This window comes from Streptomyces sp. NPDC051320 (assembly GCF_040682175.1).
Taxonomy (GTDB): Bacteria; Actinomycetota; Actinomycetes; order Streptomycetales; family Streptomycetaceae; genus Streptomyces.
Window position 1 is genome coordinate 146,971 of record NZ_JBFBAL010000013.1, and the last position, 57,019, is coordinate 203,989.

Annotated in this window: 51 protein-coding genes and 1 pseudogene (1 of these 52 cut by a window edge); 31 read left to right on the forward strand and 21 right to left on the reverse strand. The window is 71.3% G+C overall.

The genetic code is table 11. The features are described from left to right. The 4 genes from AB0M87_RS26535 to AB0M87_RS26550 all read right to left on the reverse strand — a co-directional run. Positions 1-787 (reverse strand): ATP/GTP-binding protein (locus tag AB0M87_RS26535; RefSeq protein ID WP_365857127.1); only part of this gene is annotated, 787 nt, incomplete at its 3' end. Then, on the reverse strand, positions 768-1,142 hold the full coding sequence (locus AB0M87_RS26540) for a DUF742 domain-containing protein (RefSeq protein WP_365857129.1): 375 nt from the start codon (positions 1,140-1,142) through the stop codon (positions 768-770). The genes AB0M87_RS26535 and AB0M87_RS26540, both read right to left, overlap by 20 nt. Continuing rightward, positions 1,139-1,540: a roadblock/LC7 domain-containing protein gene (locus AB0M87_RS26545; protein ID WP_365857131.1), complete on the reverse strand. Its 402-nt coding sequence runs from the start codon at positions 1,538-1,540 to the stop codon at positions 1,139-1,141. Before AB0M87_RS26545 ends, AB0M87_RS26540 begins: the two co-directional genes overlap by 4 nt. Further along, positions 1,537-2,934: an ATP-binding protein gene (locus AB0M87_RS26550; RefSeq protein WP_365857133.1), complete on the reverse strand. Its 1,398-nt coding sequence runs from the start codon at positions 2,932-2,934 to the stop codon at positions 1,537-1,539. The genes AB0M87_RS26545 and AB0M87_RS26550 overlap by 4 nt, the downstream gene beginning before the upstream one ends. Before the next feature lie 224 nt (positions 2,935-3,158). Between AB0M87_RS26550 and AB0M87_RS26555 the strand changes: the two genes are divergently transcribed. From AB0M87_RS26555 to AB0M87_RS26565, 3 genes are all read left to right on the forward strand, one after another. Beyond that, positions 3,159-4,085 (forward strand): EamA family transporter, encoded by a 927-nt coding sequence (locus AB0M87_RS26555; RefSeq protein ID WP_365857135.1) that lies wholly within the window; start codon positions 3,159-3,161, stop codon positions 4,083-4,085. A 172-nt stretch (positions 4,086-4,257) separates the two neighbouring features. After that, entirely contained in the window at positions 4,258-5,385 is a 1,128-nt protein-coding gene (locus tag AB0M87_RS26560) for an SPFH domain-containing protein (RefSeq protein ID WP_365857137.1), read from the forward strand. 13 nt (positions 5,386-5,398) lie between these two features. After that, positions 5,399-6,514: a hypothetical protein gene (locus tag AB0M87_RS26565; protein ID WP_365857139.1), complete on the forward strand. Its 1,116-nt coding sequence runs from the start codon at positions 5,399-5,401 to the stop codon at positions 6,512-6,514. A 14-nt stretch (positions 6,515-6,528) separates the two neighbouring features. On the opposite strand, the gene AB0M87_RS26570 is transcribed toward AB0M87_RS26565, so the two are convergent. From AB0M87_RS26570 to AB0M87_RS26580, 3 genes are all read right to left on the reverse strand, one after another. Then, the gene (locus tag AB0M87_RS26570) at positions 6,529-7,353 is read right to left on the reverse strand and encodes an NAD(P)H-dependent oxidoreductase (protein ID WP_365857141.1); all 825 of its coding nucleotides are present in this window, start codon (positions 7,351-7,353) and stop codon (positions 6,529-6,531) included. A gap of 114 nt (positions 7,354-7,467) precedes the next feature. Beyond that, positions 7,468-9,075 carry an MFS transporter gene (locus AB0M87_RS26575; RefSeq protein WP_365857143.1) on the reverse strand — a complete coding sequence of 536 codons (1,608 nt, stop codon included), beginning with the start codon at positions 9,073-9,075 and terminating at the stop codon, positions 7,468-7,470. 320 nt (positions 9,076-9,395) lie between these two features. Beyond that, the gene (locus AB0M87_RS26580) at positions 9,396-10,313 is read right to left on the reverse strand and encodes a PaaX family transcriptional regulator C-terminal domain-containing protein (protein WP_365857145.1); all 918 of its coding nucleotides are present in this window, start codon (positions 10,311-10,313) and stop codon (positions 9,396-9,398) included. A gap of 110 nt (positions 10,314-10,423) precedes the next feature. On the opposite strand from AB0M87_RS26580, the gene AB0M87_RS26585 reads away from it, so the two are divergent. The 6 genes and pseudogenes from AB0M87_RS26585 (at position 10,424) to AB0M87_RS26610 (ending at position 16,839) form a co-directional block, all read left to right on the forward strand. Then, on the forward strand, positions 10,424-11,335 hold the full coding sequence (locus AB0M87_RS26585) for an SDR family NAD(P)-dependent oxidoreductase (RefSeq protein WP_365857147.1): 912 nt from the start codon (positions 10,424-10,426) through the stop codon (positions 11,333-11,335). 48 nt (positions 11,336-11,383) lie between these two features. After that, positions 11,384-12,256: an amidohydrolase family protein gene (locus AB0M87_RS26590; protein WP_365857281.1), complete on the forward strand. Its 873-nt coding sequence runs from the start codon at positions 11,384-11,386 to the stop codon at positions 12,254-12,256. Between the two features lie 13 nt (positions 12,257-12,269). Next, positions 12,270-13,808 carry a long-chain fatty acid--CoA ligase gene (locus tag AB0M87_RS26595; RefSeq protein ID WP_365857149.1) on the forward strand — a complete coding sequence of 513 codons (1,539 nt, stop codon included), beginning with the start codon at positions 12,270-12,272 and terminating at the stop codon, positions 13,806-13,808. Positions 13,809-13,842: 34 nt separating this feature from the next. Beyond that, positions 13,843-14,301, forward strand: a complete 459-nt coding sequence (locus tag AB0M87_RS26600) for a MaoC family dehydratase (RefSeq protein WP_365857151.1) — start codon at positions 13,843-13,845, stop codon at positions 14,299-14,301. A 65-nt stretch (positions 14,302-14,366) separates the two neighbouring features. Further along, the gene (locus tag AB0M87_RS26605) at positions 14,367-15,761 is read left to right on the forward strand and encodes an alpha/beta hydrolase (RefSeq protein ID WP_365857152.1); all 1,395 of its coding nucleotides are present in this window, start codon (positions 14,367-14,369) and stop codon (positions 15,759-15,761) included. Positions 15,762-15,937: 176 nt separating this feature from the next. Beyond that, positions 15,938-16,839, forward strand: a pseudogene (locus tag AB0M87_RS26610) (hypothetical protein). A gap of 121 nt (positions 16,840-16,960) precedes the next feature. Here the strand turns inward: AB0M87_RS26610 and AB0M87_RS26615 are convergent. Together AB0M87_RS26615 and AB0M87_RS26620 are read right to left on the reverse strand one after the other, a co-directional pair. Then, positions 16,961-17,434, reverse strand: coding sequence for an NUDIX domain-containing protein (locus AB0M87_RS26615; RefSeq protein WP_365857153.1), 474 nt, complete (start codon positions 17,432-17,434; stop codon positions 16,961-16,963). Positions 17,435-17,900: 466 nt separating this feature from the next. Next, on the reverse strand, positions 17,901-18,449 hold the full coding sequence (locus AB0M87_RS26620; protein ID WP_365857154.1) for a hypothetical protein: 549 nt from the start codon (positions 18,447-18,449) through the stop codon (positions 17,901-17,903). Positions 18,450-18,751: 302 nt separating this feature from the next. On the opposite strand from AB0M87_RS26620, the gene AB0M87_RS26625 reads away from it, so the two are divergent. The 8 genes from AB0M87_RS26625 (at position 18,752) to AB0M87_RS26660 (ending at position 29,843) form a co-directional block, all read left to right on the forward strand. Beyond that, positions 18,752-21,172: an excinuclease ABC subunit UvrA gene (locus AB0M87_RS26625; RefSeq protein WP_365857155.1), complete on the forward strand. Its 2,421-nt coding sequence runs from the start codon at positions 18,752-18,754 to the stop codon at positions 21,170-21,172. A 106-nt stretch (positions 21,173-21,278) separates the two neighbouring features. Continuing rightward, positions 21,279-22,070, forward strand: a complete 792-nt coding sequence (locus AB0M87_RS26630; protein WP_365857156.1) for a TIGR03084 family metal-binding protein — start codon at positions 21,279-21,281, stop codon at positions 22,068-22,070. After that, positions 22,067-23,764, forward strand: a complete 1,698-nt coding sequence (locus AB0M87_RS26635; RefSeq protein ID WP_365857158.1) for an acyclic terpene utilization AtuA family protein — start codon at positions 22,067-22,069, stop codon at positions 23,762-23,764. The genes AB0M87_RS26630 and AB0M87_RS26635 overlap by 4 nt, the downstream gene beginning before the upstream one ends. Further along, positions 23,761-25,362, forward strand: a complete 1,602-nt coding sequence (locus AB0M87_RS26640) for a carboxyl transferase domain-containing protein (RefSeq protein WP_365857161.1) — start codon at positions 23,761-23,763, stop codon at positions 25,360-25,362. Before AB0M87_RS26635 ends, AB0M87_RS26640 begins: the two co-directional genes overlap by 4 nt. Before the next feature lie 7 nt (positions 25,363-25,369). Next, positions 25,370-27,313 carry a biotin carboxylase N-terminal domain-containing protein gene (locus AB0M87_RS26645; RefSeq protein ID WP_365857164.1) on the forward strand — a complete coding sequence of 648 codons (1,944 nt, stop codon included), beginning with the start codon at positions 25,370-25,372 and terminating at the stop codon, positions 27,311-27,313. Beyond that, entirely contained in the window at positions 27,310-28,470 is a 1,161-nt protein-coding gene (locus tag AB0M87_RS26650) for an acyl-CoA dehydrogenase family protein (protein WP_365857166.1), read from the forward strand. The genes AB0M87_RS26645 and AB0M87_RS26650 overlap by 4 nt, the downstream gene beginning before the upstream one ends. Before the next feature lie 21 nt (positions 28,471-28,491). Continuing rightward, the gene (locus AB0M87_RS26655) at positions 28,492-29,262 is read left to right on the forward strand and encodes an enoyl-CoA hydratase family protein (protein ID WP_365857168.1); all 771 of its coding nucleotides are present in this window, start codon (positions 28,492-28,494) and stop codon (positions 29,260-29,262) included. Next, positions 29,250-29,843 carry a TetR/AcrR family transcriptional regulator gene (locus AB0M87_RS26660; RefSeq protein ID WP_365857169.1) on the forward strand — a complete coding sequence of 198 codons (594 nt, stop codon included), beginning with the start codon at positions 29,250-29,252 and terminating at the stop codon, positions 29,841-29,843. The genes AB0M87_RS26655 and AB0M87_RS26660 overlap by 13 nt, the downstream gene beginning before the upstream one ends. 114 nt (positions 29,844-29,957) lie before the next feature. On the opposite strand, the gene AB0M87_RS26665 is transcribed toward AB0M87_RS26660, so the two are convergent. Further along, positions 29,958-30,680 carry a VOC family protein gene (locus AB0M87_RS26665; RefSeq protein WP_365857171.1) on the reverse strand — a complete coding sequence of 241 codons (723 nt, stop codon included), beginning with the start codon at positions 30,678-30,680 and terminating at the stop codon, positions 29,958-29,960. 320 nt (positions 30,681-31,000) lie between these two features. Between AB0M87_RS26665 and AB0M87_RS26670 the strand changes: the two genes are divergently transcribed. After that, the gene (locus AB0M87_RS26670) at positions 31,001-31,768 is read left to right on the forward strand and encodes a D-Ala-D-Ala carboxypeptidase family metallohydrolase (RefSeq protein ID WP_365857173.1); all 768 of its coding nucleotides are present in this window, start codon (positions 31,001-31,003) and stop codon (positions 31,766-31,768) included. Positions 31,769-31,805: 37 nt separating this feature from the next. Here the strand turns inward: AB0M87_RS26670 and AB0M87_RS26675 are convergent, their stop codons facing one another. From AB0M87_RS26675 to AB0M87_RS26685, 3 genes are all read right to left on the reverse strand, one after another. Beyond that, entirely contained in the window at positions 31,806-32,312 is a 507-nt protein-coding gene (locus tag AB0M87_RS26675; RefSeq protein WP_365857175.1) for a hypothetical protein, read from the reverse strand. A 51-nt stretch (positions 32,313-32,363) separates the two neighbouring features. Further along, entirely contained in the window at positions 32,364-32,855 is a 492-nt protein-coding gene (locus tag AB0M87_RS26680; protein ID WP_365857177.1) for a GNAT family N-acetyltransferase, read from the reverse strand. 149 nt (positions 32,856-33,004) lie between these two features. After that, a complete protein-coding gene (locus AB0M87_RS26685) occupies positions 33,005-34,126 on the reverse strand; it encodes a citrate synthase 2 (RefSeq protein ID WP_365857179.1) in 1,122 nt (373 codons plus the stop codon). A gap of 236 nt (positions 34,127-34,362) precedes the next feature. Here AB0M87_RS26685 and pdxH point away from each other — a divergent pair, with 236 nt between their 5' ends. Both pdxH and AB0M87_RS26695 read left to right on the forward strand, forming a co-directional pair. Continuing rightward, complete coding sequence (gene pdxH / locus AB0M87_RS26690; protein ID WP_365857283.1) at positions 34,363-34,989, forward strand: pyridoxamine 5'-phosphate oxidase; 627 nt, start codon at positions 34,363-34,365, stop codon at positions 34,987-34,989. Between the two features lie 363 nt (positions 34,990-35,352). Then, positions 35,353-36,801, forward strand: coding sequence for a PAS domain-containing protein (locus AB0M87_RS26695; RefSeq protein WP_365857181.1), 1,449 nt, complete (start codon positions 35,353-35,355; stop codon positions 36,799-36,801). A gap of 36 nt (positions 36,802-36,837) precedes the next feature. Here the strand turns inward: AB0M87_RS26695 and AB0M87_RS26700 are convergent, their stop codons facing one another. After that, positions 36,838-37,617, reverse strand: a complete 780-nt coding sequence (locus tag AB0M87_RS26700; protein WP_365857184.1) for an SIS domain-containing protein — start codon at positions 37,615-37,617, stop codon at positions 36,838-36,840. Positions 37,618-37,784: 167 nt separating this feature from the next. On the opposite strand from AB0M87_RS26700, the gene AB0M87_RS26705 reads away from it, so the two are divergent. Both AB0M87_RS26705 and AB0M87_RS26710 read left to right on the forward strand, forming a co-directional pair. Next, a complete protein-coding gene (locus AB0M87_RS26705) occupies positions 37,785-38,477 on the forward strand; it encodes a metal-dependent transcriptional regulator (RefSeq protein ID WP_365857186.1) in 693 nt (230 codons plus the stop codon). A 613-nt stretch (positions 38,478-39,090) separates the two neighbouring features. Then, positions 39,091-39,957 carry an alpha/beta hydrolase gene (locus AB0M87_RS26710; protein ID WP_365857188.1) on the forward strand — a complete coding sequence of 289 codons (867 nt, stop codon included), beginning with the start codon at positions 39,091-39,093 and terminating at the stop codon, positions 39,955-39,957. Positions 39,958-40,006: 49 nt separating this feature from the next. On the opposite strand, the gene AB0M87_RS26715 is transcribed toward AB0M87_RS26710, so the two are convergent. The 3 genes from AB0M87_RS26715 to AB0M87_RS26725 are packed head-to-tail and all read right to left on the reverse strand — an operon-like array spanning position 40,007 to position 43,200. Further along, a complete protein-coding gene (locus AB0M87_RS26715; RefSeq protein WP_365857190.1) occupies positions 40,007-41,704 on the reverse strand; it encodes a transporter in 1,698 nt (565 codons plus the stop codon). Next, positions 41,701-42,477, reverse strand: coding sequence for an ABC transporter ATP-binding protein (locus tag AB0M87_RS26720; RefSeq protein WP_365857192.1), 777 nt, complete (start codon positions 42,475-42,477; stop codon positions 41,701-41,703). The genes AB0M87_RS26715 and AB0M87_RS26720 overlap by 4 nt, the downstream gene beginning before the upstream one ends. Positions 42,478-42,531: 54 nt before the next feature. Continuing rightward, entirely contained in the window at positions 42,532-43,200 is a 669-nt protein-coding gene (locus tag AB0M87_RS26725; RefSeq protein WP_365857194.1) for a bifunctional DNA primase/polymerase, read from the reverse strand. A 259-nt stretch (positions 43,201-43,459) separates the two neighbouring features. Here AB0M87_RS26725 and AB0M87_RS26730 point away from each other — a divergent pair, with 259 nt between their 5' ends. Together AB0M87_RS26730 and AB0M87_RS26735 are read left to right on the forward strand one after the other, a co-directional pair. Further along, the gene (locus AB0M87_RS26730) at positions 43,460-44,848 is read left to right on the forward strand and encodes a transcriptional regulator (protein WP_365857196.1); all 1,389 of its coding nucleotides are present in this window, start codon (positions 43,460-43,462) and stop codon (positions 44,846-44,848) included. A gap of 169 nt (positions 44,849-45,017) precedes the next feature. Beyond that, complete coding sequence (locus AB0M87_RS26735; RefSeq protein ID WP_365857198.1) at positions 45,018-46,391, forward strand: hypothetical protein; 1,374 nt, start codon at positions 45,018-45,020, stop codon at positions 46,389-46,391. 6 nt (positions 46,392-46,397) lie between these two features. Here the strand turns inward: AB0M87_RS26735 and AB0M87_RS26740 are convergent, their stop codons facing one another. Continuing rightward, positions 46,398-47,705, reverse strand: coding sequence for an ABC transporter substrate-binding protein (locus AB0M87_RS26740; protein WP_365857200.1), 1,308 nt, complete (start codon positions 47,703-47,705; stop codon positions 46,398-46,400). A gap of 170 nt (positions 47,706-47,875) precedes the next feature. On the opposite strand from AB0M87_RS26740, the gene AB0M87_RS26745 reads away from it, so the two are divergent. From AB0M87_RS26745 to AB0M87_RS26755, 3 genes are all read left to right on the forward strand, one after another. Continuing rightward, the gene (locus AB0M87_RS26745) at positions 47,876-48,322 is read left to right on the forward strand and encodes a hypothetical protein (RefSeq protein WP_365857285.1); all 447 of its coding nucleotides are present in this window, start codon (positions 47,876-47,878) and stop codon (positions 48,320-48,322) included. Between the two features lie 29 nt (positions 48,323-48,351). After that, positions 48,352-49,203 carry a formyltetrahydrofolate deformylase gene (purU, locus tag AB0M87_RS26750; protein WP_365857202.1) on the forward strand — a complete coding sequence of 284 codons (852 nt, stop codon included), beginning with the start codon at positions 48,352-48,354 and terminating at the stop codon, positions 49,201-49,203. A 183-nt stretch (positions 49,204-49,386) separates the two neighbouring features. Continuing rightward, the gene (locus AB0M87_RS26755; protein WP_365857287.1) at positions 49,387-49,938 is read left to right on the forward strand and encodes a histone deacetylase; all 552 of its coding nucleotides are present in this window, start codon (positions 49,387-49,389) and stop codon (positions 49,936-49,938) included. 24 nt (positions 49,939-49,962) lie between these two features. On the opposite strand, the gene AB0M87_RS26760 is transcribed toward AB0M87_RS26755, so the two are convergent. Both AB0M87_RS26760 and AB0M87_RS26765 read right to left on the reverse strand, forming a co-directional pair. Next, positions 49,963-51,192 carry a zf-HC2 domain-containing protein gene (locus AB0M87_RS26760; protein WP_365857289.1) on the reverse strand — a complete coding sequence of 410 codons (1,230 nt, stop codon included), beginning with the start codon at positions 51,190-51,192 and terminating at the stop codon, positions 49,963-49,965. 53 nt (positions 51,193-51,245) lie between these two features. Next, positions 51,246-51,827: a sigma-70 family RNA polymerase sigma factor gene (locus AB0M87_RS26765; RefSeq protein ID WP_365857204.1), complete on the reverse strand. Its 582-nt coding sequence runs from the start codon at positions 51,825-51,827 to the stop codon at positions 51,246-51,248. Positions 51,828-52,092: 265 nt separating this feature from the next. Here AB0M87_RS26765 and AB0M87_RS26770 point away from each other — a divergent pair, with 265 nt between their 5' ends. The 3 genes from AB0M87_RS26770 to AB0M87_RS26780 all read left to right on the forward strand — a co-directional run bounded on the left by AB0M87_RS26770 (position 52,093) and on the right by AB0M87_RS26780 (position 55,181). Beyond that, positions 52,093-52,488 carry an STAS domain-containing protein gene (locus AB0M87_RS26770; protein WP_365857206.1) on the forward strand — a complete coding sequence of 132 codons (396 nt, stop codon included), beginning with the start codon at positions 52,093-52,095 and terminating at the stop codon, positions 52,486-52,488. A gap of 472 nt (positions 52,489-52,960) precedes the next feature. Further along, a complete protein-coding gene (locus AB0M87_RS26775) occupies positions 52,961-53,413 on the forward strand; it encodes an ATP-binding protein (RefSeq protein ID WP_365857208.1) in 453 nt (150 codons plus the stop codon). A gap of 151 nt (positions 53,414-53,564) precedes the next feature. After that, positions 53,565-55,181, forward strand: a complete 1,617-nt coding sequence (locus AB0M87_RS26780) for an alkaline phosphatase D family protein (protein ID WP_365857210.1) — start codon at positions 53,565-53,567, stop codon at positions 55,179-55,181. 11 nt (positions 55,182-55,192) lie between these two features. Here the strand turns inward: AB0M87_RS26780 and AB0M87_RS26785 are convergent, their stop codons facing one another. Next, positions 55,193-56,179, reverse strand: a complete 987-nt coding sequence (locus tag AB0M87_RS26785) for a helix-turn-helix domain-containing protein (RefSeq protein WP_365857212.1) — start codon at positions 56,177-56,179, stop codon at positions 55,193-55,195. Between the two features lie 63 nt (positions 56,180-56,242). Here AB0M87_RS26785 and AB0M87_RS26790 point away from each other — a divergent pair, with 63 nt between their 5' ends. Next, positions 56,243-57,019: the 5' portion of an MFS transporter gene (locus AB0M87_RS26790; RefSeq protein ID WP_365857214.1), read on the forward strand. Its footprint extends 498 nt past the window's final position; the window shows 777 of its 1,275 coding nt (coding positions 1-777); it begins with the start codon at positions 56,243-56,245; its stop codon lies beyond the right edge, outside the window.

Below are 57,019 nucleotides of genomic sequence, written 5' to 3' on the forward strand. Positions count from 1 at the left end.
CGGGTACGGACGGTGCGGGTGCGGCGGGTGCGGCGGGTGCGGACGGTGCGGTGGGTGCGGGTGCGGACGGTGCGGCGGGTACGGACGGTGCGGGTGCGGCGGGTGCGGCGGGTGCGGACGGTGCGGTGGGTGCGGGTGCGGACGGTGCGGCGGGTACGGACGGTGCGGGTACGGCGGCTACGGACGGTGCGGTCGACAGGGTGTGGAGATGCTCCAGGAGCGTGATCAGCACGTATTTGCTCGACGTGCGGTCGCGGGCGTCGCAGTCGATCAGCGGGATCCCGTCGGGCAGATCGAGTGCCTCCCGCAGCTGCTCCTGGGTGTGTACGGGGCCGCCGAAGTCGTTGCAGGCGACGATGAACGGCGTGCCGTGGTGTTCGAGGCGGTCGATCGCGTACCAGGACTCGGCGAGCCGGCGGGTGTCGACCAGTACCACCGCGCCCAGCGTGCCGGCGAACAGCCGGTCCCAGAGGAACCAGAAACGCTCCTGGCCGGGCGCGCCGAAGAGATAGAGGATGGTGCGCTCGTCGATGGTGATGCGGCCGAAGTCAAAGGCCACGGTGGTGGCGGTCTTGGCGTGCACCCCGGTGAGATCGTCGACGGCCGCGCCGGCCTGCGTCATCGTCTCCTCGGTGTTCAGCGGGCGGATCTCGCTGACCGACCGGACCATGGTGGTCTTGCCGGCCCCGAAACCTCCGACGATGACGATCTTCAGACCGTTGTCGGCGGTGCGGGCCAGGCCAGGCTGTCGGGAGGCTACGGACTGGTCAGAGGTTGCGGAGTCCAACGAGCACCTGCTCCAGGATGTAAGGATCGGGAAGACGGTCCCCGCCGCCCGCGGTACGCGGATGACGGGCGCTGATCCGGCCGGTGTCGAGCAGGTCGCAGAGCAGGATCCGGGTGATGGAGACGGGCAGCCCGAGTTCGGCGGCGATCTCGACGACGGCGGTGGGGCGTGCGCACATCCGCAGGATGGCAGCGTGTTCCGACTGCATTCCGGGCGCCGGATCACACTCGCCCACCACCAGGGTGACCAGGTCGAAGGTGCCGGCGTCGGCCCGGCTGCGGCCGCCGGTGAGGGTGTAGAGGCGGTCGGGGTCGTCGTCGCGGCCCGGCCTGGGCCGGTTGCCGCCCGGGTTCACGTGCGCGGCTCCGCGCTGAGGTGTTCGCCCAGCTGCTCCACCAGCTCGCTCATGTTGTGGCCGATCAGGCCCACATCGGCCGACTCGTCCGCGATCAACGAGAGATGAGCGCCGTCGCCCGCCTCGACGATGAACAGCACCCCGCCGTAGAACTCCGCCATCGCGCTCCGGACGCCGCCCGTGCCGTCCCCGAACTCCATGGAGGCGCCGTGGGACAGGCTCTGGATGCCGGCCGAAATGGCGGCGAGCTGGTCGGCTTGGTCGACGGTGAGCCCCGGGGTGCGGCACAGCTTGAGGCCGTCACGGGAGAGGACGAGGGCGTGCCGGGCTCCGGGGGTGCGCTCCAGGAGGCTCTCCAGCAGCCAGTTGAGCCGCTCGTCGGTGGTCGTGGGAGTCATGAGGTGCTGCCTTCCGGATCCGGGGAGTCGCCACGCACGGCCTGGCGGAACGTGCTGAACCTCGCGGCGGATGTCGTGGACGCCTTGGACGTGGTGGTACGAGGCCGGGGCTCGCCGCCGGGGATCGCCCCGGTCGGATGCGCGGCCGCCAGCGTCCGGCCGCGGCGCCGCTGGGGCAGGCCGCTCTCGCCCAGCTCGGGGGTGGCGTGCGCGGGTTCGGGTTCGGGCTCGGTGGCCGGAGCGGGGAGCGTGCCCGCGTCCGTACGTGTACCCGTATCCCTGGCCAGCGGCGGCCGGGTGATGAGCTCCTGCGGCAGCAGCACCAGGACACCGGTGCCGCCGCGCGCGGACGGCCGGAAGGAGACCGTAAGACCGTGCTTGCGGGCCAGCCGCCCCACTACGGCCAGACCGAGCCGGGTACCGGACAGCCCGGCGAGGTCGGTCTGCCGGGTGGTTTCCGAGGTGACCGCCCGCTCGGCGCGGCGCAGCTGGACGTCGCTCATGACCAGGCCGCTGTCCTCGATGGTGAGGATGACGCCGGCCGGTACCTCTTCGACGTACACATGCACTTCGGCCGTCGGCGGCGAGAAGTTGGCAGCGTTGTCAAGCAGCTCCGCGAGACAGTGCATCACGCCTTCGGCGGCGTGACCGGCGATGGCGACCTCACTGGTGGAGTGCAGCCGGATGCGCTGATAGCCGGCGATCCGGCCCATCGCACCGCGCAGGATCGACTCCATGACGATCGGCTTGGCCCAGCGTCGTCCGGAGCGCGCCCCGGCGAGTACGGCGATGGAGTCGGCGAGGCGGCCGGCCTGGGCGGTCCGGTGGTCGAGGAGGAGCAGATCGCCGAGCACGTCCTCGTCGGTGTGCCGGTGCTCCATTTCGCGCAGGTCGGCGAGCATGCCGGTGGCGAGGGCCTGCATCCGTCCCGCGGCGTTGGCGGCCGCGGACATCGCGGCGGACCGCACCGACTCGGCGCGTGCCGCGCGCGCCGTGAGTTCGGCGGTCTTCTCCTTGAGCTCGACGGTGAGTTCAACGACCTTGGCGTCGCACCGGGCGGTCAGCTCGGCGGTCCTGGCCTCGAAGTCGGCGGTGAGTTCGGTGACCGTCGACTCGCACCGCCGGGTGAGCTCGGCCGACCGTGCGCCGAACTGTGCGGCCTCCTCGCTCAGCCGGTCCACGCGGGCACGGAGCACCCGGGCCGACGTGGCCCCGTACACCGCGGCGGCGACGGCGGCGCTCAGCAGCACCGCGGCAGCGGCGGAGCACCAGGCGAGTGGGGCGCGTAGGTGGCCGGGGGCAGCGGCCACCGCCCCTACGCAGAGCAGGCCCGAAGCGACCAAGGAGATCAGCAGAGCCAGTGCGGTCGGGCGGAGCGGGGGGCGCTCTGTCATCTGGCGGGGTCCTCATGACGGATGGGGCAGGAGGGGTTTGCTGGGAGCTGCGGGTTCTGCCTAACGCGTAGCAACTATAGGAGAGTTGGTGATCGCTTTGGGAACCTATGCGTACGGAATTTGTTGCCTCTCGTACGTAATTTGCACGGGGTCGCCCATACCCGGATGCCACGTCCTGTGCACGTAAGTGAGGAACTGCGCCACGGCCCCTTACTGTGGAGGCCATGGACCCGATTGCCCCCGCCGACGCCAAGACGCTCGACACCGCTCTGACCGCCCCTGCCCCCGGCGACCTCGGGTTGCCCACGCTGCGGTCGCGTCTGGGGCCGCTCGGGCTTGTGCTGTCCGGTGGAGTCTCGGTGCAGTTCGGCGCCGCCGTCGCGGTTCGGCTGATGCCCCGGGCCGGTGCGCTCGGGGTCGTGTCGCTGCGGCTGGCGGTCGCCGCCGTGGTGCTGCTGGTCGTCTGCCGGCCCCGGGTGCGCGGACTGTCCCGCGCCGACCGGTGCACGGTGCTCGTCTTCGGGGTGGCGATGGGCGGCATGAACGGCTTGTTCTACCAGGCCGTGGACCGCATCCCGCTGGGCGCAGCGGTGACCCTGGAGGTACTCGGACCGCTGGCGCTCTCGGTGATCGCGTCGCGCCGCCTGGTGAACCTGCTCTGGGCCGCCCTCGCGCTCTGCGGCGTGGCGCTGCTCAGCGGCGGCGGTTTCGGCGGTCTCGACCTGGTGGGGGTGGCGTTCGCGCTGGCCGCCGGTGGGATGTGGGCGGCGTACATCATCTTCTCCGCCCGTACCGGGGCGCGCTTCCCGCGCGCCGACGGCCTGGCGCTGGCCATGGCGGTCGGCGCGCTGCTGATGCTGCCGCTGGGGATCGCGGACGCCGGCTCCCGGCTCCTCGTACCGAGCACCCTCGGCCTCGGCGCGGCGGTCGCTCTGCTGTCGTCCGTACTCCCGTACACCCTGGAACTGCTCGCCCTGCGCCGGCTGCCCGCTTCGACCTTCGCGGTCCTCATGAGCCTGGAGCCCGCCATCGCGGCGACAGCCGGTTTCCTGGTCCTGCACCAGGCGCTGTCCGCGGTCGACGCGCTGGCGATCGCGCTGGTCATCGTGGCCAGCATGGGAGCGGTCCGGACCCAGGTCTCCGGGAAGTAGCGCTTTCTTCCGCACGGAGCGACACGCGTGCGCATACGCACGGATTTCCCGTGCGGGGCGCATTGACGTGGTGCGCCAGGGGCTCAGCCGTGTGAGCCAGTCGTCATACCGGGTTGTTATCGTTCCCTGGCGGCTCGGGCGAGGGACGTATCAGCGAGCGGGGGAAGTTTCCATGGGACTGTTCGACAGCATCCGCGGTGAGTTCATCGACATCGTCGAGTGGACCGACGACAGCCGGGACACGATCGTGTGGCGCTTCCCGCGTCACGACAACGAGATCAAGATGGGCGCCAGGCTCGTCGTGCGCGAGTCGCAGACCGCGGTCTTCGTCAACGAGGGACGGATAGCCGACGTCTTCCAGCCGGGCACATACACCCTGGAGACCCGGAACCTGCCGCTGCTCGCCACGCTGAAGGGCTGGAAGTACGGCTTCGACTCGCCCTTCAAGGCCGAGGTGTACTTCGTCACCACCCGCCAGTTCACCGACATGAAGTGGGGGACGCAGAACCCCGTCATCGTCCGCGACCCCGAGTTCGGGATGGTGCGGCTGCGGGCCTTCGGTACCTACGCGGCGCGGGTGGTGGACCCGGCGGCGCTGCTGCGTGAACTGGCCGGCACCGACCCGCAGTTCCGCACCGAGGAAGTGCAGGAGTACCTGCGGCAGCTGATCGTCGGGAAGCTGAGTGGCACGCTCGCCACATCGGGCGTGCCGATGCTGGACCTGGCGACCCGGCAGGAGACGATCGGCGCCGAGCTGGCGGGTGTGCTCACCCAGGAGCTGCAGTCGGTCGGTATCGCCGTCCCCACGTTCATCATCGAGAACATCTCGCTGCCTCCGGAGGTCGAGGCGGCCATCGACACCCGGTCCAGGATGGGTATCGCGGGCGATCTCGATCAGTACACCCGGTTCCAGGCGGCCGACGCGCTCGCGGCCGGTGCCCGTACGCCCGGCAGCGGAGTCGGCGACGGCATGGGACTCGGGCTCGGCATGGCCGCCGGCCAGCGGATGGCGGCCGGTCTCACCCCGCAGCCCGCGACTCCGGCACCCGCGGCTGCTCCCGCCCCTTCGGCCGGCCCGCCGCCGCTGCCCGCGCAGGAGCAGTGGTTCGTCGGAGTGAACGGCGCCCAGCAGGGGCCGTACGACCACACCGCGCTGACCGGTCTGGTGAGCGCCGGCAGCCTGACCCGGGCGACGCTCGTCTGGAAGGAAGGGATGCCCGGCTGGCTGCCCGCCGACCAGGTGCCCGACATCGGCCGGCTCTTCGGGGCCGTACCGCCGCCGCTGCCGCCGCAGGCCTGAGAGCGGGACGACGATGAGCCCCGACGAGCAGAACGCCGCGAACCCCGCTACGGCCTCCCGTTCCTACCCCTGCCAGGCATGCGGCGCCACCGTGGAGTTCGCGCCGGGCGCCGACGCGCTGCGCTGTCCGTACTGCGGTCATGAGCAGGCGGTGACCGCGGTGCCGCGCCAGGTGCGTGAGCACCGCTTCGACGAGCTGACCGCGCTGCCCGCCAAGCCGCTGAGCTCCACGGCCGAGGGCGTCCGCAGCTACGTCTGCCCGGGGTGCGGCGCCCACACCGAGAGCGACGACCTCTCCGCGCACTGCCAGTTCTGCGCCACCGCGCTGGTCGCCGAACCCGACGCCGCCGAGCGGGTGACACCGGAAGCCGTGGTCCCCTTCGGCCTGGACCGCAACGCCGCCCGCGAGGCACTGAGCGGGTGGACGTCGTCCCGCTGGTTCGCGCCGTCCCGCCTGAAGCAGGTCAGCGAGGCGGAGACGTTCCGGGGCAGCTACCTGCCGCACTGGACGTACGACGCGCAGACCGTCTCCGGCTACCGGGGACAGCGCGGCGACTACTACTACGTCACCGAGACCTACACCACCACCGAGAACGGCGAGAGCGTCACCAGGACCCGCCAGGTGCGCCGCACCCGCTGGTCCCCGGCCTCCGGGACGGTCGGCCGCGGCTTCGACGACGTGCTCGTCGCGGGGACCACCCATGTCGCCGCCGAACAGTTGGACAAGCTCACGCCGTGGCCGCTGGAGGAGGCCAAGCCGTTCCAGCCGGAGTATCTGGCCGGTTTCCGGACCGTGCGGTACGACGTGGAGCCGGAGGACGGCCTGGTGACCGCCAAGGAACGGATGGCCGAGGTCATCCGTTCCGACTGCCGGGCCGACATCGGTGGTGACGAACAGCAGGTGACCTCCGTGGACACCCGGTACTCGGGGCTCACCTTCAAGCTGGTGCTACTGCCCGTCTGGTTCCTGACCTATCTGTACGCGGGCAGGAGCTGGCAGGTCATGGTGAACGCCCGCACCGCCGAGGTCATCGGCGAACGCCCGTACAGCAAGGGCAAGATCGCCGCCGCGGCGGTGGCCGCGCTGGTCCTCGTCGCGCTGATCGTCTTCCTGGTGATGCAGAAGTAGGGCTCCTACCTCTCTTACCTCTCCGCCTCCTCGTCACCGCCGGTGCGTTCGCACTGCTCTTCCGCGTCGTCCGTCCGATAGTGGATGCGGAGGCCCTCCTCGCCCGCGGCCCGCTCGGGGCGGAGCACCAGGTGCTCGTCGTAGTCCCCGCCGTTCTGACTGCGGAACGCGAGGGGCTCGGTCTCGGGGAGCGTCAGCAGCCGCTCGCGCAGCCGGCCGACGGCCGCCTTGTACTCCTCATCGGACAGCTTGACCGCGCCGTTCACCACCAGGGGCGGGACCACGGTCATGCCCGGGTACCACAACGTGCCGTGCAGCAGGGGGAAGAGGGTGTCGTTGATGTCCCCGTGGATCCCGCGCGGTCCCGTGGTCGCCGCGTTGGCGCCGACCGTGGTCAGCACCATGGCACGCCGCCCCACCAGCCCCCCGCTGCCGTACCGCTGGGCCCGCCCGGTCCGCGGATCGAGCACACCCTGGGCGAACCCCTGCACGAACAGCCGGTCGAACCAGCCCTTGAGGATCGCCGGCATACCGAACCACCAGAGCGGGAACTGCACGATCACCGTGTCCGACCAGAGGAGTTTCTCCTGCTCGCGCCGGATGTCCGGGCTGAGCGTGCCGGTTTCCAGCGCGTGCTGGGACTCGGTGAGGACGTCGAGCCGTTCGGCCGGGTCGTGCTGGAAGTCTCCATGACCGACGACCGGGTCCCACCCCATCGCGTACAGGTCCGACTCGACCACTTCGTGGCCGTGCTCCCGCAGCACGGCGATCCCCTCGTCGCGGAGGGCGCCGTTCAGCGAACGCGGGTCCGGATGGGCATACAACCACAGCACCTGCACGACCGAACATCTCCCTTTTCCTCTGCGCCACTTCGCTGCTGATCCAGCGACTCCACCGTACGTGCGCTGATACGAGCGGTGCTTGACGGTGCCGGCGCTCTTCGACGCGGCGGGTCAGCCGGTGGTCGCGGCTTTCGGGGCCGGAGCCGGAGCGGTGTCGGTGTCCTGCGGGGCGCCCACACGGCGCAGGGCGATCAGGGCCAGCAGGCAGGAGACCAGCGCCGCCGCGCCGCAGATCGCGAAGCCGAGGGAGTATCCGTGGCCCAGCGCCTGCAGGGCCAGCGGTGCCGCGCCGCCGGGCGGCGCGGAGGAGGGGACGGAGTTGACGGCCAGCGGGCCGCCCTGGGCGGCGACTTCGGTGGCGGCGGCCTTCACCTGCGGACTCAGTGCGGAGCCTTGCAGGCCCGAGGTGAACGACGAGCTCGCGCGGCTGAGGGCTATGGCGCCGATGACGGCGGGGCCCAGGGTGAATCCGAAGTCGCGCAGCAGGCTGGTCGAGGCGCTGGCCATACCGGCGTAATGGATCGGGACCGTGTTCACGGCGGTGGCGGTGATCGAGGAGACGGTGAGCGCGAAACCGATGCCGACCAGGCCGAGGGGCAGCACCAGCGAGGTCAGTGCCCGGTCGTCGACCGGCAGGGTCGCGGCGAGGAAGTCACCGGCGGCCATCAGGGCCAGCCCGCCGGTGAGGATCCAGCGTCCGCTGACCCGCTCCAGCAGCCGCGAGGTGAGCGGGGCCATGACCAGGGTGAGGCCGTTGAGGAGCAGGAAGGCCACCGAGGTGCGCAGCGGGCTCTGGTGCTGGACGGGGCCGAGCCGGATGCTGGTCGCGTACGCGGTCCCCAGGAAGCTGAACATGCCGACGACGGCGACGATCGAAGCGACCGCGAACGCCCGGTTGGCGAACAGGTCCAGGCGCAGCAGCGGGGAGCGGGCGCGCCTCTCGGCGATGACGAAGAGCACGACGAAGACCGCGGCGACGACGAAGGCGATGATGACCGGGGCCGACGCCCAGCCGTCGGTGGGCCCCTGGATGACCGCGTAGAGCAGCGCGAACAGGCCGATACCGATGGTGAGTTGTCCGCCGAGGTCCAGTGAGCGGCCCTCGGGGGCCTTGGAGTCCCGGGCGCACAGCAGGCTGACCACGGTACTGGCCACGCCGATCAGCACGACCACGACGAAGGCCGTGCGCCAGGAGTCGTAGCTGCCGGTGATACCGCCGACGACGGGGGCGACGAAGCCGCCGGTGGACAGGGCGGCCGCCCACACGGTGATGCCGCGTGCCCGGTCGCGATGGCTGTGCGTCCCCGCGGCGATCACGGCGAGGGAGGTGGGGAAGAGCGCGGCCGCGCCCAGGCCGGCGATCACCTGTCCGACCCACAACAGATGGACGCCGCTGCTCGCGGCGGAGACCGCCTCGCCGCCGATGACCAGTACGGAACCGCCCACGAGCAGCGGCTTGCGGCCGAACAGATCGCCCAGCACACCGAAGGTGAGCTCCAGCACGGTCACCGGCAGCAGAAACGCGTCGGATATCCAGGTGAGTTGGGAGCCGATGGGGTGCAGGTCCTCCTGGAAGAGGCCGTTGAGTGTTGCGGGGACGGCGAGCGCGATCTGGGCGAGGCAGACCGCGAGGCAGCCGGCGATGAGGGTGCCCAGCGGCAGCCGGTCCGGCGTCGGACGGGCGGCTCGGGCGGACGAGACGGGGTCGGTCAGTGGCATTGCGGCTCCAGCGGGTGGGAGGGCGGGAACAGGCGTGGGACAGCCGACGACGTGGGCTGCTCGAGGCCGAGCGCGTACGGAGCTACGGCCTCAGCGGGGTGCCGTTCCCATGGGTGGGCGGACGGCGGGGAGGGCCGGGTCCGCTGGGCGCCGCGGACCGGCCTCGCTACCTGGAGCAGGGCGGCCGGTGCCGGGTCCGGGGGTTCGTCGGCACCGGGGGGTGCGCCGAATATAGGGCCGAATATGGACGGCGGTCAATGAAGTGACGAATGTTGGTGCGTCGTCCCGGAGTGGATGCCGTCGCCGGCTCCGGCGCCGGTTCAGCCCTGCTCGGGTGCCGGGCCGCCGGGAACGGGGCCGCCGGGTGCCGGCTCGCCGGAAACGGGGTCGCCGGGAATGGTGTCCAGCACCGCGTCGGCCAGCTGCTTGGCCGGGGCGTCGTATTGCGCGGACAGCGTGCGGAAGACGTGCTCGGCGCGGATCGCCGGCCAGTCCGCGGGAAGGTGCTCCGCGGGCAGTCGGGGGTCGGAGCGGACCACCTGGAGCCAGTCGGTGTGCAGCAGCAGTTGTCGGGCCAGGTCGTCGGGGGCGGACGCCACCGGCTCCGGGCGGTCCCACTGGTCCAGGAAGGTGCGATAGCGCTCGGCGATGCCGGCCGGGTCGAAGGCCCGGTGGAGCAGTTGAGCGGCCTCGGTCGGCTCGGCCGCGTGACCGCGCAGCACGTTGAGGTGATCCTCCAGACCCAGTCCGGCGACGACGGCGGGGACGTCCAGGTCCCCCGGCGCGATCCACAGGCCGTTCTGCAGGGAGCCGAAGCCGGCCCACACCAGGCGCGAGCGCAGGTCGTGCCGCTGGCTGCGCCAGGCCTCGGGCAGGGAGAAGCCGACCAGGGTCCAGGTGCCGTCCCAGTCGCGGTTGACGGCTCCGGCGCCCCAGATGCGGTCATGTCCATCCCGCAGGACCTCGGTGGAGTGCTGGGTGAGTCCGAAGTACATCTTGCGGCCCCGGCGGTGGCGGGCCAGCAGGTTGCGTTTGACCATCCGCGTCAGGGTGGACCGCACCGCGTCCTCGGAGACCCCCACGCGCGCGAACACGTCGATGACGCTGCCCGAGTAGACCGCGCTGCCGTGCTCCAGAACGTACAGGCCCAGGAAGCTGAGCATCAGCGTCTGCGGCCGCGCGGACGCGGCGGCGCCTTCCTCCTCGCCCGTGGGCGGCTTCGTCCCTGTCCTCGTCACGCGGCTCAGTGTAGGGGACTGGAGCGATACTCGGCAAAGTGTTGACCGCAGTAATCAAACCGCCTAACGTCTGCGTCGTCAGCACACCGCAAGGCAAGGACTGCGCACACATGGATCTCTCGAACAGGGTCGCCGTCGTCACCGGCAGTGGACGTGGCCTCGGATTCGCCTACGCCTCCGCCCTGGCCCGTGCCGGCGCGTCGGTGGTGGTCAACGACGTGGATGCGGAGGCCGCCGACCACGCGGTGAAGGAGATCACGGCAGCCGGTGGCAAGGCAGTGGCCGAGGTGGCCCCGGTCGGGTCCGGCGAGGTCGCCGAGGCGCTGGTGGCCCGGGCCGTCGACGCCTTCGGCCGGCTGGACGTCATGGTCACCAACGCCGGCATCCTGCGCGACCGGGTGCTGTGGAAGATGTCCGACGAGGACTTCGACGACGTGGTGCGCGTCCACCTGCGTGGCACTTTCACCTGCGCGCGCGCCGCCGCCGTGCGGATGCGTGAGCAGGGCGAGGGCGGTCGGATCATCACCGCCTGCTCCCCTGCCGGGCAGCGCGGCAACTTCGGCCAGACCAACTACGCCGCCGCCAAGGCCGGCATCGCCGCGATGACCCGCACCTGGGCCCTCGAACTGGCCCGGGCCGGCATCACCGTCAACGCCCTGGTCCCGGTCGCCGCCACCGGCATGACCCGCACCATCCCCGCCTTCGCCCCGTACATCGAGGCGCTGGAGGAGCGCGGCGAGCCGCTGCCGGACTGGCTGCGCAAGGCCGAAGGGCTCGGCACCCCGGAGGACGTCGCCGGCCTCGTGGTCCACCTCGCCTCGGAAGCCGCCGCGTCCATCACCGGCCAGTGCGTCGGCATCGGCGGTGACAAGCTGGCCCTGTGGTCGCACCCCCAGGAGGTCGTCACCGCCTACCACCACGGTGGCTGGAGCGCCGACGACATCGCCGCCGCCTGGCCCGTCTCGGTCGGCCGCGAGCCGCAGACCTACGGCATCCCCGCCCCCCAGGCCCCCGGCGCCTGAACCTCCCACCCCACACGGAAAACGGAAGGTGAGCCGACGATGACATCCCTGAACCCGGACGAGCTCGTCGCCATCGACGTGCACACCCACGCCGAGATCTCCAAGGACGGCCACGGGGCGCTCAGCCCCGAGCTGTTCGGCGCCTCCGCGGAGTACTTCAAGGCCCACGGACACCGCACGCCGACGATCGACGAGATGGCCGCCCACTACCGCGAGCGCCGCATGGCCGCGGTGGTCTTCACCGTCGACGCCGAGCACGCCACCGGGCATCCGCGGATCGCCAACGAAGAGGTCGCCGAGAGCTGCGCCGCCCACCCGGACGTCCTCATCCCGTTCGCCTCCGTCGACCCCCACAAGGGCCGGGCCGGGGTCCGCGAGGCCCGTCGGCTGGTCGAGGAACACGGGGTGCGGGGCTTCAAGTTCCACCCGAGCATCCAGGCCTTCGCCCCCAACGACCGCCTCGCCTATCCGCTGTACGAGGCCATCGAGGAACTGGGCGTGCCCGCGCTGTTCCACACCGGCCAGACCGGCATCGGCGCAGGCGTCCCCGGCGGAGGCGGCATCCGGCTGAAGTACTCCAACCCCATGCTGGTGGACGACGTCGCCGTGGACTTCCCCGAGCTGCGGATCATCCTCGCCCACCCGTCCTTCCCCTGGCAGGACGAGGCGCTGGCAGTGGCCACGCACAAGCCCTACGTCCACATCGACCTGTCCGGATGGTCACCGAAGTACTTCCCGCCGCAGCTGGTGCGCTACGCCAACACCCTGCTCAAGGACAAGGTCCTCTTCGGCTCCGACTACCCCGTCATCACCCCCGACCGGTGGCTCGCCGACTTCGACAAGCTCGACATCAAACCCGAGGTCCGCCCGAAGATCCTCAAGGACAACGCCGCCCGCCTGCTCGGCCTGACCGACGACTGAAACGGAGGCCGCCGTGCGCAACCAAGGCATCGGCTCCTGGCCCGCACGCCGAGCCCGCAAGACCCCCGACCGGATCGCCGTCGTCCACGAGGACCGCGATTTCACCTACCGGCAGCTGCACGAACGGGCGCTGCGCCTGGCCCACGCCCTGCGCGGGCTGGGCGTGCGCCACGGCGACCGGGTCGCCTACCTGGGCCCCAATCACCCGGCCTTCCTGGAGACGCTGTTCGCGGCCGGCGCCCTCGGCGCGGTCTTCGTCCCGCTCAACACCCGCCTGGCCGCGCCGGAACTGGCGTACAACCTCACCGACTCCGGCGCCGGTGTCCTCGTGCACGCCCCCGAGCAGGCCGACGCCGCCACCGCGGCCGCCGCCGACGCCGGCGTGCGCCACCGCATCGCACTCGCCGGGGCCGCGGCCGGCGCCCTCGGCTACGAGGACCTGCTCGGCCGCGGCGGCACCGACCCGCTGGACGAGCCGGTGACCCCCGACGACCCGTGCATGATCATGTACACCTCGGGGACCACCGGCCACCCCAAGGGGGCGGTCCTCTCGCACGCCAACATCGTCTGGAACAGCGTCAACGTCCTGGTCGACCTCGATCTGGCCGCCGACGAGGTCACGCTGGTGACCGCCCCGCTGTTCCACACCGCGGCGCTCAACATGACCTGCCTGCCCACCCTCCTCAAGGGCGGCCGGGTGATCCTGCTCGGCGCCTTCGACCCCGACCGGGTGCTGCACCTGATCGAGACCCGGCGGGTGACCTGCATGTTCGGCGTACCGACCATGTACGACGCGCTCGCCGCCCGGCCGCACTGGCCGCAGGCCGACCTGTCCAGCCTGCGGACCCTCAACTGCGGCGGCGCGCCGGTCCCCGAACGCACCATCGCCGGCTACCTCGCCCGCGGTCTCGCCCTCAGCCAGGGCTACGGCATGACGGAGGCGTCCCCCGGCATCCTCTACTTGGACAAGGAGCAGACCTCGGCCAAGGCCGGCTCGGCGGGAGTGCCGCACTTCTTCACCGACACCCGCGTGGTCCTGCCCGACGGCAGCGACGCCGCACCGGGGGAGCGTGGGGAGATCCTGGTGTCCGGACCGCACGTCATGTCGGGCTACTGGAACCGGCCCGCCGAGACCGCCGCCGCGATCACCGACGACGGCTGGCTGCGCACCGGCGACATCGCCCGCACCGACGACGACGGCTTCGCCTACATCGTCGACCGGGTCAAGGACATGTACGTCTCCGGCGGGGAGAACGTCTACCCGGCGGAGATCGAGAACCTCATCCTCGACCACCCGGCCGTCGAAGAGTGCGCCGTCATCGGTGTCCCCGACCAGCAGTGGGGCGAGGTCGGCCGGGCCGTCGTCGTACTCACACCGGAAGCCCGTGCCGACGAGGCGGACATCCTCGGCCACCTGCGCGGGCGACTGGCCAAGTACAAGATCCCCAAGTCCGTCGTCTTCGCCGATGCGCTGCCCCGCACCGCCTCCGGCAAGCTCGTCAAACCCGCCCTGCGGTCGGCCTACACTCCGGCCCCCGCCGACCGCCGGTGAACCCCGAACACCACCCCAGGAAGGTCACCTCCCCATGCCCACCACCGCCCACGGCCTCGCCCAACTCAAGTCCCTCGCCGGGACCGACCTCGGCCGCACCGACTGGCGGGAGATAACCCAGCACCGGGTGAACACCTTCGCCGACGCCACCGACGACCACCAGTGGATCCACACCGATCCCGAGAAGGCGAAGGACGGGCCCTTCGGCGGCCCCATCGCCCACGGCTATCTCACGCTCTCTCTGATCATCCCGCTCTTCAACGAGCTGCTGGAGATCACCGGGGTCTCGATGAGCGTCAACTACGGCCTCGAAAAGGTCCGTTTCCCCAGCCCCGTTCCGGTCGGAGCCAAGATCCGCCTGCACGGCGTCGTCGACTCCGTCGAGGAGGTCAAGGGGAACGGCGTGCAGATGCAGCTGGCCTTCACCGTCGAGGTGGACGGCAGCGCCAAGCCGGCCTGCGTCGCCCAGGCCGTCTACCGCCACTACGCCTGACCACCCGCCACACCCATCAGCCGGATCCGGCCCTCCCGGGCCACCCAACAACTTACGGAGTGCCCATGCACAGGACCAGGCGCAGGTGGAGTTCGAGGATCATGGCGGCGGCGGTCGTCGCCGTGGCGGCCGGCGGAGTGACGTCGATGGGCCCGGCACAGGCCGCCACACCGTCGCGGAGCTACACGGGTACCTTGTCGGACGGTGCCGACTGGATGGCTGATGTGCCCGCCGCGTGGAACGGCACGCTCATCCTCTTCAGCCACGGCTACGGCCCCCTGCAGGCGCAGGACGCTCCGGACCCGGCCACCAAGAAGGAGCTGCTGGCCGAGGGGTACGCCCTGGCCGGGTCGTCGTACTCGGGCCCCTCGATGTGGGCCCTGCAGTCCGCAGTGAACGACCAGTTCGCCTCCCTGCGGGCGGTGCAGGACAAGATCGGCCATCCGCAGCGGACGATCGCCTGGGGCCGGTCCATGGGCGGGCTGGTCAGCGCGCTCGAGACACAGGACCCGCGGCACCAGGTCGACGGGACCCTGACCACCTGCGGGCTGGTCGGCGGCGCGCTCAACCTGAACAACTACCAGCTGGACGGCGAGTACGCCGCCTCCCGCCTGCTCGCCCCGGAACAGAAGATCCAGCTGGTCGGCTATCGAACTCCGCAGCAGGCCTCGACGGCGCTGGACGCACTGAACACGGCGACCTCGGCAGCACAGAACTCACCGCAGGGCCGGGCCCGGATCGCCCTCGCCGCCGCCCTGATCAACGAGCCCACCTGGTACTCAGGTCAGGCCGCGCCCGACCCGCACGACTACGCGGCGCAGGAGGCCCAGCAGGAGCAGACCCTCGTCGGCCCCGGATTCTCCCGCTATGTGACCGGACGTCAGCAGATTGAGCTGTCCGCCGGCGGGAACAGCGCCTACACCGCGGGGGTCGACTACCGGGCGCTGCTGAACAGCAGCAGCCACACCACTGAGGTCCGGGCGCTGTACAAGCAAGGCGGTCTCGACCTGAACGCCGACCTGTCCACGCTGACCCGCGACGCCGACATCCACGCCGATCCCCGGGCCGTCGCGTCCCTGACCCGCACCTCGATGGCCACCGGGCACCTGGGGGTCCCGGAGCTGGACATCCACACCACCAGCGACCAACTGGTGCCGGTGGAGCAGGAGAACTGGTACGCCCAACGGGTCGCCCAGGCCGGTGACAGCCACCTGCTGCGTCAGGCCTACGTCCAGGGCACCGGCCACTGCGCGTTCCAGCCGGCCGAGCAGATCGCCGCGCTGCACGCCTTGGAGCACCGGCTGGACACCGGCAGGTGGGACAACGCCGCCCGACCGACCGAGCTGAACGCGGCAGCCACCGCTCTGAACCTGGGCACCACCCCCCGCTACGCACCCTTCCACGCGCCGCGCCTCGTCGGCGGCCTGGGCGAGCCCGGGCGCGACCGGCTCCGTCACTGACTTCCGCACTCCGAGGCCGGTGGCGCAGACGGTTCTCCGCGATGGCACCGGAAGCTGATCACGGGCTCCGGGACTGAAACGAAGGCGATGACACCGGTAGGAACACGCCTCCTGCGGACTCCGCCAAAGGTGACGTCCAGGGGAGCGACCTTACAGCGCAGGTCAGCCAGTCGAGCATCACTGTCAAACAGTCGGGTGGTGCATCGTCCAAGGCGTCCACCGGACGGCTCTCGGCGGTCGACCCCAACTGGAAGCCCCCGGCGTGCTGGTACGAACCAGCCGCGACACCTGAGCAGGTGAAGGCTGCGGTTGACCATCTGAAGAAGGACCCGAACAGCAGACTGGTACACGTCACGCCCAATCTCTTGTGGGGCGAACAACTGATGGTGGACTACTACGAGAAGGGCAAACCGCACAGCGAAGGGGACGCAAGTTACAAGAACTACAACCTTGGCAAGGACGGAATGTTCTGGCGTGGGGTGGTCAACAACGGCTTTCAGCACGACCTTGCGGCATGGGACTGCGAACGCACAATGTTCTGGCAGGCCGGCACTGCTATTCCTGACAGCCCGGAAGCCCCGACCCCGAGACACTCGCGGCGTACGCCTACAACAGGATCAAGGTCCCGGAAACTGACATCGAGCTGAAACCAGCCACCAGGTCAACGGTGAACCTGCCCACGTGGGTCTGGCTGGACAAGGGCACGTTCAAGAGCATCGAGGTCACCGCGGAACTACCGCACACCAACCTGTGGGCGAGGACCACTGCGAAGCCGGTAGCTCTGCATCTGGATCCGGGCAGCCGCGACGCCGAGACATTTCCCGCCTCCGGTGACTGCGAGATCAACGCAGACGGTTCCATCGGCACTCCTTATACGCCGGGCTCGTCCAACAAGACCCCGCCCTGCGGCATCGACTACCTGCGGGCCACCGATGGCACGCCGTATCAGCTCAAGGCTTCGATCACCTGGGCCATTTCCTGGGAGGGCACTGGGGGAGCCAAGGGGGACCTCCCCGATGGAACCTTCGAGACCACCCAGGACATGAGCGTCCAGGAAATCCAATCGATCAACCGCTAGTGCCGTGACCGCATAGGTTCACCGGGTTGCTGGTGGCTTCCGGGGGGTGTGGCGCGCTTGGATGTCCGGGAACGTGCAGGCACGGTGCCGGGAGGCGGGAATGGAGCGTAGGGGTTCCCGGTCAACGCACCCGGTCGCGCCAAGGACCGTCCGGCACCAGGGCAGCGAGAACAGACATCAATGCCGGCGGCTCGATTCGATCCGCCAGCGTGTTCAGGCCGGACCACGCGACCCAGGCGTGATTGTGGAGATTGACTTGCTCATCGGGCAGGAGGCCGGTTGGACTCAACGTCGGCCGCTCCTCGGCAAAATGGGCCACGAAGAAATCCTCCGGCCCGACATACCGCTTCCCTTTCCACCAAACGTCACGTTCGACCGACACAGACCGGTCACGCACCGCGGTGGGGTCCAGGCCGGTCTCCTCCGCCAGTTCTCGCCGGGCCGCGATCAGCGGTGTCTCGCCCTGTTCGATGCCGCCACCAGGCGGCTCCCAGAGCATCACACCGTCAAACGGATCACGCCAGTGGAGAAGTAGTAGGCGCTGGGCAGCATCCAGGCAGATCACCCGCACGGCGGGCCGACGTGTCGTCTCCACGGCCTTGACACTACTTGACCATGCCATGACCACCCCGGCGAACGTTTGCGGTCAGAGCACTAGGAACCGCGGTGCGCCTTGGGCGCACTGGTGGCGGCGGGTGCTGCCTGCATCGTGGGCTGAGAGGTTTCACCGTGCGGGGTGAGGGCTGCAGCGGCAGCTTCCAGCCCGCTGTACGTGCACGTGCCCGAGCGGGGAACACCGGAACGCGGGAGACCAGTCGGATATCCAAAACCGTTCGGGATACCCGCAGTGACCACGGATGGGTACAAGACTCACTCCTGGTCACTTAATTGGAACGGTTCGTGGCGCTTCGGGTGCTGGAAGAAGTCCCGCGCGACTGAGGTCCCGCACGACTGGACGTGGGGGTGGTTGCTGCCCTGCCGCGCGGAACGCATGAGGCGGTCGGCCCCGCGCCTGGATCGAGCCCGGGGCGGACAGCGGCCTGCTCCGCGCCACGGCCAGATCAGCTCCCGGACAGCTCCTTGCTGGAGGGCACCTTGTTCTTGACCTCCGCGCCCGCGCTCTTCCCCGCGTCCTTCACCGACTTGATCACCTCGTCGAAGGTGCCCGCCGCGTTGCCGTCGCCGTCGCGCAGCTTGCTCGGCAGCTTCTTCAGCGAGTTGACACCCGCGGTGAGCGGCGCGACCGCCTTGGCCAGCGTGGGGTCCGCCTGGGCGTTCTTCAGGGCGGCCTTGAGCCTGTTGTACGCGAACGCACCGGCCAGTCCCGCTTTGATCACCGTGAACGTCCGGTGGTGCGCGCCCTTCTTGAACTTGCCCGCTTTGTACGGCTTCACGATCCACTCGTAGGTGGCACCGGCCGCGAGCCCCGCATTGGCGACGAAGCGGGTCTTGGCCAGCTTCTGCTTCTCGACGGTGCTGGTCGGCGACGCAGATGAAGGAGCCCCCGCGCTCTGCGTGCTGGCACTGCCGCATGCGGTCCCCCCGGTCAGCAGCGCACCGGAAAGGACCACGGCCACGGCGGTACGACGGAACGGGGCTGAGGTGACCACGGCGGACCTCCGGTGGGTCTTTTCGGGGAGTGCGCGCGGTGTGCGGACCGTGCAGGGCACTCTCCGAAGGCTCACCCGGGCGGGAGGCCGTAGCCAGCCGGTGTGGTCCGTACGGGTGACGGAACGGCGGCGAAAGCCGCGACCGATATCCGCGGCCGAACAGATCAGGAATCGAGAAGCGCGGACACCGGGCCGCGGCTAGCGTTCAGGACGTGGGCGGCCCCGCCCGACAGCGCCCCGCCCGACAGAGCCCGGCACGAAGCCCCGCCCGACAGATCCGGCGCCCGACACATGGAGACACGATGAGCAAGGCCACGAGGACGGAGACGCAGTTGCCCGTGCCGCACGTTGCCGACAGTCACGATCTGATCCGCGTGCACGGCGCACGCGAGAACAACCTCAAGGACGTCAGCGTCGAGATCCCGAAGCGGCGGCTGACCGTGTTCACCGGCGTCTCCGGTTCGGGCAAGAGCTCGCTGGTGTTCTACACGATCGCCGCGGAGTCGCAACGGATGATCAACGAGACCTACAGCACGTTCGTGCAGGGCTTCATGCCGACACTGGCCCGGCCCGAGGTCGACGTGCTCGACGGGTTGACCACCGCGATCATCGTCGACCAGCAGCGGTTGGGGGGCGACCCCCGCTCCACCGTCGGTACCGCGACCGACGCCAACGCGATGCTGCGCATCCTCTTCAGCCGGCTCGGGCAGCCGCACATCGGCTCGCCCAAGGCGTTCTCCTTCAACGTCGCCTCGATCAGCGGGGCGGGCGCGGTCACCATGGAGCGCGCCGGACAGACCGTGAAGGAGCGTCGCAGCTTCAGCATCATCGGTGGCATGTGTCCGCGCTGCGAGGGCCGGGGCTCGGTCACGGACATCGACCTGTCGCAGCTGTACGACGACAGCAAGTCGCTCAACGAGGGCGCGCTGACGATCCCCGGCTACAAGGCGGGCGGCTGGAACTACCGGCTCTTCAGCGCGTCGGGCTTCGTCGACCCGGACAAGCCGATCGCCGAGTACACCAAGAAGGAGCTGCACGACTTCCTCCACCATGAGCCGGTCAGGATGAAGATCGAGGGCATCAACATGACCTACGAGGGGCTCATCCTCCGGGTCCAGAAATCGATGCTCGCCAAGGACAAGGAGGCGATGCAGCCGCACGTCCGGGCGTTCGTGGAACGCGCGGTCACCTTCACCGACTGCCCCGAGTGCGGCGGCACCCGGCTCAGCGAAGGGGCCCGGTCCTCACGGATCGGCGGCATCAACATCGCCGACGCGTGCGCGATGCAGATCAGCGACCTGGCCGCCTGGGTGCGGGGCCTGGACGATCTTGGGGGTACCGCCCGCGCGTACGGGCGGGGGACGGTGGCTCCGCTGCTGACGGCGCTGGGCGAGACGCTCGACTCGTTCGTCGAAATCGGGCTCGGCTACCTCTCGCTGGACCGGTCGTCCGGCACCCTCTCGGGAGGTGAGGCACAGCGCACCAAGATGATCCGCCACCTCGGTTCGTCGCTGACCGATGTCACCTATGTCTTCGACGAGCCGACCGTCGGTCTGCACCCGCACGACATCCAGCGGATGAACGATCTGCTGCTGCGGCTGCGCGACAAGGGCAACACGGTGCTCGTCGTGGAGCACAAGCCGGAGGCGATCGCGATCGCCGACCACGTCGTCGACCTCGGCCCCGGCGCCGGTACGGCTGGCGGCACCGTCTGCTTCGAGGGCACCGTCGAGGGGCTGCGGGCCAGTGGCACCATCACCGGCCGCCACTTCGACGACCGGGCCTCTCTCAAGGAGACGGTACGCAAGCCCACCGGCACGCTGGAGATCCGGGGCGCGACGACCCACAACCTGCGCGACGTCGACGTCGACATCCCGCTCGGCGCGCTGGTCGTCGTCACCGGGGTGGCGGGCTCGGGCAAGAGCTCGCTGATCCAGGGATCGGTGTCGGGCCGGGACGGCGTGGTGTCGATCGACCAGGCGGCCATCAAGGGCTCGCGGCGCAGTAACCCGGCGACGTACACCGGACTGCTCGACCCGATCCGTAAGGCGTTCGCGAAGGCCAACGGCGTGAAGCCGGCGCTGTTCAGCGCCAACTCGGAGGGCGCCTGTCCCAACTGCAACGGCGCCGGCGTCGTCTACACCGATCTGGCGATCATGGCCGGTGTCGCCACCACCTGCGAGGTGTGCGAGGGGAAGCGGTTCGAGGCGTCGGTGCTCGACCACCACCTCGGCGGCCGCGACATCAGCGAGGTGCTCGCGATGTCGGTGGCGGAGGCCAAGGAGTTCTTCGGGTCCGGCGAGGCGCGCACTCCGGCCGCGCACGCCGTCCTCGAGCGGCTCGCCGACGTCGGGCTCGGTTATCTCAGCCTCGGCCAGCCGCTCACCACGCTGTCCGGCGGCGAGCGGCAGCGGCTCAAGCTGGCCACCCACATGGCCGAGAAGGGCGGCGTCTACGTCCTCGACGAGCCGACCGCCGGCCTGCACCTCGCCGACGTCGAGCAGCTGCTCGGGCTGCTGGACCGGCTCGTCGACTCCGGTAAGTCGGTCATCGTCATCGAGCACCACCAGGCGGTCATGGCGCACGCCGACTGGATCGTCGACCTCGGGCCCGGCGCCGGCCACGACGGCGGCCGGGTCGTCTTCGAGGGCACGCCCGCCGACCTCGTCGCCGCCCGCTCCACCCTCACCGGCGAGCACCTCGCGGCGTACGTCGGCAGCTGACCGGGTCCGCGCGAGACACACCAGAAAAAAATGCAAGCACGCTTGATTGTTTCTCGGACCGCTGCCATGCTCCGGGGCACGAAGTCGTGTCCCGGAGGGAGCGCCCGTGTCCGATGCAGCAGCCGTGCTGGACGATGTGTGCAGCGAAGGTGACGAACTCGACCTGCTGGTAACCGGGTTGGCCGAAGAGCAGTGGGCGCTGCCCACCCCCGCGCCCGGCTGGAGCATCGCGCACCAGATCGCCCACCTGGCCTGGACCGACCGGGTCGCGCTGCTCGCCGTGACCGATGCGGCGGCGTTCGCGGGGGAGGTCGGGAAGGCGCTGGCCGCCCCCGACACCTTCGTGGACGAGGGGGCGGCGGCCGGCGCGCGGCTGCCCGCGCCCGAGCTGCTGGCACAGTGGCGGGCCGGGCGCGAACAGCTGCTGCGGGCGCTGCGGACCGCGCCACCCGGCGCACGGTTCCCGTGGTACGGGCCGCCGATGAGCACGGCTTCGATGGCGACCGGGCGGCTGATGGAGACCTGGGCGCACGGCCAGGACATCGCCGACACGCTGGGCGTGCGGCGCGAGCCGACGGCGCGGCTGCGGCATGTGGCGCGGATCGGGGTGCGGGCGCGCGACTTCGCGTTCTCGGTACGGGGTCTGGCGGCGCCCGGCGAGGAGTTCCGGGTCGAGCTGACCGCGCCGGACGGGGCGCTCTGGAATTACGGGCCGGTGGACGCGGTGCAGCGGGTGTCCGGGCCGGCGTTGGATTTCTGCCTGCTGGTGACCCAGCGCTCGCACCGCGACGACCTCGCGGTACGCGCCGAGGGAGCCGACGCCGAGCAGTGGCTGGACATCGCGCAGGCCTTCGCCGGGCCACCCGGCGCGGGCCGCGCGCCGAAGGGGGAAGCGTGAGGCCGCTGCGGATCGGCAACGCGTCCGGGTTCTACGGCGACCGCTTCGACGCGCTGCGGGAGATGCTCACCGGTGGCCCGCTGGACGTCCTCACCGGGGACTATCTGGCCGAGCTGACCATGCTGATCCTCGGCCGCGACCGGCTGAAGGACCCCCGGCTCGGCTACGCCCGTACGTTTCTGCGCCAGTTGGAGGAGAGCCTCGGGGAGGCCCGTGACCGGGGCGTGCGGATCGTCAGCAACGCCGGCGGCCTCAACCCCGCCGGACTCGCCGACGCGATACGGGCGTTGGGCGAGCGGCTCGGCGTCGCGGTGCGCGTCGCGCATGTCGAGGGCGACGCACTGCCGCTGCCCGAGGGTGCGCTCACCGCCAACGCCTATCTGGGCGGAGCAGCCATCGCGGAGTGCCTGCGGGCGGGCGCGGAGGTCGTGGTCACCGGCCGGGTGACGGACGCGGCCCTGGTCACCGGGCCGGCGGTCTGGCACTTCGGATGGGGCCCCGGGGACCTCGACCGGCTGGCCGGAGCGGTGGTCGCCGGGCACGTACTCGAGTGCGGGACCCAGGCGACCGGCGGCAACTACTCGTTCTTCGCGGAGCACGACGTACGGCGTCCCGGCTTCCCACTGGCCGAGTTGTCCGAGGACGGCTCGGCAGTGATCACCAAGCACCCCGGTACGGGTGGTGTCGTCGACGTCGGCACCGTCACCGCGCAGCTGCTGTACGAGACGGGCGGCGCCCGCTATCCGGGGCCCGACGTCACGGCGCGGCTCGACACGGTACGGCTGACGCAGCAGGGCCCTGACCGGGTCCGGATCGACGGCGTACGCGGTGAGGCACCCCCGCCGGCGCTCAAGGCCGGGCTGAACCGGATCGGCGGCTGGCGCAACGAGGTGGTGTTCGTCCTCACCGGGCTTGACGTCGAGGCGAAGGCGGCCCTGGTGAGGGAGCAGATGGCGGCGGCACTCGGTAAGCCGGCGCCTGCCGAAATCCGTTGGGAGCTGTCGAGGACCGACCGGGCCGACGCGCCGACCGAGGAGTGCGCGAGCGCACTGCTGCGGCTCGTGGTGCGGGACCCCTCGGCCGAGGTGGTCGGCCGGAGCGTCAGCGGAGCGGCGATCGAGCTGGCGCTGGGGAGTTACCCCGGATTCCATGTGACCGCTCCGCCCGGCAAGGGCGCGCCGTACGGGGTCTTCGACGCGGTGTACGTGGACCGTGCGGAGGTCGAGCCGGTGGCCGTACTCCCGGACGGCACCCGGGTGCAGACGCCACCGGTGGCAACGACCCGGGTACTGGAACCGGCCCCGGAACCCGCCCTGCCCGAACCGCTCCCGGCCGGCCCCGTGCGCCGGGCGCCGCTCGGCCTGGTCGCCGGGGCCCGCAGCGGGGACAAGGGCGGCGACGCGAACGTGGGGGTGTGGGTGCGTACGGACGACGCCTGGCGATGGCTCGCGCACACCCTGACGGTGGACCGCTTCCGGGAACTGCTTCCGGAGACCGCCGGTTTGCCGGTCACCCGGCACGTGCTGCCGAAGCTGTGGGCGCTGAACTTCGTGGTCGAGGGACTGCTGGGCGAAGGAGTCGCCGCCCAGGCCCGGTTCGACCCGCAGGCCAAGGCACTGGGGGAGTGGCTGCGCTCCCGCGAACTCGACATACCTGAGGCCCTGATGGCCGGGGAGAGGAAGGCGGGCCGATGACCGCACTGCGTACCGCAGTCGACCCCGCGTCGCCCGAGTACACCGCCCACCGCCGGGCGATGCTCACCAAGCTGGCCGCGCTGGACGCCGAGCACACCAAGGCCCTCGCGGGCGGCGGCGAGAAGTACGTCGCCCGCCACCACGAGCGCGGGAAGCTGCTCGTCCGTGAGCGCATCGAGCTGCTGATCGACGAGGACACCCCCTTCCTCGAGCTCTCCCCGCTCGCCGCCTGGGGCAGCGACTACCCGCTGGGTGCCTCGCTCGTCACCGGCATCGGCACCGTCGAAGGCGTGGAGTGCCTGATCACCGCGAACGACCCGACCGTGCGCGGCGGCGCCAGCAACCCGTGGACGCTGAAGAAGGCCCTGCGGGCCAACGAGATCGCCCACGCCAACCGGCTGCCCACCATCAGCCTGGTCGAGTCCGGCGGGGCGGACCTGCCCTCCCAGAAGGAGATCTTCATCCCGGGCGGCGCGCTCTTCCGCGACCTCACCCGGCTCTCCGCCGCCGGTATCCCCACCGTGGCCGTCGTCTTCGGCAACTCCACAGCGGGCGGCGCGTACGTACCCGGCATGTCCGACCACGTGATCATGATCAAGGAGCGCTCCAAGGTCTTTCTCGGCGGACCGCCGCTGGTCAAGATGGCCACCGGCGAGGAGTCCGACGACGAGTCGCTCGGCGGCGCCGAGATGCACGCCCGGGTCTCCGGCCTCGCGGACTACCTCGCGCACGACGAACCGGACGCCCTCCGCCAGGCGCGCAGGGTCGTCGCCCGCCTCAACTGGCGTAAGGCGCACCCCGATCCGCCAGGACCCGCCGCCGTACCGAAGTACGAAGAGGACGAACTGCTCGGCATCGTCCCGGAGGACCTGAAGGTCCCGTTCGATCCCCGCGAGGTCATCGTCAGGATCACCGACGCTTCGGACTTCGACGAGTTCAAGCCGCTGTACGGGCCGAGCCTGGTCACCGGCTGGTCGGAGCTGCACGGCTATCCGGTCGGCATCCTCGCCAACGCCCAGGGCGTGCTGTTCTCCGCGGAGTCACAGAAGGCCGCCCAGTTCATCCAGCTCGCGAACCAGCGGGACATCCCGCTGATCTTCCTGCACAACACCACCGGCTACATGGTCGGCAAGGAGTACGAGCAGGGCGGCATCGTCAAACACGGCGCGATGATGATCAACGCGGTCTCGAACTCACGGGTCCCGCACCTCTCCGTCCTGATGGGCGCCTCCTACGGGGCCGGCCACTACGGCATGTGCGGCCGTGCCTACGACCCGCGGTTCCTCTTCGCCTGGCCGAGCGCCAAATCGGCCGTGATGGGGCCGCAGCAGCTGGCGGGCGTCTTGTCGATCGTCGCCCGGGCCTCCGCGCAGGCCAAGGGCCGCCCCTACGACGACGAGTCCGACGCGGCGCTGCGCGCCATGGTCGAGCAGCAGGTCGAGGCGGAGTCGCTGCCGATGTTCCTGTCCGGGCGGCTGTACGACGACGGGATCATCGACCCGCGCGACACCAGGACCGTCCTCGGACTGTGCCTGTCCGCCGTCCACAACGCACCGGTCGAGGGCGCCCGCGGCGGCTTCGGCGTCTTCCGGATGTGAGGCCCGCATGATTCGCACACTGCTCGTGGCCAACCGGGGCGAGATCGCCTGCCGGATCCTCCGCACCTGCCGTGACCTGGGCATCGCCACCGTGGCCGTGTACTCCGACGCGGACGCGGACGCCCGCCACGTACGGGAGGCGGACACGGCGGTACGGCTGCCGGGCGCGGCCCCGGCGGACACCTATCTGCGCGGCGACCTGATCGTCGCGGCAGCCCGCACGGCGGGCTCCGACGCCGTCCACCCGGGGTACGGCTTCCTGTCCGAGAACGCCGGCTTCGCCCGCGCGGTGACCGGAGCCGGGCTCACCTGGATCGGGCCGTCCGCCGACGCCATCGAGGCCATGGCGTCCAAGACCCGCGCCAAGAAACTCATGGCCGACGCGGGGGTGCCGCTGCTGGCCCCGGTCGACCTCGACGCGGCCACCGCCGAAAATCTGCCGTTGCTGCTGAAGGCCGCGTCCGGCGGTGGGGGCCGTGGCATGCGGGTGGTGCGTGATCTCGCCGCTCTGGAAGGTGAGTTGGAGGCGGCGGTCGCCGAGGCGCGGTCGGCCTTCGGGGACGGCGAGGTGTTCGCCGAGCCGTATGTGGAGCGCGGCCGGCATGTCGAGGTGCAGATCGTCGCCGACGGGCACGGCACCGTATGGGCGCTGGGCACCCGCGACTGTTCGCTGCAGCGCCGGCACCAGAAGGTCATCGAGGAATCCCCGGCGCCCGGCCTCTCCGGCGCGCTGCGCCGCACGCTCCGGGAGTCCGCGGTCGCGGCGGCCCGCGCGGTGGACTACCGGGGGGCCGGGACGGTCGAGTTCCTGGTCGCGGAGGACGGCGAGCGCGCCCATTTCCTGGAGATGAACACCCGCCTGCAGGTCGAACACCCGGTGACCGAAGCGGTGTTCTCCACCGACCTGGTCGCGCTGCAGATCAGGATCGCGCAGGGCGAACCGCTGCCGTCCGCCGAACCCGAACCGCACGGCCACGCCGTGGAGGCCCGGCTGTACGCGGAGGACCCGGCCCGGGGATGGGCGCCGCAGACCGGCGTACTGCACCGCCTGGACGTGCCCGGTGCGCGTCTCGACAGCGGTTACGCCGCCGGCGACACCATCGGCGTGCACTACGACCCGATGCTCGCCAAGGTCATCGCGCACGCCGCCACCCGCACCGAGGCCGTCCGCAAACTGGCTCATGCGCTGAGCCGGGCCCGGATCCACGGCCCGGCCACCAACCGCGAGCTGCTCGTACGGTCGCTGCGCCACCCGGACTTCGCCGCGGCCCGGCTCGACACCGGCTTCTACGACCGCCACCTGCCGGAGCTCACCGCGCCCACCCCCGACCCCCTGGCCGGCCTCGCGGCGGCGCTCGCGGACGCGTCCGGGGCACGGCCCGGCGGGCGGGGGACGGACGGCGGGCGCGTCGGCGGCGGGCGGATCGGCGGCGGCTGGCGGAACGTACCGTCCCAGCCGCAACGGAAGCGCTACCGCTCCGAACCGGACGGCGCCGAGTACGAGATCCGCTACCGGATCACCCGGGACGGCCTGATCGCCGCCGACTTCCCCGGTGTCCGGCTGCACTCCGCCACCCCCGACCGGGTCGCCCTCGAAGTGGACGGCGTACTGCGCCACTTCGACGTCGCTGTGGCCGGTGACCGCACCTTCGTCGGCCCGCACACCCTCACCCGGCTGCCCCGCTTCCCCGATCCGGCCACCCGTACCGCGCCCGGGTCGCTGCTCGCTCCCATGCCGGGGACGGTGGTCAGGGTGGGCAGGGTCGCGGTCGGTGACCACGTCGAGGCCGGCACACCACTGCTCTGGCTGGAGGCCATGAAGATGGAGCACCGGATCGTCGCTCCCGCCTCCGGCACCCTCACCGCACTGCACGCCACCCCCGGCCGCCAGGTCGAGGTCGGCGCGCTGCTCGCCGTCGTGCACGACGTACCGGAGGAAGAGTCCCTATGAGCCATGCTGTGAGCACCGCACTCGAAACCGAGGAGCGCCGGGCGCTGCGCTCCGCCGTCGGCGCCCTCGGCCGACACCATGCGGGCGACACCCCGCACGCGTACGACCGGCAGTCGCTGTGGGCCGACGCCGCGAAACTCGGCTACCTCGGCGTCAGCCTCCCCGAGGAGTACGGCGGCGGGGGCGGCGGCATAGCCGAGCTGTCCATCGTCCTGGAGGAGTTGGGCGCGGCCGGCTGCCCGCTGCTGATGATGATCGTGTCGCCCGCCATCTGCGGCACCGTCATCGCCCGCTTCGGCACCGACGAGCAGAAGCAGCGCTGGCTGCCCGGACTCGCCGACGGCAGCCTCACACTGGCCTTCGGCATCACCGAACCCGACGCCGGATCCAACTCGCACCGCATCACCACCACCGCCCGCCGGGACGACACCGGGGGCTGGGTGCTCACCGGACGCAAGGTGTTCGTCTCCGGGGTCGACATCGCTGACGCGACGCTCATCGTCGGCCGCACCGAGGACGCGAAAACGGGTCGGCTCAAACCGTGCCTCTTCCTCGTGCCCCGCGACGCGCCCGGCTTCCGCCGCTCGCCGATCGACATGGAACTCCGGGCGCAGGAGAAGCAGTTCGAGCTGACCCTGGACGACGTACGGTTGCCTGCCGACGCGCTGGTCGGCGACGAGGACGCCGGTCTGCTGCAGCTCTTCGCCGGGCTGAACCCCGAACGCATCATGACCGCCGCCTTCGGCATCGGCATGGGCCGCTACGCCCTGGCGAAGGCCGTCGAGTACGCGAAGACCCGGCAGGTCTGGAAGGAGCCGATCGGCGCCCACCAGGCCATCGCGCACCCGCTCGCGCAGGCCCACATCGAGCTGGAACTGGCCCGGTTGATGATGCAGAAGGCGGCCGCGCTGTACGACGCGGGGGACGACCTCGGCGCGGGCGAGGCCGCCAACATGGCCAAGTACGCAGCCGGCGAAGCCTGCGTGAAGGCCGTCGACCAGTCCGTGCACACCCTCGGCGGCAACGGACTCACCCGCGAGTACGGGCTGGCCTCGCTGATCACCGCGTCCCGGGTGGCCCGGATCGCACCGGTCAGCAGGGAGATGATCCTCAACTTCGTCTCCCACCAGTCGCTGGGCCTCCCCAAGTCCTACTGACATCCCCACACCTGCACCCCGATGCCTCGACCCACGGAGGAGGAGCACCACGTGACGCTCGCACCGCAGACGGTCCGTACGGCCCACGACCGGGGCGTCACCACGCTGACGCTGGACTCGCCGGTGAACCGCAACGCGCTCTCCGCCCAGTTGGTGGGCGAGCTGGCGGAGGCGCTGGCGGCCGTCGACGACTCCGTACGGGCGGTGGTCCTGACCCACACCGGGAACACCTTCTGTGCGGGCGCGGACCTCACGGGGCCGGCCGACCCGGCGGCGTTCGTCGCGCTGCTGCGGGCCGTCGTCGCGCACCCCGTACCGGTGGTCGCCCGGGTCACCGGGCACGCCAGGGCCGGCGGCCTCGGCCTGCTCGGGTCCTGCGACATCGCGGTGGCCGGTCCCGCCGCGACCTTCGCCTTCACCGAGTCCCGGCTCGGCCTGGCCCCCGCCGTCATCTCGATGCCGCTGCTGCCCCGAATGGACCCGCGGGCCGCGGGCCGCTACTACCTGACCGGGGAACGTTTCGATGCCGCCGAAGCCGCCCGTACCGGCCTGATCACCGAGGCGGCGGACGATGTGGACGACGCCCTCGCCCCCGTGCTCGACGGGCTGCGCCGGGCCTCACCCCAGGGCCTGGCCGCGTCGAAGTCCCTGGTCACCGCTACCGTACTGGAGGACTTCGACCGCAACACGGAAGCCCTGATCGCCCGCTCGGCGGCCCTCTTCGCCTCGGCGGAGGCCCGCGAAGGCGTGCAGGCCTTCCTCGAACGACGGGAACCCGCATGGGTGCTGTGACCAGGTCCGCCGACCGCGGCCCGAAACAGGACCGCAGCCGCGCCACCCGGCAGCGCCTGCTGGCGGCCGCCGTCTCCAGCCTGGCCGAACACGGCTGGGCCGGCTCCACGGTCGCCGCCGTGGCCGAACGCGCGGGCGTCTCGCGGGGCGCCGCCCAGCACCACTTCCCCACCCGCGAGGACCTCTTCACCGCCGCCGTCGAGTACGTCGCCGAGGAGCGTTCCACCGCTCTGCGCGCGCTGCCCGTCCAGGACCGCACGGCCGTCGTCGCCGCCCTCGTCGACCTCTACACCGGCCCGCTCTTCCGCGCCGCCCTCCAGCTCTGGGTCGCCGCCTCCAACGAGGACCAGCTCCGCCCCCGCGTCACGGAACTCGAGGCGCGGGTGGGCCGGGAGACCCACCGCATCGCCGTCGAACTCCTCGACGCCGACGAGTCCCGCCCCGGCGTACGCGAAACGGTCCAGGGTCTCCTCGACATGGCCCGCGGCCTGGGCCTCGCCAACGTACTCACCGACGACACCGCCCGCCGGCGTCGGGTCGTCGCCCAGTGGGCGCGGCTGCTGGACCACGCACTGGGCTGAGCACCCACCCGGTGCTGAGCCGTCAACGCGGTCATCGGCCTCGTCGCCCGCGTCCGCCGGGCCGCCGTCCTCTTCGGTGCGGGCAGGCACCGCGAGCCCGCGGAACGCGTGCCGCTACCGCGGCTTCCGTACGGAGAACTCGTTGCCGTCGGGGTCGAGCATCAGCGTCCGGCCGCTGTCTCCGGTGCCGGTGCCGGTGCGCGTCGCGCCGAGCGAGATCAGACGGTCGATCTCCGCCTCCCGGTCGGCGTCGGCGGGGAGCGCCAGCTCGAAGTACAGCCTGTTCGGGCCCGTCTTCGGCGCCACCGGAGGACCACCCCACGTGATCTTCGTACCGCCGCTCGGGGATTGGATCGCGGTCTCCTGGTCCTGGTCCCAGACCAGCGGCCACCGCAGCGCCTCGCTCCAGAAGTAACCGACCTGCTGCGTACCGTCGCAGGCCAGTGCTCCGATGAAGCCGGTGTCGGCGAGGAACTTGTTGCCCGCCTCGATGACGCAAAACTCGTTGCCGTCCGGATCGGCGAGCACCACATGCCCCTCGTCCCCGAGTTGGCCCACGTCGATGTGTTGCCCGCCGAATTCCAGCGCCCTGGCCACCGTCTGCTGCTGATTCTCCGGGGAGGTGCTCGTCAGGTCGAAGTGTGCCCGGTTCTGGCCGGTCTTCGGCTCCTGGCTCGGCAGGAAACGGATCCGGAACCCGGCGGCATCAGGGGGCAGGATCGCGGCATCGTCGTCCGTACCGTCGGCCAACTCCCAGCCCAGGAGCCGGGACCAGAACCGCGCCAGGCCCGACGGCCGGGTCGCATTGAAGCAGATCGCGAACAGTTGACTGGTCATATCCCGGGTATCTCCGCTCCCCTGACGTGCGATACGGCGCCTCGCTGTTCCCGCGAGCGCAGCCTAGGGGTGCGGTTCGGCACCCGCATCCGAGTTTCCGTCGTGGGGGAGTCCGGTGACGTGCCGGGCCTGCCGGGGCAGTTCCGCACCCGGTGCCCGGTGCCCGGTGCCCGCCGGTCCGCGTCGGTGAGGGCGCCGGTCCACTTCGGATCGGCGAGGACCTGCTGCAGCTGACACCCTCTTCACGTGACCGTTCTACGCGCGTACATTGGCGGCTGTCATGGACGTGCCAATTCCATTTTCGCTCGGAAAGGACAACGATGACTCCCTCCCGATCCGGCTCCGCGCTCCCCTCCGCTGCCGGCCGACGCGCCCTGCTGCGCGGTGCGCTCGCCGCGACTGCCGCGGTGACCCTCATTCCGCTGCTGCCGACCGGGACCGCGTACGCGTACGCGTGGTCCCGCACACTCAGCCAGGGCGCGACCGGGGCCGACGTGACGGAACTCCAGATCAGGGTCGCCGGGTGGGCGGCGGACAGCCCGAGACAGACCAGGGTGGCCATCGACGGTGACTTCGGTGCGGGAACGGCGGCCGCGGTACGCCGGTTCCAGGCCGCCTACGGCCTCAGCGCCGACGGCGTGGTCGGCCCGGCCACCCAGTCGAAGCTCAACGCCCTCCAGCAGTCCGACGGTTCGACCGTCCACTTCGACTGGAGCGAGTTCACCGACCGAGTCAGCGGCACCTTCTCCGGCGGAAAGCTGAGTTCGGCCGCCACCAAGGAGAACGTGCGGCGCGCCATGTACAAACTCGAAGCACTGCGCAAGAAGCTCGGCAACACGGCCATCACCGTCAACTCCGGCTTCCGCAGTATCCAGCACAACGCCGACGTGGGCGGGGCCAGCGACAGCATGCACCTGTACGGCACCGCCGCCGACCTGGGCGTTTCGGGCGTTTCCAACCGCACGGTCTACCAGAAGGCGGAGACCTGTGGGTTCTCCGGACTGGAGACCTACACCGAGGACCACCAGCACGTCGACAGCCGTGCCGACCTCGGCCGGGCCTGGTGGTGGCAGAACGGCACGGTCTGATCCCGTCGGGGGGTTGCTCCGCTGACGCGCAGGCGCGTCAGCGGTAGTCCTCGGGGTGGCCCTGCATCCAGGTGTTGATCGTGTCGCGGGTGCCGATCAGCGCGTCCTGGTGGCTCTTCAGGTTCTCGAAGGACCGGTCACCGCCGAGCTGCGCGTCGAGTTTCTTGATCAGGGCGATCGGCTCGGAGAAGTGGCCGGGTCCTTGCGGGTCCGCCTTCATGGCCCGGTCCGTCCGGTGCAGTTCGTCATAGACCCGCCCGAGGAAGTAGGCGCAGTTGCCCGGGGTGCACGAGTCGCGCAGGGTCGCCTGAAGCCCGGCGAAGGCGTCGCGGACCTTTTCCGCCGTTACCGGAACGGGCGCCGAGGACGGTACGGAGGCGGCCGCGGCTTCGCGGGCGCCGAGAACGAGGCGGGCGAGTCGGCCGCCGTACCGGCCGACCCCTCGGCCTTCGGCGTCGTGCCGCAGGAAACGCAGAGCGCGGCCAGGGCCACGGCGACAACGGCCGCGCCCCGCGCTGAAGACCTGAACATCGAATCCCCCCATGATCGTCTGATCAGCCGACCATACACAGCGGGCCGTGCGGTGGCGGGTGCGTCAACGCGCTGCCACGAGCCGGCGCCGGTACCGCACGCCGGGGTGCCCGCTGAGGGTGACGTCTCCTATCGCGACGAACCCGTTGCGGGCGAGCACCGCCGCCGATGCCCGGTTGTCCAGGGTGGTTCCCGCGTGGAGTACGGAGAGCCCGTACTCGGTGGCCGCCAGGCGGCACACCTCGTCGACCGCCGCCGTCGCGACGCCCCGGCCCGCGGCGCGCTCACCGATCCGGTAGCCGAGGTCAGCGTCGCCGTCCTCGACGTCCACGATATTGACGCGGCCGATCAGTCCCCCCCGGTCGTCCAGGATGACGTGGAAGTGACACACGCCGGCCTCCTGCTCGTCGAGCCGGGCACGAAGAAGGGCGGCGAAGTCGGCGAAGTACGCGTCCCCGCGATCCGGCACCGTCCGTGCGAAGTACTCCCGGTTCTCTTCCTCGAACGCCAGCAGAGCAGGCGCGTGGTCGGCCCGGAGCCGCTCCAGCTGCAACATGCCCGCGAGTATAGGAAGCGCCTCGTCACGAGGCGATCCGATTAACCGGCCTGACAGGGCTGCGGGTCGCCCGCCGTCAAGGGCCCGGGGCCCGGGCCCCGTGTGTCCCGGGTCCCGCGCCCCGAGCGCTACGAGGCAAGCCGTGGGATTCAATTCCCCAGTTCTGCCAACTGCTCGTACCCCTCGACCTCCCGGGGGTCGCGGACGCCCGGTCCCACGTAGCGAGCCGACGGCCGCACCAGGCGGCCCGTCCGCTTCTGTTCCAGGATGTGTGCGGACCAGCCCGCCGTACGGGCGCAGGTGAACATCGAGGTGAACATGTGGGCCGGGACTTCCGCGAAGTCGAGCATGATGGCCGCCCAGAACTCCACGTTGGTGGCCAGTACCCGGTCCGGGCGGCGGGCGTGCAGCTCCTCCAGGGCGGCCTTCTCCAAGGCTTCGGCGACCTCGAAGCGCGGGGCGCCGAGTTCCTTGGCCGTGCGGCGCAGGACGCGGGCGCGGGGGTCCTCGGCGCGGTAGACGCGGTGGCCGAAGCCCATCAGGCGATCGCCACGGTCCAGGGCCCGTTTCACGTAGGCGCTCGCGTCACCCGTGCGTTCGATCTCCTCGATCATGCCGAGCACCCGCGACGGCGCGCCGCCGTGCAGCGGTCCTGACATCGCACCCACCGCGCCGGACAGCGCGGCCGCGACATCGGCGCCGGTGGAGGCGATGACCCGGGCGGTGAAGGTGGAGGCGTTCATGCCGTGCTCGGCGGCCGAGGTCCAGTACGCGTCGACGGCCTTGACGTGCTTCGGGTCCGGCTCGCCGCGCCAGCGGATCATGAAGCGCTCGACGATCGACCCGGCCTTGTCGATCTCGCTCTGCGGGACCATCGGGCTGCCCTGGCCACGCGCCGACTGCGCCACGTACGAGAGCGCCATGACGGCGGCCCGCGCCAGGTTGTCCCGTGCGGTCTTCTCATCGATGTCCAGCAGCGGCTTGAGCCCCCACACAGGGGCGAGCATCGCCAGCGCGGACTGGACGTCGACCCGGATGTCACCGGAGTGCACCGGGATGGGGAAGGGCTCGGCCGGCGGCAGGCCGGGGTTGAACGCTCCGTCGACCAGCAGACCCCAGACGTTCCCGAAGGAGACCTGGCCGACCAGATCCTCGATGTCGACGCCTCGGTACCGGAGCGCGCCGCCCTCCTTGTCCGGTTCGGCGATCTCCGTCTCGAATGCGACGACTCCTTCGAGGCCGGGGACAAAGGCGGAAGAAGATGCGGACATCGGGTGGCTCCTCGTGACGCGGTCGGGGGGCGTGAAAAGTTTGAACGGGGTTACGGCGGGTTCGGTCTCCCCGGTCATGCCCCGTACGAGGGGCGGTCACGCAACGGGATCACACAGCACCCGGCCCCGAGCCGTCGGGGCCGGGTGCGCGCCGTTTTCTGGGGCGCGTTTTCGTGGAGAAATCGCCTGTGCGGCAGGATGGCCCCGTGCCGAACCCTGATCTGGATCTTGCCGCGATGCGCGAGCAGTACCGCACCACAGCCCTGGCCGAGTCGGAGCTGGCCCCCGGGCCGATGGAGCAGTTCTCCCGCTGGTTCGGGGAGGCGGTGGACGCCGGTCTGTACGAGCCGAACGCCATGGTGGTCGGCACGGCGGCTCCGGACGGCCGGCCGTCGTCGCGCACCGTGCTGCTCAAGCAGTATGACCGGCGCGGTTTCGTCTTCTTCACCAATTACGGCTCGCGCAAGGGCCGCGAACTCGCCGCCAATCCGGCGGTGACGCTGCTCTTTCCCTGGCACCGGATCGCCCGGCAGGTCATCGTCACGGGCACGGCCGCCCGGATTCCCCGGGAGGAGACGGTCGCCTACTTCCGTACCCGTCCGCACGGCTCTCAGCTCGGCGCCTGGGCGAGCGCCCAGTCGTCGGTCATCGAGACGCGGGAAGAACTGACGGACCGTTATCAGGAGTTGGCGGAGCGTTACCCGGAAGGCAGTGCGGTGCCGGTGCCGCCCGAGTGGGGTGGTTACCGGGTCGTTCCCGAGACGGTGGAGTTCTGGCAGGGGCACGAGAACCGGCTGCACGACCGGCTGCGATTCGTGGGCGGCAGCGGCGGTGGCTGGCGGGTGGAGCGGCTCTGTCCGTAGCCACCGGGGAACGCAGAAACCCGCGGGCTCTGGTTCCTCCGGAGAGGAGCCGGCCGGACTTACCGGCGAGCCCGCGGGTCGGTGACTGCTTGGGATTGGCCGGCGGTCTGCCGGCACTGCACAGAGTGCGACGACGGGCCGTCAGCCCGCAGCCACCTCGCGAGTCCGAGAAGACTTCACTTCCGAACCACCTCCTTTCGGCGTGACACCCACATTAGGCACCGCCCCGACGCGGCTCAAGTGATTTATCGGGACGCAAATTTTTCACCGAACGTGGTGTGGGGCGCATCACGTTCGCGTTGAATGATCCGACGTGCGGTACGTGCAGTACATGCAGCGGACACGTCCTGTTGGGGGTACCAGGTGAGTGCTTCCCGGATCGAGGCGACCAGCGCGCTGGGGCCCGACGAGCCGGAGCCGGGCGGGGGATCCGGAGCGGCCGGCGGGGCCGGACCGGATCAGGAACCGGCTGCCGAATCCGGCGGGGCAGGCTCCGATCTGCTGGCCGCGCTGCTCGACGGGATGGACGCCGCGCTCTGCGCGTTCGACGCGGACGGCGTGATCACCCATTGGAACCGCGAGGCCGAGCGGATCCTGGGCTGGTCCGCCGAGGAGGCCGTCGGGCGTACCGGCTTCGAGGGCTGGGCGGCGCGGACCGCCGACGCCGACGAGGTGCAGGGGCGGCTGATGGCCGCGATGACCGGCCAGGGCCGGCAGGTCCACGAGTTCGCGCTGCTGCGCAAGGACGGCGGCCGGGTGCTGGTGCGGACCCAGTCGGCCGGGGTGCGCGGCGCCGACGGTGCGCCCGCCGGGGTGTACTGCGCCTTCGGCGAGGTGCACGCCCAGATCGATCTGGAGCGGGGGATAGCGCTCAGCGAGGCGATGTTCGACGACGCGGCGTGGGGTGTCGTGCTGGTCGATGTCGATCTGCGGCCGACCGTGGTGAACGCCCACGCGGCGCGGGCGCTGAGCGCCGGCCGTACCACCCTGCTGGGGCGGCCCCTGGGCGAACTGATCGTGCAGGGGGTGGACGAACTGGAGGGCGCGCTGCACCACGTGCTGGCCGAGGGCGCGCTGCCCGCCCCCACCGAGCTGTGGGTGACACTGCGGACCGCGGAGGGTGAACGGCGGCGATGCTGGCGCAGCGGATTCCTGCGGCTGGCCTCACCGCTCGCCGAGTCACCGGTGCCGCTCGGCGTCGGCTGGTTGTTCCGGGACGTCACCGAGGCCAAGCTGGCCGAGCAGGAGTCGAGCCGGCTGCGCTTTCGCGGCAATCAGCTGCACCGGGCGTCGCATGCGGCCGCCGAGTGCGAGAACCCGATGGAAGCGGCCGCGTCATATCTGGACTACGCGCTCGCAGGCTTCGCCGACCACGCGCTGATCGACATCGCGCTGGTCGACAAGACCACCGGGGAGCCCTGCGGGCGGCTGGTCCGGGCTGCCGCGACGCCGTCCGGCGAGGTGGACGGACCGTGTCTGCCGGTGGCCGGCGCCTCCGTGCCGGTGCGCTATCCGACCGGGCACCCGGCGTTCCAGGCCGTGGACCGGATCGGCGCGGTGCGCGCGAGCGCGCCGGCGGCCGGGCCCGCGGCGGGCGAGTGGGCGACGGACCGGCAGTGGCCCGAGTCCACCGTGCACGCGCTGTGCACGGTGCTGCGCAGCCGGGGGCGGACACTCGGCGTGGTCACCTTTCTGCGCGGGCCGAGCCGCAGTGCCTTCGAACGGCCGGACGCCGTGTACGCGGAGAGCGTCGCGGTCCGGGTGGCGTCGGCGGTCGACCTGGCACAGAGCCTGCGGAGCGGTGCCCGGTAACCCGCTGGAGCGGGTCTGCAGGGGTCAGCAGGAGTGTCAGTGCCGGTAGAAGATCCGGTCGCCGTACTCCGTCATGACGCGCCCGTTCCACTCGTGGCCGCCGTCGACGTTTCCGGACCGCAGCAGCGGCGGCTCGATGCCGCGCCGGGCCAGCTCGCCCGCCGCGGTGGCCATCATCGCCTGCATCAGCGCGCTGGTGACCACGGTCGAGGCGGGCGCGAAGGGCGCGTCGACCCCGTCGAAGGTGAGCTCGGCGTCGCCCACCGCGATGCGGCTGTCGAGCACGATGTCGCAGTGGTCCTTGAGGTAGCTGCCCGAGGCGTGCCGGGACTTCGTCTCCTTCGTGTACGCCACCGAGGTCACCCCGATGACCTTGATCCCCAGCGCCCGCGCGTTCATCGCCATCTCCACCGGCAGCGCGTTGCGCCCGGAGAGCGAGATGATCACCAGCAGGTCACCCCGGCGGGCGGGGCTCGAATCGAGCACGGCGCTCGCGAGGCCGTCCACCCGCTCCAGAGCGGACCCGAGGGTGGCCGGCATGACGTCGACGCCGACCGTGCCCGGCACGGCGAGCAGGTTCATCAGGGCCAGACCGCCTGCCCGGTAGACGACATCCTGCGCGGCGAGTGAGGAGTGGCCGGCGCCGAAGGCGAACAGCCTGCCGCCCGCCTCGACGGTGTCGGCGACGGCGGTACCGGCCGCTGTGACGTTCTGCTGCTCCTCGTCCCGTACCAGCCGCAGCAGGCCGATCGCGGCGTCGAAGTACTCCCCGGCAAGGCTGCTGCTCCCGCTGTCCCCGCTGCTCTCGCTGCTCATGCGGATCACCGTGCGGTCCGGACCAGCGCGGTGTCAACACCGCACCGCGCGAATACCGGGCCGGGCCGGACCGCTGCGTCCGGCCCGGCCCGGTTGTCGCAGGTATGCGTCAGACTTGAGCCAGGGCAACAAGCGGCAGCGGAACGCAGCGGAACATAGGGGTACGTATGAGCGGGCTGATCGACACGACGGAGATGTACCTCCGCACCATCCTCGAGCTCGAGGAGGAAGGTGTGGTTCCCATGCGGGCCCGGATCGCGGAGCGGCTCGACCAGAGCGGCCCCACGGTCAGCCAGACGGTGGCCCGGATGGAGCGGGACGGCCTGGTGGCGGTCGCGAGCGATCGTCATCTGGAGCTGACCGAAGAGGGCCGCAGGCTGGCCACGCGCGTCATGCGCAAGCACCGGCTGGCCGAGTGTCTCCTGGTCGACGTGATCGGCCTGGAGTGGGAGCAGGTGCACGCCGAGGCATGCCGCTGGGAGCACGTGATGAGTGAGGCGGTGGAGCGGCGGGTGCTCGAGCTGCTGCGCCACCCCACCGAGTCGCCGTACGGCAATCCCATTCCGGGCCTCGAGGAGCTGGGCGAGAAGGCCGAGGCCGATCCGTTCCTGAACGCCGGCATGGTGAGCCTGGCCGACCTGGACCCGGGGGCCGACGGGAAGAACGTGGTCGTCCGGCGGATCGGCGAGCCCATCCAGACGGACGCCCAGCTGATGTACACGCTGCGCCGCGCGGGTGTGCAGCCCGGTTCCGTGGTGAGTGTCACGGAGTCACCGGGCGGAGTGCTGGTGGGCAGCGGCGGGGAGGCCGCGGAGCTCGATTCCGACGTGGCCTCGCACGTCTTCGTCGCCAAGCAGTAGCCGTTCAGCAAGCAGGAGCCGTTCGGCGGTGACCGGTCGGTGGTGACCGTGCAGACGGCCGTGCAGGCGACTGTGCATTGCGGAGGAAAAGCCCCGGAGGTGCCCAAGCCGTGCAAGGCTGGCCCCGGATGACCTGACGGCGCCGGGCTGATTCGGCTCGGTTCGCCCGTCCGGCTAGGGGAGGGAGCAGGCCGGATGTACCTGGCATGCGCGTATGGCCGGACCGGGACCCGGACGGGGACCGGGACCGGGACTCGGACCAGGAACCGGACTCGGACCAGGAACCGGAGCGAGGAGGGCCCCGGCGCCCTGGAGCGCCGGGGCCTGACCTCCCCATGTGCCGACCCGGAGCCCCGAGCTCCCAGGGTCGGCCTGTCGGACCCTCATCCCCGAGTGGTCCGCCTCCCGCAGAAAATCTCCCCGCGGCAGCAACCCTCAATCCTCGCCGGGTGTCACTCGAACGTGGGGTGTTCAGGGTGGCAACCGCATTTTCGAATGCGAGTTCGATAGCCTGATGTGACCTGACGGGTCCGATGAGAGTGACGGGCCGGCAGCACGGCCTGCCGGACGGGCGGACCGACCACCCGGGGGAATGAAGGGGGTGCCAGAACACATGGTGCGGCGCATCGACGTGACCGGAGCCGACGGCGTACGCCTCGCCGCCTGGGAGTTCGCCGACCCGCCCAAGGAGCGCGGCGACGGGCCGGACCCGGCTCCCGGCGTCTTACTGCTGCACGGCCTGATGGGCCGCGCCTCGCACTGGGCGTCCACCGCCCGCTGGCTCTCCGAGCGGCATCGCGCGGTCGCCCTCGACCAGCGCGGCCACGGCCGCAGCGACAAGCCGGCCCACGGCCCGTACACCCGGGAGGCCTACGTGGCCGACGCCGAGGCGGCGGTGGTCCAGCTGGGTCTGGGCCCGGTCACCCTGATCGGCCACTCGATGGGCGCACTGACAGCCTGGCAGCTCGCCGCCAAGCGTCCCGACCTGGTCCGAGCCGTGATCATCTGCGACATGCGGGCCTCCGCCCTGGGGATCGCATCGCAGCGGGAGTGGGAGGACTGGTTCAAGTCCTGGCCGGTGCCGTTCGCGACCCTCGCCGACGTACGGAAGTGGTTCGGCGAGGACGACCCCTGGGTGGAACGCCCCAATCCGGCCCGGGGTGAGTTCTACGCCGAGGTGATGGCCGAGCGGTCCGACGGCTGGCGCCCGGTCTTCTCCCGCAGGCAGATGCTGATGTCCCGGGAGACCTGGGTCTACGACGCGCACTGGGACGACCTCGCCCAGGTCCAGTGCCCCGCGCTGGTGGTCCGCGGCCTCGACGGCGAGCTGGGCCGCGCCGAATCCCAGGAGATGGTCCGGGTGCTGCCCCGCGGGCAGTACGCCGAGGTGGCCGACGCCGCCCATCTGGTCCACTACGACCAGCCCGAGGCCTGGCGCGCGGCGATCGAGCCGTTCCTGGATGCGGTGGCCGCGAGGTGAGCGGTCCGCGCGGACCGGTCCGCGCGGACGCCCGGACCGCCGTCGCTTCTCAGCCCTTGCTGACGGCGGTGAGGATCTCCGGCAGCCGGGCCGCCGCCTGCGGCGCCGCCACCCGCAGCCCCAGCCAGCCGGCCAGCGCCCCGTACACGGCGCCCAGCGGGAGCAGGACCCAGAGCCAGCCCCGGGCCCCGGTGACATGCAGCGTGATCAGCAGCGCGATCACCGGGGAGCAGAGCAGGGCCGCCGAGACCATCCCGCCGAAGATGGAGATCCAGGCGAGACCCGCCTGGCCGGGCGCGACGTTCTTGTGCGCGTTGTCCTGGGGGATGGAGTACGGGAAGCGCGCCGAGGTCACCGCCCCCGTCCCCAGCATCGCGCCCAGCAGGGCGAACGCCAGCCCCATCGCCTCGGGCAGCGCGGACCAGACACCGAGCAGCGCCGCGGTGACCACCGTGACCAGCGCCGTGTAGGGCAGAGTGATCACCAGCAACGCCAGCGCCCGCGAGCGCAGTTCGGCGTAGGCGTCCCGCTCCGATGAGATCGTCTGGGCGACCATCCAGAAGGCCGAGGTGTCCTGGCCGAACTGGTTGTACATCTGGATGCCGAGCATCCCGGCGGCGAAGCACGAGAAGTAGACCGAGCCGCTGCCCTGGATGGCGTTGAACAGCGGGACGATCAGACCGATCGCCAGCGAGGCGATCCAGGCCGCCTTGGTCTTCGGGTCCCGCCAGATGTAGCGCAGGGTCCGCAGCATCACCGCGCCGGTACGGCCGCCGGGCAGGAACCGCGAGATGCCCGCGGCGGACTCCTTGCGTCCGGGCCCCGACGCGGCGAGCGTCGACCCGTCCGGCGCCGTCATGAGCCGGACCAGGGTGCGCTGCCAGGCCAGCAGCAGCAGCACCAGACAGGCCGCCGTGATCAGCAGCTGCGCCGCGGCCTGCCCGTACGAACCGTGGGCCGCCGAGTCCACCGCGCCGATCGCCGATGCCGGCGGCAGCCACCGCAGGATGTCGCCGGTCGGGTCGAGCGCGGAGAGGCCACCGGCCCTGCCGAGCCGCTGTGCGCCGAAGTTGACCACCTGGATGCCGACCGCGATGACCAGTCCGCTCAGCACCGCGAGGTCGCGCCCCTTGCGGGAGGTGAGCAGCCGGACGTTGGCGGCGGCCACCGCCCGGGCCAGCGCCACGCAGACCAGCAGGGCGAGCGGGACGCCGAGCACGGCCACCGCAGCGGCCACCGGGCCGGTCGCCACCGCGATCGCCGCGCCGAGCACCAGACAGAGCGTGAACACCGGGCCGAGGCCCACCAGTGAGGAGACCAGCAGTGCCCGTACCAGCGGTTCCGGGCGCAGCGGCAGCATCACCAGACGGCTCGGGTCCAGCGTCTCGTCGCCGCTGGGGAAGAACAGCGGCATCGCGGCCCAGCCCACCGCGAGGACGGTCAGCAGGAGCGCGGTGACGGTGCCCGCGTGCGCGTTGCCGTGCAGGACGACCAGGCCGAGCAGCAGCAGCGCCGCGAAGAACAGCGCGACCACCATCGAAGCGATGTACGCGGCCCTGCGGCCGGAGGACTGGCGCAGCCCGTTGCGGAGCAGCGAGAGCTTGAGGCGGACCAGGACCGGGGTGAGCGCGGCCGCGGCGGACGCGGGCGGTACCGGGGCGGCCGGGCCGGGACCGGCCGGTTCGGGACGGGTCGGTTCCGCTCCGGCCGGTCCGGGAGCGGCGGGACCGGGGGCGGCGGCCGTCATCGGGGGCCACCGCCCAGCCAGTCGAGGCTGTCGCCGGTATTGACGCTGCCGGCGCCCACCAGTTCCAGGAACGCCTCCTGCAGGGACGGTGCGGAGCCCCGTACTTCGGCCAGCGGTCCCTGGGCACGGATGCGGCCGGCCGCCATCACCGCCACCCAGTCGCACAGCGACTCGACCAGCTCCATCACATGGCTGGAGAAGACGACCGTCGCGCCGGAGCGGGTGTAGCGCTCCAGGACACCGCGGATGGTCTGCGCCGACACCGGGTCGACCCCCTCGAACGGTTCGTCCAGGAAGAGCACTTCGGGGTTGTGCAGCAGGGCCGCGGCCAGACCGATCTTCTTGCGCATCCCGGTCGAGTAGTCGACGACGAGTTTGTGCTGGGCGCCCGCCAGATCCAGTACGTCCAGGAGCTGGGTGACCCGTTTGTCCACCTCGGCGCCGGGCAGGCCGCGCAACCGGCCGCTGTACGCGAGGAGTTCACGCCCGGAAAGCCGTTCGAAGAGTCGCAGCCCCTCGGGCAGTACCCCGATACGGGACTTGACCGCGACCGGATCCCGCCATACGTCGTGGCCGGCCACCCGGACGGTGCCCTGGTCGGGGCGGAGCAGACCCGTCACCATCGACAGGGTGGTGGTCTTGCCCGCGCCGTTCGGCCCCACCAGGCCGATGAACTGGCCTGCGGGCAGTTCGAGGTCGATCCCGGCGACCGCGATCTGCTCCCCGAACCGCTTCCACAGTCCTTCTACGCGTACGGCTGCCTGGTCCGGCATGGTGCGACGCCCTTCGAAGTCCCTGCTCTTGCAGACACCCTACGGGCGCGGCGCTCAGCCGCGGTGGCCCCGGGCCTCCTGACCGCAGGCATAGGCCAGCGGATTGATCAACTCCTCCGCGTCCGGCAGCCAGCGGTTGGCCACCGTGGGCCGGCGGGCCCACTGCACGGCGCCGCCCGACCCGACCCGGGTGGGCGGAGCGGCCACGTAGTCGCCCTCGCCGCGCACCGACAGGTCGACGGCGGAGAGGGTCCAGCCCAGACCGCTGACCAGAGCGGGCACCTTGGCGCCGGCGCCCGGCAGTACGAAGAACTGCATCCGGCGGTCCGGGGTGCAGGTCACCGGGCCGAGGTCCATGCCCAGTCGCTCCATCCGCGCCAGCGCCAGGAAACCGGCAGTTTCCGGCACGTCGATGGCGTCGAAGGTGCGTCCGGTCGGCAGCAGCACCGAGGCCCTCGGCTGCTGGGACCACAGGGTGCGGGCGGCGACGGCGCTCCCCGTCGCCAGGGCCGCCCAGTCGGGGCGCGTGGGGTGCGCGCCGGGCGCGGGGCACGCCGGGTCCGCGCAGGAGCAGCGCTCGACGCCCTCCATCGCCTCCAGCCAGGTGCCGGGGAGCACGTCCCAGTGCCGCTCCTCCGCGTACCGTACGGCGCTGTCCAGCAGCAGTTCCGCTCGCTGCTGCGGGATGTGGGCGGCTTCGGCGGCGGTGATGGTCTCTTTCACGAACAGCTCAACTCCCGCCGTCACCTGGGGTTACGGGCCGCCGGTGTCCGGCGGAGCGGCAGTCTTCCGGCATACGGGGCGCATGGAGGCATGAGCGGGGGCGCGCATGAGGTTGCACCCCGGTGAACGGGTATTCCTCTGCGGGGATGCATGGAGAATGCCGGGATTACTCCCGGCTTCCACCGCATTCTCCCGACATTTGCCGGGCAGTGATCAACCTGACCAGAGTAGTGATCGCCGCACGCCACAGGGGGTATTCATGGCCGTCAGGCCTCTCGTCGCCCGTCAGCCGAACGAACGACTGCAGGCGCTCATCCAGGAAGCCGGCTGCTCCAACGCCGGTCTGGCCCGCCGGGTGAACATGGTCGGCGCCGAGCGCGGCGTCGATCTCCGTTACGACAAGACGTCCGTCGCCCGGTGGCTGCGCGGCCAGCAGCCGAGAGGGCGGGCGCCGGGCATCATCGCCGAGGCGCTGGGTCGCAAGCTCACCCGCACGGTCACCATCGACGAGATCGGCATGGCCGACGGCAAGAACCTCGCCTCCGGCGTGGGGCTGCAGTTCTCGCCGACCGTGCTCGGCGCGATCGAGCAGGTCTGCGAGTTGTGGCGCAGCGATGTCGGGCGCCGCGACTTCCTCTCCGGCTCCACGGTGGCCGCCTCGGCCCTGGTCGAGCCGAGCCGCGACTGGCTGATCACCGGCACGGACCCGCAGGTGGCGCGGGCCACCGGGGCGCGCGTGGGAGCGTCCGACGTCGCGGCGGTGCAGGCCACCACGGCGGCGCTCACCGACCTCGACCACCGTTTCGGCAGCGGACATGTGCGGCCGATCATCGTCCACTACCTGAACAGCGTGGTGTCCGGACTGCTGGCCGGCTCGTACCGCGACGCGGTGGGCCGGGAGCTCTTCGCCGCGGTCGCCCGGCTGACCGAACTCGCCGGTTACATGGCCGTCGACACCGGCCAGCCCGGTCTCGCGCAGCGCTACTACATCCAGGCCCTGCGGCTGGCCCAGGCGGCGGGCGACCGTGGTTACGGCGGCTACGTCCTGGCCGCGTCGATGAGTCACCTCGCCGCCGAACTGGGCAACCCCCGCGAGATCGCCCAGCTGGCCCGGGCCGCGCAGGAGGGCGCCAGGGGGCGGGTCACGCCCCGCGCGGAGGCGATGTTCCTTGCGGCGGAGGCCCGGGGCCACGCCCTGCTCGGCGACGCCCGGGCCACCGAGGCGGCGGCCGGCCAGGCGCTGGCCGCGATGGACCGCGCGGATTCCGCCACCCGCTCGGGCGACGACCCGGCGTGGATCGCCCACTTCGACGGCGCCTACCTGGCCGACGAGCTGGCCCACTGCCACCGCGACCTCGGCCAGGGCGCGGCCTGCGCCCGCCGGGCCGAGGAGTCCCTCTCCGGCCTGCCCGAGACCAAGACCCGCCGCCGTGGCATCGCCCTCACCCTGCTGGCCACCGCCCAGGTCCAGCAACGCGAGATCGAACAGGCCTGCCGCACGGGCACCCGGGCGGTGGAACTCCTGGGCACGGTGCGGTCCAGCCGGGGGGCGGAGTATCTGGAGGACCTGCGCCTGCGCTTGGAGCCGTACGGGGAGGAGGCACCGGTACGGGAGTTGGGGGCGCGGATGGATCTCCAGGCGGCGTAGCGGGCGGCGGGGCGGGTGGCGTTGAACGCCGGCCGGGCTGCAAGGCGGCCTCGAACGCCGGCCGGGCCGGGTTTTGCCGGCCCCCCACCCCCACCTCGTAGCAGACCGCTACGTTCACCCGGTAGCGTGAACCGACGGTTCCGTAGGTCCACGCGCAGTAGGAGTCCCGGTGACGCAGAACGGACAGGGCGACGAGCCGCAGCTTCCCGCTGCGCGGCGCGCGCACGAAGGTGTCGTGATGCCGGCCGATGGGAGTGGGCCGTACGTGCCCGAGGTCGCCGGCGAGCACACCGTGCCCGCGGGCGGCCGGCCGTGGGGCCAGGCCTGGGGCCCGCAGGACGCCCAGCCGCAGCCTCCGCAGTACCAGGCCCCGTACCAGCAGGCCGCCCCGCAACCCCTGCCCCACGCCCAGCCGTTGCCCCCCGAGGCCGTCCCCGGCGCGGGTGACGGCGACGCCACGCAGTACATAGCGCCGGTGTCTCTGCCGCCCGAGAACCCGGCGGAATCGACCCAGTTCCTCGGCTACCCGCAGCAGCCCGCGCCCGGACCGGCCGGTTCCGACGCCGATCCCACCCAGTTCCTGCCGCCGGTCCCGGCCGCCCCCGCGGCGGCTCCGTACGGCATCAGACCCGGCGCCCCGGAGGACCGGCAGCCGCCCGCCGAGTTCGACAGCCTCTTCCGCACGGACGGTGGCGGTGCGGGGCCGCAAGCGGCCGGCGAGACGCAGCAGTTGCCCCGATTCGACCCCCAACAGCCCTACGGCAACGACCCGTACGCCCAGCCGCCGTATCAGCAGCCACCGCAGGCCCGGCCGCCGCACCAGCCGTACCAGCAGCAGCCACCGGCGCAGCCGTACGCCTCACAGCCCCCACCGCCCGTCACCCGGGCCGCCGCAGGCGACGAGCGGCGGCGGTCGTCCCGTACGCCGTTGATCGCCGCCGTGGTCGTCGGCTGTGCGGTGCTCGGTCTCGGGGCCGGGGCGCTGCTCAGCGGCGGCGGATCGGGCGACAAGAAGGACGACAAGGAGCCGGTCGCCGCCACGTCGGCGGAGGCCTCGAAGTCGCCGCAGGCCGCTGCCGACCCGGCCAAGCCGCAGGCTGTCTCGCTGGACAAGCTGCTCGGTGACAGCAACAGCAGCCGCTCGGCCGTGATCGCCGCGGTCGGCAACATCAGGTCCTGCCAGAACCTGCCGAAGGCGGCAGCGGATCTGCGGGACGCGGCGAAGCAGCGGCGCGGCCTGGTGACCCGGCTCGGCGCCCTCGCCGTCGACAAGCTCCCGAACAACGCGCAGTTGTCGGCTTCCCTCACCAAGGGTTGGAACGCGTCGGCCACCGCCGACGAGCAGTACGCCGCCTGGGCCCAGAAGGTCGCGGCCGCCGGTAAGAAGGGCTGCAAGCACGGCCACGCCAAGCGCACCGCCGAGGCGGGCCGCGGCGACCGGGCGAGTGGCGAGGCGACCGCGGCGAAGAAGCAGGCATCGACCCTGTGGAACGGCATCGCCGACAAGTACAGCCTGACCGAACGCCGGGGCGACCAGCTCTGACCCGGATCACTCCGCCATGGACGCCTTCTCCAGCGTGGGCCCCACATCCACGGCGTCCTTCTGCACCGCCACCAGCCGTCCCTCGCGCACCACTTGGTAGGTCACCCGGTGGTTGACCAGTCGCGGGAAGTCCCGCGACGCCAGCATGTCCTCGAAGCGCCACCGCAGGGTCGGTGTGATCCCGCCGGTGTGCACGGCGAAACCGCTGTCCAGTGCACGGGTGAGGTCGTCCGCCGTGACGTGGTCGCGGTGCAGCGACTCGATGGTCTGCCGCAGCGCCGAGTAGGCGATCCAGGTGGTCTGCACGCCCGCGTCGGCCGGGTCGATGCGGTTATCGTCGAACGCGTACCTGCCGATCACGTCGCGCATCGGCTGCCAGCGCGGGTCGCTCGCCTGCGGGTACCAGCCGGTGACATACGCCCCCTCGAAGGGGCTCCTGGCGCCGCCGGTGCTGTCGATGAGGCCTTGGTTCACGCTGCCGAGCACCGAGGCGACCCTGACCTTCCGGCCGGGCTGTTCGAGCCGCCGGAAGGAGTCGAAGAAGGTCTCGGTGCGGTCGCCCAGGGCCGCCGTCACGCATCCCTTGGCGGTCCGCGCGGTCGCTGTCGCCGTTCCGGTCCGGCCCGGCAGGCCCGGGTCGGCGCCCGCCGCCTTCAGCGCTGCCCCGGCCGGGCCGCTGTACTCGCCGGCGTCCGCGGTGGTGGGGATGTCGGTGGCCGGGCCCCGGTGGCTCTCGGCGAGGCCGGTGTCGAGCAGGACCGGCAGTTCGTCGCCGTCGACGGTCTCCGGCCGCACCAGCGCGATGTGTTCGCAGTCGCGGGCCAGTTGCTTGCCGTTTCCGGCCAGCAGCGCGGCCTGCCCGCCGTTGACCGGGTAGGAGAGCGACGAGCGGAACTCCTCGGACGAGGCGCCGTAACCGCCGATGTAGGGGATCCCCGCGGTTTCGAGCGGCGGCATGAACGACTGCCCGTAGATGCTGTACGAGCCGACGACCGCGATCGCGTTGTCGGTGACCGCCTGCCGCGCGCAGGCGGCCGCGCCGCGCAGGTCGTTGTGGTCGTTGCAGGTGACGATTCTCAGCCGGTGCCCGTCGATGCCGCCCTGTGCGTTCACCCAGCGCGCGTAGGCCGACGCCATGGCGGGCATCCCCGGCATATTGGTCGCGCCGGTGCCCTCGGGGGCCCAGGTCATGACCGTGACGGGGTCCCTGGAGCCCGCCGATGCGTCGGAGGACCCGCCACAGCCGGTGAGCAGGGCGGCCCCGACGGTCATGCAGAGTGCGAGGACGGTGAAGGAACGTCGCCAACCGGTCATGTCCCCGAACCCTTCCGTGCCCCGGGTAACGCGCCGGTGGCCTGCCCTCAACGGTCGGTGACCGCAGAGTGAATTCCGGGGGGTGGGGAGTCTCCACAACCGGGGAACGTACGATCGAAATCGTGCAAGCTTCCCCGAACGCTTCCCGTCACGGCCGTCGCTCCACCACCATGGGCGGCATGCCGCTCAACGACATGCCGTGGTGGCGCTGGCGCGCCAATGTGCGCTCGGCGCTGCATATGCTTTCCGATCCGGTCTTCCACCAGGAGTGCTGGCTGGCCGGGCGTGCGGAGTACGGGGACATCACCGACGCCGTGTACCGGCTGGTCGAGGACACCTGGCTCGATAACTGGTCCGCCGAGAAGTACGTCGGCACGGTGTTCCGGGACTCCGGCGAGGCCGCGCTCGTCGACGTCGCCGTGCTGCGGGTGCTGCGCATCATGCACCAAGTGGGGGCCGATGCTCCCGTATCGGTCTATATGGAACATCACGGCTGGCCGGAGGCGGTCAGGGCGGCACGGGAGGCCCATGTCCGGCTGGCCACCGCCGATGCGGATGATCCGGACGCGCCTCCGCGGACCCTGGAGGTGCTCCACATCATGACCAGGGCCCTCTGAGGCCGAACGTTTGTGGCACCCTGTTCCGCATGACCGACCAGTACGTCCTCACTCTCTCCTGCCCGGACAAGCAGGGCATCGTGCACGCCGTGTCGAGCTATCTGTTCATCACGGGATGCAACATCGAGGACAGCCAGCAGTTCGGGGACCGGGACACCGGTCTCTTCTTCATGCGGGTGCATTTCGCCGCCGAGCAGCCGGTGACCCTGGACAAGCTGCGGGCGAGTTTCGCCGCCGTCGGTGACGCCTTCGCGATGGACTGGCAGATCCACCGGGCCGACGACCGGATGCGGATCGTCCTGATGGTCAGCAAGTTCGGCCACTGCCTGAACGACCTGCTGTTCCGCTCCCGCACCGGCGCGCTGCCGGTGGAGATCGCGGCGGTCGTCTCCAACCACCCCGACTTCGCCGAGCTGGTCGGTTCGTACGGGATTCCGTTCCGGCACATCCCGGTGACGAAGGACAACAAGCCGGCCGCCGAGGCAGAGCTGCTGGAACTCGTCCGCGCCGAGGACGTCGAGCTGGTGGTCCTCGCCCGCTACATGCAGGTCATCTCCGACGACCTGTGCAAGGCGATGAACGGCCGGATCATCAACATCCACCACTCCTTCCTGCCGAGCTTCAAGGGCGCGAAGCCGTACCACCAGGCGCACGCCCGTGGCGTGAAGCTGATCGGCGCGACCGCGCACTATGTGACGGCCGACCTGGACGAAGGACCGATCATCGAGCAGGAAGTCGAACGGGTGGGGCACGACGTCACCCCGGAGCAGCTCGTCGCCATCGGCCGCGACGTGGAGTGCCGGGCGCTGGCCCGAGCGGTGAAGTGGCACGCGGAGCACCGGATCCTGCTCAATGGCCGCCGCACGGTGGTCTTCGACTAAGGGCTGTCATCGGTGCCGCTGGTAGCGTCGTCCACCATGGACGATATGCGGCAGATCGCCGGCAGCCGCCGCCCTGCGCAGGCGTCTGCGGCCGCTGTCCGGCGCATCCGACGGGCGGAGCCGACGGCCGCCGGTGCATCGGCCTCCGAGGGGCTGGTGTGGTACGCGGCGTACGGCTCGAACATGCACGCCGACCGCCTGGCGTACTACATCCAAGGCGGCCGGCCACCTGGTGGGGCCCGTACCTACCCGGGCTGCCGCGACCGCCGACTGCCGGAGCGAACGGTGCCGGTGCTGCTGCCCGGTCTGCTGTACTTCGCCCTGGAGTCGCTCGTGTGGACCGGCGGCATGGGTTTTTACGACCCCGACCTGGCCGGCGAGATGCCCGCCCGCGCCTACCTCGTCACCGCCGAGCAGTTCAGCGACATCGCCGCCCAGGAAATGCACCGGGACCCCGGCACGGACATCGACCTGACCCGGGCGCTCGCCACCGGCCGCGACCGGCTCGGCCCCGGCCGGTACGAGAACCTGGTCTGCCCCGGCGCGATCGACGGCATCCCGGTCTTCGCCATCACCGCCCCGTGGAGCCTCGCCGAGGCGGAGCTGAACGCCCCCTCCGCCGCGTACCTCAGTAACTTCGCCACCGGCCTCATCGAAGCCCACGGATGGACCCTGGAGCGCTCCGCCGAGTACCTCGCCACCCGCCCCGGTGCCACGGGCAGCCGGACGCCCTGAAGGCCCGGGCCTCGCGAGGCCGGACTACAGCCGCGACATGGAAGCCGTGGCGAACAGCACGTCCCGGATCGCCTCGCGGTCGCCGTCCTGGCCCGCCACCGCCTCATCGGGAGGCACATGCCCGGCCGCCAGCCGGCAGAATTCCGATCCGTCGAGCGCGACATGCGCCACCGCATGGTCCGCGGAGCCGACCGCGCCGGGGGAGTCCAGCGCGATGTACCAGTCGCCGCCGCCCGCGCCCTCGATCTCCAGCCGCAGCGAACGGCCGGGCGCCCCCGCGGGGACCAGCTCGCGCGGCGGGGCGGCGAGCCCCGCCCGGCGACGGCCGGCCAGCGTGGGCGGGAGCATCCGGGCCGCCAGGTCGATCATCCGGTGCATGTGCGGGCCGGCCGGCGGCTCGTACGGGTAGTCCACCGCCTCCGCGATGTCGGCCGCGTGCACCCAGCACTCGAAGGCCCGGTCCAGCATCGCATCCCGCAGCGGCAGGCTGAACTCGCCGTACGGCACGGGCAGTTCCGCCGTCCCGCCGCCCGCGAAGGAGACCGTACGGATCAGCGTGTGGCTCTGCTCGCGCCACGGCTCGCGTATCGACCCGGTCGGCGGGGCGGCGAGTGCGCGCCAGTACTGCGTGGTGCGCTCGGTCGGGGAGCGGGGGAATACCCGGCCGCCCGGTGCGCTCTGCGAGGCGTCTTCCCTGGTGTCACCGCGTGTGTCGCCTCGGGTGTCACCGAGGACCTTCCGCAGCGCGTCGTCCAGGCCGAGCGCCGCCGAGACCAGGCCGTCGACGGTCAGCAGGTGGCCGATGACACCGGCGACCGTGGTCCGGCGGGAGACCACCTGTTCGTCCTCGTACCACTTGAGCCGCACCGGCGCGTGCCACTCGGCGTCACCGAAGTCGTTGAGCAGGGCGTCGAGCCGCGCCGTCTCCGCGTCGTACGGCAGCGCCCAGTCCGGTACCGGGATGCGGGCCGGCCGGCGGCCCAGGCACCCCTGGAGCACGCGGGAGCGCAGCATCGGGTCGAGGTCCAGATTCCGGCCGGAGTGCAGCAGCGCCACCGCGTCCCGCAGCCGCAGCGCTTCGTCGGCGCACGGCGCGCAGTCGGTGAGGTGCGCCTCGACGGCGTCGGTCTCCTCGAAGGAGCACGCCGACAGTGCCCAGGCGCCGAGCAGTGACTTCAGCACTCGGTGGGAGAGCGTCACCGGCGGCTCCGGCAGTATCGAAAGATCGTCGGCCGCGCCCCGCGGGCCCGGTATGCACGGCGCCGGTTCCTCCTCCGGCGGCCCGGCCGGCTGTCCGGCCGGCCCCGTCACAGCGCCCCTCCGTATCCGGGCGGTGACGATCCGTCGACGGGCCGGGTGTTGGCCGTGGAGAGCAGCTGCAATCCCAGCCGCAGCCGCCGTCGCGCCTCGTCCTCCGTCACTCCGAGGTCGGCCGCGGTCTGGCGGTAGTCCCGGCGCTGGAAGTACGCGAGCTCCAGGGCGGCCCGCAGTGGCGCGGGCATGGACGTGACGATGTAGTCGGCACGGGCGGCCGCCGAGGCCCTGCGGACCTTCCGCTCCAGCTCCTCGGTGGTTCCCTCGCCGCTCGCGGCCAGTGACGCCGCCTCCGACTGCCACAGCCGCTGCACCGCCTGCCGGTGGGCGAGGGTGGCCACCCAGGACCTCATCGAGCCGTCCTTCGGTTCGTAGGCATCGGGATGTTCCCAGACATACCCGAAGACCTCACGGGTGATCCGGTCGGCGGCCTCGTCGTCGTCCAGCACCCGATGGGCCAGGCTGTGCACGAGGGACGCGAACCGGTCGTAGAGCTCACCGAGCGCCGCCGCTTCGCCCCGGGCGAGCCGCTGCTGCATTCTGCGGTCCCACCGGGGTGGTGCGTCCTTCGGCATGGAGCCCCCAAACGTCTGCTCTCCCTCGTTCGACAGTAGTCGGGTGCGTCGGTGGAGCGCTCCCCTTTGTACCAAGTACGACCTTGAAGACGTCAAACATGAACGGCCGGCCACCGATCCTTTGTCCGGTGGTCGATCATTTCTGTTCGAAATCTTCGGCGTGTTATAGGTGGAGGCGGTGTTTCATGGAGCGAATGGTGGGGCAGCCGCGAAAAGGAACGGGAACTTCCGGATCTTCCGGACCGACAGCTGAAGGGCCAGTCACGTGATGCTGAACGTGGACGAAGCCGAGCAGGGCGGTTGGGTTGTGCTGCGCATCTCCGGCGAACTGGACCTGGTGAGCTCGCCCGCGGTCCGCCAGCACGTGCACGACGCGGTCGCCGTCGGCTGTCACGACGTGGTCCTCGACCTCTCCGACGTGGTGTTCTGCGATTCCAGCGGCGTCGGCGTACTGATCGCCACCCGCCGCCTGATGCGTTCCTGCCAGGGCCGGCTGCGCCTGGTCCTCCCCTCGGAGGGCCGGGTCGGCGGCATGTCCGGCCAGGGCTCGGCCGCCCACGTCAACAAGGTCCTGGCGGCGCTGGGCGTCCGCCGCCTCTTCGACGTCTACCCGGACACCCGGCAGGCCACCGCCGACGACCCGCAGCCCCTCTCGGCCTGATCCAGGCGCGGGCTGCCGTGGGGGCTGTCGCGGGACCAGCTGGTGACGCGGCAGCCCGCACGGGGAAGTCACCGAGCGTTGATACCGGGTTGTGTCCTGCGCGCAAGCCGTCACGGCCCGGAGTCGGTGCCCGGCTCCGGTACGCTCCGTGGGATGCGAATGAGCGTGTTGCGCGGATGTGCCGGCGCTGCCCATCGGGTGGCCCCCGGAAAGGGAATGCGCGCCGTTCGCACCGTACGCAGGTGCGAGAGGCGCCTTCGTTCGACTCTCCGCAGCAGGCGTCGCACAGTATGCACTACGCCTACTCCTTCCCGCTGGAATATGCCCGAAGCGCTTGTTGCGGTGACTGTACGTCAACCATGCTGTCTCTCAAGGGAATCACGGTCCGTGACTCCCGGGAGGCGCTAGGCGATGTCCCCCCAGTGCTTGAACAGCCTGGGAGGTCCCCCAGCCGGTTCGGATGGTGTGAGCGGTGCAGGTGCTTCAGGTTCAGCTGACAGTCGGACCCGATCCCGCGGATGTGGGGCGGGCCCGCAGATGGGCTCGGTCCCGGCTCGTGGGGTGCGGCATAGGGGATGACGAGCCGCTGGCCGAGACGCTGATCCTGATCATCTCGGAACTGGTCACCAACGCCGTGGTGCACACCGGCTGTCCGGCCGTGCTGCGCATGCTGGTCGGCCCCGCGGACAGCGCGGGCACGGTCAGGGTCGAGGTCGCCGACTCCAGCGACTGTCCGCCCCGGCCGCGGCACGCGGAGGGCGATGACACCAATGGCCGGGGCCTCGAACTGGTCGACGGCCTCGCGGACCGGTGGGGCTGGCAGCCCGAGGGGCACGGCAAATCCATCTGGTGCGAGGTGGACCGGGGCGCCCGCGAAGGGGTGGCGGGAGCACCCGTGGGCGCGGCCGCACGCAGAGGACTCTGACGCCCCGGCAGGTCCGCCTCCGTGCGCCCGGTCGGACCACCCTTCCGGGAAGCGTCATGCGGACGACGCGCGGCGTTCAACGGCTCGGACCCTCTGACCTGTGAATCTTCGTACGACACAGAGGACACAGGAGCAGAGGGAGTCCATTCGTATGTCCGCAGATTGTTTGTCCGCAGACGACAGAGCCCGCTCCACCCACCCTGCCCGCCGTCGTTTCCTGGCCGGGTCGGCGCTGGTACTCGGCGCCGCGGCCACCGCCCAGCTTCCGTTCGCCGACCGAGCGGACGCTGTCGCCGCCGCACGTTCCGCCGCTCCCGCACGGTCCCACGCACCCGCCCTGCCCGCCGGGCTCTTCACGCTCGGTGTCGCGTCCGGCGACCCGCTGCCGGACGCCGTCGTGCTGTGGACCCGGCTCGCCCCCGATCCGCTGAACGGCGGCGGCATGCCGGCCGTCCCGGTCGCCGTCGAATGGCAGGTCGCCGACGACAGCCGCTTCCGGAAGCTCGTGTGTCACGGCACCGCGCAGGCCGTCCCGGAGCTCGCGCACAGCGTGCACGCCGACGCCACCGGCCTCCAGCCGGGCCGTCAGTACTGGTACCGCTTCCGGTGCGGCGGCCAGATCTCGCCCGTCGGCCGGACCCGGACGGCGCCTCACCCGCTCGCCGTCGGACGCAGCCTGCGGATCGCCCTGGCGTCCTGTCAGAACTGGCAGCAGGGCTTCTTCACCCCGTACGCCGACATGCGCGCCCAGGACCCGGACCTGGTCCTCTTCGTCGGCGACTACATCTACGAGTCGAAACCGGTCAGCTCGTCGGTGCGGGTGCACGAGGGGACGGACGAGCCGTACAGCCTGGTCGACTACCGCAACCGCTACGCCCAGTACCGCACCGACCCGGACCTGCAGGCCATGCACGCGCACGCGCCCTGGGTGGTGACCTTCGACGACCACGAGGTCGACAACGACTACGCGGGCCAGGTGCCGCAGGACCCGTCGAAGCAGTCGCACGACGCCTTCGGCCGCAGGATCACCGCCGCCTACCAGGCGTACTACGAGCACATGCCGGTGCGCGCGACCGCCGTGCCGGACGGCCCGCACATCCAGATGTACCGGCGCTTCGACTACGGCCGTCTCATCCGGCTGAACGTGCTGGACACCCGTCAGTTCCGCAGCAACCAGGCCACCACCCAGTCCGGCGCCCAGGACCCGAAGCTCACCATGCTCGGCGCCGCACAGCACCGCTGGCTGCTGGACGGGCTGCGCCGCTCGCCCGCCCGGTGGAACGTCATCGCCTCGCAGATCATGATGGCCGAGACCGATCTGCAGCTCGGTACGGGCAAACTCTGGTACTACGACGCCTGGGACGGCTACCAGGCCGAACGCAACGCGCTGATGGCGCAGTTCCAGCAGGTGCGCAATCCGCTGGTGCTCTCCGGCGACCGTCATTTCACGATGATCAGCGACCTGAAGAAGGACTTCGCCGAGCCCTCGTCGGCGGTGGTCGGCGCCGAGTTCGTCGGTACGTCCATCAGCAGCGGCGGCGACCAGGACCAGGCGGCCTTCCACCGGCAGTGGGACCCGCTGAAGGCCGACAACCCGCACTGGAAGGTCGTCGACGCGCACCGCGGCTACCACCTGTTCGACATCGGCCACGAGTCGGTCGGCGCCCAGGTCCGGGTCGTCGACACCGTGCTGAGCCACAAGGCCACCGCGAGCACGCAGGCCCGGCTGCAGGTGCGCTCGGACCGCCCCGGGGTGCACCTGCTCTGACGGGCCACGGCTCAGCCGCGCACTCCCGCCCCGGCACGGAACGTACGCCGATAGACCGTGGGCGGGACACCCAGCGCGGCCTGCAGATGCTGCCGCATCGACTGGGCCGTGCCGAACCCGGCCTCCTGGGCGATCCGGTCGATCGACAGGTCCGACGACTCGAGCAGACGGCGGGCGAGCTCCACCCGCTGGCGGGTCAGCCACTGACCGGGGCTGACCCCGGCCTCCTCGCGGAAGCGGCGGGTGAAGGTGCGCACGGACATCGACTCCTGCTCGGCCATGTCCCGCAGCTGGATCGGCTGGTGGAGCCGGCTGAGCGCCCAGGCGCGCGCGCCCGTCGTCGACGCCAACAGCACCTCCGGGACCGGACGTTCGATGTACTGGGCCTGCCCGCCGTCCCGGTGCGGTGGTACGACGGTGCGCCGGGCCACGTCGTTGGCGACGGCGGCGCCGTGGTCGCGGCGGACGATGTGCAGGCAGAGGTCGATGCCCGCGGCCACCCCCGCGGAGGTCAGCACCTCGCCGTCGTCGACGAACAGCACGTCGGGGTCCACCCGGACGGACGGGAACAGCCGCTGGAAGTGTTCGGCGGACGACCAGTGGGTGGTGGCGGGCCGGCCGTCGAGGTACCCGGCGGCGGCCAGTACGTAGGAACCGGTGCAGATGGAGACCAGCCGGGTGCCGGGTCTGATCCGCGCGAAAGCGGCGGCCAGTTCGTCCGTCAGTCTGCCCTCGGTGTACACCGGCCCGAGTTCGTACGAGGCGGGGATCACCACCGTGTCGGCGGGGGCGAGCGCCTCGGGGCCCTGCTCGACGGTGATCGAGAAGTCGGCGTCGGTACGGACCGGGCCGGGCGGCCGGACCGAACAGGTCACCACCTCGTACAGCCGGCGCCCGTCGGGGCCGACCGGGCGGTCGAAGATCCGGTGCGGGATGCCCAGTTCGAAGGGGAGCAGCCCGTCCAGTGCGAGGACGGCGACCCGGTGCGGACGGTGCATGTGCGGTACCTCCCGTGAGACGGGTCTGGTGGTCCAGACCACTCCTTGATATGCAGATTCACTGTGACCCACAAGCGCCCGGCCGGTCAGGCCATTCCCCACCCGGCGGCGGTACCGGCCCCGGGTTCCGCCCCCGTACGGGCCCCGGACCCGGAAACCCTCTGGAACCGTAACTTCCGCTGCTTCTTCACCGCCCGCACGGTCGCCCGCTTCGGCGACGGCATGGTCCCGGTCGCGCTCGCCGCCGGACTGCTGGACACCGGCCACGGCGCCTCCTCGGTGAGCTTCGCGCTCGGCGCCTGGATGGTGTGCTTCGCCGGGTTCGTGATCGTCGGCGGGGTGCTGGCCGACCGGTTCACCCCGCGCCGGATGATGGTGCTCGCGGACTCCATGCGGCTGATCGCCACCACGGTGCTCGCCGTGGTCTTCGCGTCGGGCGCCCCGCCACTGTGGCTGGTGTACGGGCAGAGCGCGGTCAACGGCCTGGGCGCCGCGCTCTTCCAGCCGGGCGTCGCCAGCATGCTGCCGAAGGTGGTGCCCGACGTGCAGCGCGGCAACGCGCTGCTGCGGGTGGCCGAGTCGCTGACCACGATGGCCGGACCGGCCGCGGCCGGTGCGCTGGCCGGTCTGGGCGGCCCCGGCACGGTCTTCGCGGCGAACGCCGGAACCTTCGCGGTCAGCGGTATCTGCCTCTTCCTGATCCGGATGGCGCCGATGGCCCGCACCCAGGGAGAGACGCTGGTCGCCGAAATAGTCGGCGGCTGGCGGGAGTTCCGGGCGCGCAACTGGCTGTGGGGGGTGATCGCGGTCTGGACGGTTTACGGAGTGACGGTGCTCGGC

Coding starts and splice junctions, on each gene's coding strand:
- AB0M87_RS26650 (WP_365857166.1), top strand. CDS start 27,310: ATGAGCCATGCTGTGAGCACCGCACTCGAAACCGAGGAGCGCCGGGCG.
- AB0M87_RS26565 (WP_365857139.1), top strand. CDS start 5,399: ATGAGCCCCGACGAGCAGAACGCCGCGAACCCCGCTACGGCCTCCCGT.
- AB0M87_RS26585 (WP_365857147.1), top strand. CDS start 10,424: ATGGATCTCTCGAACAGGGTCGCCGTCGTCACCGGCAGTGGACGTGGC.
- AB0M87_RS26700 (WP_365857184.1), bottom strand. CDS start 37,617: ATGAGCAGCGAGAGCAGCGGGGACAGCGGGAGCAGCAGCCTTGCCGGG.
- AB0M87_RS26665 (WP_365857171.1), bottom strand. CDS start 30,680: ATGACCAGTCAACTGTTCGCGATCTGCTTCAATGCGACCCGGCCGTCG.
- AB0M87_RS26730 (WP_365857196.1), top strand. CDS start 43,460: ATGGCCGTCAGGCCTCTCGTCGCCCGTCAGCCGAACGAACGACTGCAG.
- AB0M87_RS26555 (WP_365857135.1), top strand. CDS start 3,159: ATGGACCCGATTGCCCCCGCCGACGCCAAGACGCTCGACACCGCTCTG.
- AB0M87_RS26685 (WP_365857179.1), bottom strand. CDS start 34,126: ATGTCCGCATCTTCTTCCGCCTTTGTCCCCGGCCTCGAAGGAGTCGTC.
- AB0M87_RS26560 (WP_365857137.1), top strand. CDS start 4,258: ATGGGACTGTTCGACAGCATCCGCGGTGAGTTCATCGACATCGTCGAG.
- AB0M87_RS26785 (WP_365857212.1), bottom strand. CDS start 56,179: ATGCACCGTCCGCACCGGGTCGCCGTCCTCGCACTGGACGGGCTGCTC.
- AB0M87_RS26655 (WP_365857168.1), top strand. CDS start 28,492: ATGCCTCGACCCACGGAGGAGGAGCACCACGTGACGCTCGCACCGCAG.
- AB0M87_RS26625 (WP_365857155.1), top strand. CDS start 18,752: ATGAGCAAGGCCACGAGGACGGAGACGCAGTTGCCCGTGCCGCACGTT.
- AB0M87_RS26715 (WP_365857190.1), bottom strand. CDS start 41,704: ATGACGGCCGCCGCCCCCGGTCCCGCCGCTCCCGGACCGGCCGGAGCG.
- AB0M87_RS26600 (WP_365857151.1), top strand. CDS start 13,843: ATGCCCACCACCGCCCACGGCCTCGCCCAACTCAAGTCCCTCGCCGGG.
- pdxH (WP_365857283.1), top strand. CDS start 34,363: ATGCGCGAGCAGTACCGCACCACAGCCCTGGCCGAGTCGGAGCTGGCC.
- AB0M87_RS26710 (WP_365857188.1), top strand. CDS start 39,091: ATGGTGCGGCGCATCGACGTGACCGGAGCCGACGGCGTACGCCTCGCC.
- AB0M87_RS26680 (WP_365857177.1), bottom strand. CDS start 32,855: ATGTTGCAGCTGGAGCGGCTCCGGGCCGACCACGCGCCTGCTCTGCTG.
- AB0M87_RS26605 (WP_365857152.1), top strand. CDS start 14,367: ATGCACAGGACCAGGCGCAGGTGGAGTTCGAGGATCATGGCGGCGGCG.
- AB0M87_RS26640 (WP_365857161.1), top strand. CDS start 23,761: ATGACCGCACTGCGTACCGCAGTCGACCCCGCGTCGCCCGAGTACACC.
- AB0M87_RS26780 (WP_365857210.1), top strand. CDS start 53,565: ATGTCCGCAGATTGTTTGTCCGCAGACGACAGAGCCCGCTCCACCCAC.
- AB0M87_RS26740 (WP_365857200.1), bottom strand. CDS start 47,705: ATGACCGGTTGGCGACGTTCCTTCACCGTCCTCGCACTCTGCATGACC.
- AB0M87_RS26645 (WP_365857164.1), top strand. CDS start 25,370: ATGATTCGCACACTGCTCGTGGCCAACCGGGGCGAGATCGCCTGCCGG.
- AB0M87_RS26545 (WP_365857131.1), bottom strand. CDS start 1,540: ATGACTCCCACGACCACCGACGAGCGGCTCAACTGGCTGCTGGAGAGC.
- AB0M87_RS26660 (WP_365857169.1), top strand. CDS start 29,250: ATGGGTGCTGTGACCAGGTCCGCCGACCGCGGCCCGAAACAGGACCGC.
- AB0M87_RS26550 (WP_365857133.1), bottom strand. CDS start 2,934: ATGACAGAGCGCCCCCCGCTCCGCCCGACCGCACTGGCTCTGCTGATC.
- AB0M87_RS26755 (WP_365857287.1), top strand. CDS start 49,387: ATGCACGCCGACCGCCTGGCGTACTACATCCAAGGCGGCCGGCCACCT.
- AB0M87_RS26670 (WP_365857173.1), top strand. CDS start 31,001: ATGACTCCCTCCCGATCCGGCTCCGCGCTCCCCTCCGCTGCCGGCCGA.
- AB0M87_RS26745 (WP_365857285.1), top strand. CDS start 47,876: ATGGGCGGCATGCCGCTCAACGACATGCCGTGGTGGCGCTGGCGCGCC.
- purU (WP_365857202.1), top strand. CDS start 48,352: ATGACCGACCAGTACGTCCTCACTCTCTCCTGCCCGGACAAGCAGGGC.
- AB0M87_RS26575 (WP_365857143.1), bottom strand. CDS start 9,075: ATGCCACTGACCGACCCCGTCTCGTCCGCCCGAGCCGCCCGTCCGACG.
- AB0M87_RS26705 (WP_365857186.1), top strand. CDS start 37,785: ATGAGCGGGCTGATCGACACGACGGAGATGTACCTCCGCACCATCCTC.
- AB0M87_RS26720 (WP_365857192.1), bottom strand. CDS start 42,477: ATGCCGGACCAGGCAGCCGTACGCGTAGAAGGACTGTGGAAGCGGTTC.
- AB0M87_RS26765 (WP_365857204.1), bottom strand. CDS start 51,827: ATGCCGAAGGACGCACCACCCCGGTGGGACCGCAGAATGCAGCAGCGG.
- AB0M87_RS26675 (WP_365857175.1), bottom strand. CDS start 32,312: ATGGGGGGATTCGATGTTCAGGTCTTCAGCGCGGGGCGCGGCCGTTGT.